The sequence below is a fragment of the Coleofasciculus sp. F4-SAH-05 genome, from assembly GCF_040222985.1.
Classification (GTDB): domain Bacteria; phylum Cyanobacteriota; class Cyanobacteriia; order Cyanobacteriales; family Coleofasciculaceae; genus Coleofasciculus; species Coleofasciculus chthonoplastes.
Map to the genome: position 1 here is coordinate 1 of NZ_JAVKBY010000241.1, position 57,671 is coordinate 57,671.

Here is a 57,671-nt window from a genome sequence, read left to right on the forward strand (position 1 = left end):
AGCCATTGGTGCGTTACGCTGCGCTAACACACCCTACAGGCGTGGCACAGCTAATTTGGTGGAATAGATTGGGTACGTAGTGAGGGCTTTAGCCCTCTCCAGCTAGGCGTTAGAGAACTAAAGTTCTCACTACAAACAAAGGCCTATTTTAGCTGTGCCACACAACTACTGGCTAAAATTGTGGAATAGATTGTAGGTTGGGTTGACGACAGGAAACCCAACCGGATATAGGGCTAAAGCCCTTACTACAAGCTGAATCTACCCACTCAACATTTTTGAGACTTAAACGATTGAGGAGTTATGAGGATGAAATTCATTAGCCCAAAAACTGATTTTGCCTTCAAGAAAATATTTGGTTCCACAGATAGCAAAGATATCCTGATTAGCTTTTTAAATGCCTTGATTCATGATGCCAATCCAGTCATTCAGGATTTAGAAATCATTGATCCCTATAATCCTGGAGATGGGGTTGACCTAAAAGATAGCTATCTGGATGTCAAAGCTGTGCTGGATAACGGCTCAACGGTGTTAATTGAGATGCAGAGACTCAAGGGGGCGTCTTTTGAAAAGCGGGTTATTTATAATCTGATGACAACTTATGCCAATCAATTCAACCATGGGGAAGGATATTCGTACCTTAAACCTGCGATTAGTTTAACGATTACGGATTTCTCTCTGTTTGACCAAACTCAGCACTTCCTGACGCGCTTTGGCTTGAAGGAACAACAAGAGTTGTTTGATTATATTGATCCGGAACTCGAATTAATTGTTGTTGAATTACCCAAGTTCACGAAAACGCTGGATGAATTAGACAGTTTAACGGATAAATGGATTTACTTTATTAAAGAGGCTTCTAACTTGGACGTGATTCCCCCCGCGTTTCGGCACGTTCCGGAACTGGATAAAGCGATGAATATGGCTAACCAAGCGAATTTAAGTGTAGAAGAGGTGGAAAAGTTACATAAATGCAGGTCTTAGTTAAAGTCTTTAGACTTCTCCGGAAGTCGAATTAATGGAAACATGGGAACAATTAGGGCGCACGTCTGTGCGCCCCTACAATTTCAATCAAGGCAATCGTTTAGGACTTACGCAGCTACACCATATATGGTGCTGAAGGTGCGTTACGCTGCGCTAACGCACCCTACAAATAGAAGCTTTGCGTAAGTCCTATCGTTAATTAATAAATGCGTTAATAATAGGGTCATTAATTAACAAAATTCTGACATCTTCACCCACAGACTGTAGGGGCGCAAGCCTTGCGCCCCTAACGTGTCACCAGAAGACCCTCAGCCACACAATTCGTCATTCGCATAAAATCATAGACAGCCGATTTCATCCCCCTCTAGGATAGAGTCGTTGATCAGTTATCAGTGAACAGTTATCAGTTATCAGCGAACAATGACAAAGGACGAATGACGAATGACAAAGGACGAAGGACTAATTTGTCACGTTTTAATTGGTTGTCCCGCCAGTGGTAAATCAACCTTGGCTGGGGAATTGGCGAAACTGGGAAACTACCAAATAGTCTCCACCGATGCAATCCGCCAAACCCTCTACGGTGACGCCACGATTCAGGGGGAATGGTTGGAAATTGAACAATCCCTCTTACAGCAAATCCAAAGGGCGATCGCATCCGGTCAACCGATCATTTATGATGCTACTAATGCCAAACGTTCTTGGCGGATGTCGTTGTTGATGCAATTGCACAGATGTAGCCCATCTCCCCCATCTCCCCCATCTCCTTCATCTCCCTCATCTTCCCCATTTCCCCTGTGGATAGGATGGCACCTGAAAACCCCTCTGTCTACTTGTCTGTACTGGAATAAACAGCGATCGCGTCAGGTTCCCGATTCGGTGATAGAATCCCTATACCAGTCCCTGCACCAATTTCCTCCCCTAGCGGCGGAGGGATTTGCAGGGGTTTATCCGGTGACACCAGTTAAGGGTAAATTCGATATCGGACAAATCCAAACCAAACTCCAACGCCTCAGACACAGCCAGGTGAATCGCACCAACCGCACCCAACATGGACAAATTCAGTTACACCGCTATTCTCGACTGTTGGATTTTGACCGAGAACTAGGGATACAAGCCTCGTCCTTTTAGGCGGAACTAAGAATCCCCGCACTTATAGGGCGGGGAGTGTCAACGCTTGCTGCATTTAATCTCTCTGATTTTGGCATATCCGGGGATCGGGAATTTACAACAGATTGCGCCTCAGTGTCTGAAAAGCCTATTGGGAAGCGTTCCTGAATTTGCTACCTTTGTGGAGGAAATCTGTGCGGTGATGGCGAAATGTAAAGGTTCAATCTATGCCGTACCCGATGCGATCGCGGATGATTTACACTGGTTAACGGAGAATGGATTGATCGGATATCCAATTGGCGATCGCCCGATTCAAGTCGAACCACTACCAGGGACAATTAGCGCTACTCATCCCTATTCCGATTGTGAACCCTTCCAGCGACTTCTGGCAACGATTCGGTTTATTTTACACCATCCCTTTTTAGAGAATACTTGTGGCGGCAATTTGCCTACCTTAGTTGAGGCGTTGAAAACCGCAGGAATTATTGTGGGTGATGCGGTGGATACGGTTCGCAAAGATATCGAAAAAATCCTGAAACCCTATAAACTACTTCCGAATACTCCCAATCCTAGTTGAACTTTGGTTTAATGATAGTATATTTCCCTTTATTTGTGAAGGGACAAAACGCTATCCACCGGGACAGATGAAGATGTCACCGCCCTTAGGGAATAATTTATTGAACCGTCGCTTAAAATCGATTTTTTCCCTATCTCCAAGCCCTGATTTAGAGTTTCCCCATCGCTTTCAAGTCACTTTCCCCAAATGGTCACTTGAGGATATAGACTTATGGCGTTGGGTGGCTGGGTTTGGCGGGAATGTCAAAGTGGTGCAACCTCAACCTTTGATTGACAAAATTCAGGACATCGGTGAGGGAATTTGTCGCAATACTATTGTTTGAGGGGTTTGGGAACCAGGGGAACCAAGAGGGCTTGGTTTCCAAGCCCCTACGGGAACCCATTCCTACAGGGTGGGAGAATTGAGACGCCAACCGGCTTTGACGACTTGACGCGATCGCGCAATTACCAGACAATTATCGGGTGTCGTTTCAGTGACTACTGAACCCGCTGCTACTGTGACATCTTCGCCCAAGGTTATGGGTGCCACAAGCACACTATTGGAACCCGTCTTCGTGCGATCGCCGATTTGAGTGCGATGCTTTTGTACCCCATCGTAATTGGCGGTAATGGTTCCTGCGCCGATATTCACCTGATCCCCTAATGTCGCATCCCCTAGATAAGACAGGTGGGCTATATTTGTGCGATCGCCAATTTGGGCGTTTTTCAGTTCCACAAAATTCCCCACCCGACAAGATTCCCCGACGCTGACATGACCTCTAAGATGAGTATAGGGTCCAATCCGGGTATTCTCTTGCACCACCGAATCACTCACCACCGAAAACAGCGCCGTGACATTCTTCCCTAACTGACTATTTTCTATCAGACTTCCGGGTCCAATCCGACTCCCAGAACCAATTACGGTTTTCCCCCGCAGATGGGTTTGGGGTTCAATAATGACATCCGGTTGTAATTCTACGCTGTCATCAATAGTAATACTATCGGGATTAATTAATGTCACTCCTGCACTCATCCAGGCTTCCTTGATCCGATCCTGTAAAATCTGGTATGCTTCGGCTAACTGATTGCGGTTGTTAATTCCCAAAATTTCCTGATAATCCTCCACATCAACCGCCATGACAGGTTTTAGCTGATGAATCGTATCCGTTAAATAATATTCCTTTTGGTCATTATTTGACTGTAGATTTGGCAGTATTTTTGCCAACTTCTGCCAATTGAAACAATAGACTCCCGCATTAATTCGACGGTTCTGCTTTTGGGCTGTGGTGCAATCTCGATCTTCTACAATTTGAGTGACGAGGTTTTGTCCATCACAAAAAACTCGTCCATATCCTTGCGGATTGGGGAGTTGCGCGGTTAATATTGTTGCGGCATTTTGATGGGTTATATGAGTGTCTAATAACTGTTGCAGCGTTTCTGGGCGCAACAGGGGAACATCACCATTCAAAACCAACAAATCCCCCGTAAATCCTTCTAAGTGGGGGAGGAGTTGTTGTACTGCATGACCGGTTCCCAATTGTTCCGTCTGCTCAACAAATTCGATATCTGGGAACTCGGCGAGGGAATGTTTAACAAGTTCTGCTTGATAACCGACAATCACCAGACACCGCAACGGATCGACACCAAGACAACTCTTGAGAACTCGTTCCACCATTGACAAAGAACCCAAATTGTGGCATACCTTGGGCAACTTGGATTTCATTCGTGTCCCGCGCCCTGCGGCTAAAATCGCGACTGCAACCATGATTGAGATAGGGGTGATCTGCTACCGAATTATAGAGTTTTGCTCACTGATAATACCATAAGTAGTCGGGCTTTCATTAAAGTTAACGGTTGAGATTAGGGAACCATGGTTCATTGTTCATCATTTATGGTTCATGGTTCATTGCTATCAAAAACGGGTTGATAAACCATGAACTAAAGGGTGGGCGGCTATCCCTACCACCTTTGATCGAGGTCAGCTTCTCGCCGTTTTTGTGATCTGTCGGCTTATTTTATCCGATTTAACTTTCTAAACGTTTCATTTTTTTATCAATATTTGTAACAGTATATTGATTAAATCAACAGAATTAAGCCATTGGATAAAAATCATCGGCTGTAAGGCTCAACATAGATTAAGAGATGTTGCTATTTTTGATCATCCTCAAAAAAACTGATTAATCCTCAATTCTCATCCTATTCATTGTGTTATAAAAAAAATATATTGAATTCCCGTAAAGCAACCGGTTGAGATGGTAGGGATTTAACAATTGGATAGGGAACAACTGCCATGAAAACCATGTATCGACTGCTTATCCCCTTAGGCTTAGTCGCCGCGTTCACACCCACGCCGCTAGTCTCTCAACCGATTACACCAGCGGCTGATGGAACCCGAACCCAGGTTATACCCGATGGTAACCACTTGGATATCCAGGGGGGTAGCGTTTCCGCAGATGGGGCAAATCTATTTCATAGTTTCCAGCAGTTTGGACTCGATTCCGATCAAATTGCTAATTTTCTGGCGAATCCCCAGACTCGTAATATTTTAGGGCGGGTGATTGGGGGTGATGCGTCGATTATTAATGGTTTAATCCAAGTTACTGGTGGCAATGCTAACTTATTTTTACTCAACCCAGCCGGAATTGTCTTTGGTGCAGACGCCCGGTTAAATGTTCCGGCTGATTTCACAGCAACCACGGCGACGAGTATTGGGTTTGGCGATAATCATTGGTTCAATGTTTTGGGTAACAATGACTACCAAAGTTTAGTGGGTGTTCCCAATAAATTTGCCTTTGATGTTTCCCAGCCGGGGAGTATTGTGAATGCTGGTAATTTAGCCGTAGCCGAGGGGCAGAATTTAACGTTATTGGGGGGTACTGTAATTAACACAGGTCAACTCACCGCACCCGGAGGAACGATTACCATTGCGGCTGTACCGGGTGAAAATTTAGTCCGTATTAGTCAACCGGGAAACTTGTTGAGTTTGGAGATTTCCCCCCGTCCAAGTAATACTAATGAACCGCTACAGCTAAATCCTCTGGATTTGCCAGTATTGTTAACGGGTACAGGGGAAACAGTAGATACGGGATTAACTGTTTCTCCAACGAACGAGGTGCAGTTAACTGAATCGGGGATAACCCTACCGACTGAAGCCGGAATAGCTATTGTTTCCGGTAATTTGGATGTATCTATGCCAGACTTTTCAGCTTCACCACAGATAGGGGGTGAGGTTAATATTTTAGGCGATAACGTGGCACTTATTGACGCAAGGATTAATGCGTCTGGGGCAAATGGTGGGGGTACAGTCAGGATTGGTGGAGAGTATCAGGGAAACGGTATAATTCCCAATGCTTTACAGACGTTTGTGAGTCACAATTCAGTAATTAATGCGGATGCACTGAATCAAGGTAATGGCGGAAACGTGATTCTTTGGTCAGATGAAATCACCCGCTTTTTGGGTAGCATCAGCGCCCGTGGTGGATTGAATGGCGGCGATGGTGGGTTTGTTGAAGTTTCGGGAAAAGAGGTTTTATCTTTTCAAGGCGTTGTTGATTTGTTAGCGCCGGCTGGTCAAGTGGGAACGCTATTATTAGACCCAACAGATATTACGATTAGTACTGTAGCAGATAGCGGAACTATGACGTTTGCTGGGGGTATATTTTCCGACACAACGACGACTCCATCTACACTGAATACGACGACTCTAGAGAATCAATTGGCTTTAAGTAATGTCACCGTTTCGACAGCTTCGGGTTTATCCGGTGCGGGAACCATTACTGTAAATGATCCGATTACCTGGAATAGTGACTCGTCGCTGACACTTTTTGCTAATAACGATATTAATGTTAATGCGAATATCAGGTATTCGGGAACGGCTGATACTGCCCTCACTCTACAAGCGAATAACAGTATTCTTTTAAATTCAGGTGTAGATATAACAGCCAATACTATCGGCAAATTAGATGTTACTCTCAATGCTGACCGAGATGGGAGTGGTGCGGGTTCAATTATCCTCGATTCTGGTTCAGCTATCAATTCCAATGGTGGTGATATTATCCTGGGGGGTGGTAGTAACCCGTTAACGAATCCGGCGGTAGGCACAAGTGATATACAGCAATTAGTTACTACTTCTGGTGTTATTCTGAACAATGCTGTCCTTAATTCCGGGATGGGCAATATTTCAATTACGGGTAAAGGTATCGATGGTACAAACGTTGCCGTTGGCATTGTCGTCACAACTGGGACAAGCATTCAAAGTACCACGGGTAATATCAGGTTAACGGGAACAGGCGGGATGGGAGGAAATACCAATCAGGGAATTATTTTGGCAGAAGCAGATACTACGATTCATTCAATCGATGGCACTATTAGTCTAACCGGAATAGGACAAGGAACAGGAGATGAGAATAGTGGCATTCGAGTTGATAACTTTTCCGGTGGGATGGGTCCGGTTGTCGAAACTACAGGGAGTGGTAATATAACGTTTAATGGTACGGGAAGTAGCGCGGGAACTCAAGCAAATGATGGTATTGTTTTGGGTGCTGGTGATATCAGAATTAGTTCCGTTGATGGTGATATTAACCTGACGGGAATCGGACAAGGTTCAACAACTCAAAGTGATGGCGTGGAAATTGCTTTAGATTCTATTGTGGAAGCGACGGGAACGGGAAATATCCGATTAAATGGTATCGGCGGAATGGGTACAAGTGATAATCAAGGGGTGCGGATATGGAAATCGTCCCAGGTGCGAACGAATGAGGGGACAGTTGACGTAATTGGTGTTAGTGGTGCGGGAATTAATTCCTACGGAATTCAGTTAGCTGAAAATGGAGTATTGGGACAAGAAACGCAAACGGGAAACCTGACACTAACGACAGATTCGTTGAATGTTGATAATACGTTTAACCTGGTGGGTACGGGACAATTACAGGTACAACCTTTAACCCCCAGTTTAGGAATTACGATTGGCGATACCAGCGTTGATGCATTAAGCCTGGATAGCAATGCACTGGCTAGCTTCCGCAATGGATTTTCGCAAATTATTATTGGTGGCGCGAATCGTAGTGGCGCAATTACCCTAGCTAATAATGTTACATTTAATGATCCCGTAATTTTGCGATCGCAAACCAACTCAGGTTCGATTACGACGACAGGGTATACCTTAACCGGAATCGATGACGCTACGATTCACCTAGAAGCGAATCAAGATATTGTTACGGGCGATATTATTAATCCAGGTGGGGAGATTACCCTCACTAGCAATAACGGAACTATTGACACTCATCGCGGAATTCTCAATACTAGCGCCGCAACCGGAGATGGGGGAGAGATTACTCTCACGGCGAACACGATTAATCCAGGTTCTATTAATACCTCGGCGGGGGCTGGACGTGGTGGTAATATCAGCTTGAATGGTACTGTTACTCTGACTCAACCGGATACAACCTTCACCACCACAGGAATGACGGTTGGGGGTGATATGATATTCACCAATATGCTCAATGGTGTCACGCCTGATACTCAAAACCTGACGCTAAATTCGGGTACGGGTAATATTACGTTTGAGGATAGCGTCGGGAATACGGTTAATCTGGCAGACTTAAACATCAATAGTACAGGTGTCACTCAATTCAACAATTCAGTAACCGTTGAGAGTCTGACAACTGATACCGGGGGTATGACTCAAATTCGTAGAAATGTGATAACAAACGGAGAGTTGGGTCAAAGCTATGGTGATGACGTTACTCTGATTGGCGATATTGAATTAACGGGTGATGAAATTAATTTTTTCGGGAATGTATCGGGGAATGGGACATTGACGTTACAACCGTTTAGTCCTAGTCACGCGATCGCGATTAATGGTGCAACTGATACTAACACAGAACAGCTAGACTTGTCAGCCCGTGATATCAACGCCTGGGAAATGGGTTTCGAGTCTATCACCATCGGGCGTAATGACAGCAGTGGCGCGATTACCCTAGCTGATGATGTGACGTTTAATGACTCGGTGACATTGCGATCGCCCATGGGTGATGGTTCTATTAATACCACTGGATTTACTATAGCCGGAAACGGTGAGATTACGCTACTAGCGAATCAAGATATTATCACAGGTACGATTAACAACCCAGGCGCGGCGGTGACACTGACGAGTCTGGCGGGAAATATCAATACTGATAGTGGGACACTTTACACCCGATCAAGTACAGGAAACGGAGGCGCGATCGCACTCAATACTGCTAATAGTATCACCATTGGTGATTTCGACGCTGGTTCTGCATTTGGAACTCCAACACCCATTACCCTGAATGCCGGAAACCAGATTACATTCAATCGTCCCCTAAATTTACCGGGCGATTTTTCTGTGAGTGCTAATACAATTATTTTTAATCGCACAGTTGACGGAACCTACCAGCTAAATCTCCATACCAATGGTGGTACGGTTCAGTTTAATGATCGGGTTGGTAGTTTGCAACCGTTGCCAGATTTGCAAGTTGAAGGTGAAATTACTACCACCAATCGGGAAGGCATAGATATCACCACCAATCATACCATCAAAACAGGTAATATTATTGCCCCTGGCGGGATTCGGTTGTTCAGCCAAAACGGATCAATCTCCACGGAGATTTTGAATACCTCTGCTGCTGACAAGGGTGGCACTATTACCCTGAATGCTGATCACAGGATTAGGGTTAGCCAGATTAATACTCAAAGTCTCAATGATATCGGCGGAAACGTTGAAATTACCACCAACGATTTTTTCCACGCGACTGACTCATTCCTCGACCAAAATGACATCAATGCCAGTATTTCTACTGCTGGAGGAACCGAGGGTGGCAACATTATTATCCGTCATGGTGGAAACGTTATCATTCCGTTTATTGTTGGCAATCCTGAAACCAATGGTAGCCGAGGTGCAATCACACGAGGCAATACTGCACCTGACCAAACCATTACCCCCAATCAAGCCTATTTCTTCACCCATACCCAAGATCAAGAACGGATACAAATTCTATCATCTCCTATTCCTTCCCGTGCCGATGAAGCACTCATGCGAGAAGCTCAACCTATGCTCGATACTAATTTAAACCCCGACTCGTTAAACAATTTAATTGGACATGGTTTAATAACAGAAGTGCAAATCCAACAAGATACAGAAACTGGAGAAGAAACCCTAGTCCAGCGCTTTTATGTACCCGAACAATTGGCTATCAATGGTAATGATTTATTAGCAGTCGGTCAAATCGATAAACTCTTTGAAGAGCAATTTGAGACATACTTTCAACAAGATTTGACCCGTGAAATCGTCACCGCCGAAAGTCTGCGAGACACCCTAATTACGATATCCAATCAAACGGGCAATCATTCCAGTGTTGTCTATGTCCGCTCACTGCCTGACTACCTCGAACTCATATTAGTTCTGCCGCAAGGCTATCCCATTCACAAGACTATCCCTCAAGCCAATGCCAAAGCTTTACAGCAGACGTTAAATCAATTCCGCCAAACGGTTACGGATGTCTATCAAGGTAAAGCCTATCTCACCCCAGCGCAGCAACTTTATAACTGGATCATTGCCCCTCTAGAATCGGAGTTAGAAGCCCTAGGAATTGATACACTAATCTTTTGTATGGACTCAGGTTTGCGAACAATACCCATGGCAGCATTGCATGATGGTAACGAGTTTTTGGTGGAAAAGTATTCCATTGGTTCTATCCCCAGCATTAGTCTTACCAATAAACGCTATAACTCAATCGAAAATGCCAAAGTTCTCGGCATGGGAGCGTCAAAATTTACCGAATTATCTCCGCTTCCTGCTGTCCCGAAAGAATTGCAGATGATCACTCAACAATTATGGTCGGGTCAATCTTTTTTAAATGAAGACTTTACCCTCAACAACCTGAAACAACAGCGTCAGCAATTTGGCATTATCCACCTCGCCACTCACGCCGATTTCCGACCTAATGACCCCAGTCATTCCTATATTCAACTCTGGGATGAAAAACTGCGATTAAATCAGTTAAGGCAAATCGGTTGGAATCAGCCACCTCAAGTGGAGTTATTAGTCTTAAGTGCTTGTCGCACCGCGATTGGCGATGTGAATGCGGAGTTAGGGTTTGCTGGATTAGCGGTGAATGCCGGAGTGAAATCTGCCTTAGCTAGTCTTTGGTATGTCAGTGATGGCAGCACATTGGCGCTGATGAGCGAGTTTTATCGGCAATTGAGTCAACCTGACGTGACAATTAAAGCAGAAGCATTGCAACGCGCTCAAATTGCTATGCTACGGGGACAGGTGCATCTGGAGAATGGTCAATTACACGGTATTGGTATGAGTGGAATTCCTTTACCCCCGGAACTAAAAGACAGGGCGAACCAAGATTTTTCTCATCCTTACTACTGGGCAGCATTTACGATGATTGGTAGTCCTTGGTAGAGGAATATTTTTGAGGGAACCTGGTTTGTCGGGGCGGGTTTCACTACTATCGTTTCTTGGCTAACCCAGATGTAACTAAACCCGCCCCGACTGAGTGTAATATAGCACTACGCACTCGGAATTATATTTTTTCAACGCTCCAGGGGCGCAGAGGGTAGCGCAGAGGGGCGCAGAGGAATTGACTGTATTTGAAGGACAAGTTTCCAAATGTTCTCTACCCTCTACACCCTACACCCTACACCCTACACCCTACACCCTACACCCTACACCCTACACCCTACACCCTACACCCTGTCTCAGCTATAATAGCCCGTGAAAAGTTAGCTGCACCCCTGCTGTCTCCTGAAACTCTACCCGATGGAATTCCGGAAAAATTGTTCATCTATAGAAATATGGAAAATGAGGGTGACTTGAGCAAGGGTAAGACATGAAAAAGTCCCCGAAGCAGCAGGAAGTAAACACCGAAATGCCACGCCAGATAAGTGTTTTGGATAGGTTTTATGGAGCATCAGTCTATAGTGAGTTACAAAAAGTCATCGGATGGAGTCGCATTAGAACCCCAAGCCGAAGCGACGCTATTCGATTTCCGTTGGTTTTTCCAGCTACCGCCTGTGTTAAAGGCTATGGGAGTGAGTCTAGCCGCCTGTAATACTGTGGTAATCTCATTTGGGCTTTATTCTCTGTTGAATGCTGTTCCATCCAACCCGGATCTTGACCGATTAGAACAGGCGAGGGCAGAATATGATGTGGGAAACTTTAAAAACGCGATCGCACTGGCTAAATCGATTCCCCAAGAGAGTGCTTCGTATCAGGATTCTAAGACTAGCCTCAAACGGTGGCGGCGGGAATGGCACACAGCCGCTGCTCAATACCAAGCCGCGGAACAAGCGTTGAAGGAAAAACGATGGCGGGATGTGTTGGAAGAAGCTCGTAAGATGGATAGGATGCCCTATTGGCGGCGTAAAGTTGAATCCTTGGTGGAACAAGCCAAACCTGAGTTAGAAGCCGAAGCCCAACAATTACTAAATCAAGCTTACGCTAAAGCCCAAGAAAAAGATTTTACTGGCGCTTTGAACTTGCTCAACCAAATTCCCCCAGAGACAACAACGGCGGCTAAAGTTCAACCGAAGTTAGCCGAATATGAAGAAAAACAACGCATTAAAGCGGAATATTTTTTACAACAAGCCTATAACCAAGCCGCCAAACGAGACTTTAAGAGCGCGTTGAACTATCTTTCCCAAATTTCGCCAGGTACATTCGCCTACGATACGGCTCAAATTAAGATGGCTGAATATTCGCACAAGCAGCATTTTAAGGAAGAAGTTGAGAGAACGGTTCAACTGGTGAGGAGGGAGTCAGAGGAGTCATCGGCACCCTTTTCTACAGAACCTTTTATTTCTACCGAAACGAATGAACAAACATCGGAACTGAATCCCGGAAACCAACTGCAAGAGGTTACACCTTAAGTGCGTCATTTGTCATTCGTCATTCGTCATTTGTCATTTGTCATTTGTCATTCGTCATTCGTCATTCGTCATTTGTCATTTGTCATTCGTCATTTGTCATTCGTCATTTGTCATTCGTCATTTGTTAGGGAACAGTTTGACCAATAACCATACCCAAACAAACCGATAACTGAATTAAACCCGCCCGGCTGGGATTGAATCAATACATCCTCTAGGCTTGCGATTGAAGCCTATGAGAGACATAGGTGTCAAATGGGCGAAAAGAGAGTCTCTTGAGATAGTTTAGCTTCGAGAAGCTGGATTATTTGTTCCAGTTCGATGTTTGCTTCAGCTTGCAAACCAAGGCATCTGGCAATTCATACCGAAAGACTTCCTGGATTGGCTCTCTTGAGGATTAATAGTAACATTAAGCTCCTGAAGTAGCCGCTGACGTTCGGGCCAAATCGTTCCAGTAGTATCTAAGGTTTGCAATTCAATTCCGACAAAGTCTTTTACCTGACCATCCTTTACAGAAACCAAAAAATAATCAACGTTCCCTCCTGGAATTGAAACCTCAGAGACAAGATGTAGCTCGTTGCCCGGTTGATGAGTAGTTAGCAAATGTAAGCAGTCAATAAAGACTTGCTTTCTCTCCAGCATCCGATGTGGGCAAATAATTATAGGAGTTGCTTGTTTGCCGTACACCACCGAACATGTTCCAATGGAAATCTCTGGCTTACTTTTACGAACTTTGATACAACGTTTCTGCAAATATGGACAATATTGACTGTCTACAACATTTGACCAATCGACATCATGCTGGTTCTTTAAAATTCCAAATAACTCAAGTATTTTACTCATCAGCTCCCTTCAATTCTCTCTTTGGCAAATTCCAGATAATGAGAGCAAATATCAATGCCAATCGATTTTCTATCCAATAATTGAGCCGCAACCATTGTTGTACCGATACCAGCAAATGGATCAAGAACAATTCCATCAGACGGACAAGTCGCAACGATGGGAATTTTGCACAGATCGACTGGATAAGGTGCAAAGTGGACGTCACGCTTTTGCGTGTCTTCTGGCAAAATTTCCCAGACATCGCTTGGCTTGGAACCTTTGGGGTGATACTTGAGAAAATAGAATCCTTTTTGCTTAAGTTCTTTAGCTCGTCCAGATACAGTTTCCGAATCTGAATGAGTGGTACGTTGTTTTCCTCGGATAATCATTCTAAAATCAGAAAGATTACCACAAGCAACCTCTTTAATAATCGCTTCTAGAGCCTGATAAGCATTTACTTTCTCGGTTTCAGACAGTTCTGTAGACAATTCAATTTGCCGTTTATTTGTTAATGTAGTCATGAAATTCTATTTCTAATCCGATTCCACCCCCTTCATACTGTCTTTTCCGCCAGTAGGGAGGACTTGTCATACAGCAGTCGATGGATTCGTCAGGCAAGTGTTTGAGAACGTCAACAGCATTACCTAGCATAAGTAATGGAGCAATATCTGAGTTAGAGCAATACTCTCTAAACTCTTGGTTAAAATCATGAGTCATGATAGAACACTTGCCAAACAAGGGTAGACGAAGATGTTGTATATTTGTTGTCTCAGTATTTATTTTTTCCTTCATTCTAAGATAGAGCAAGTTGTAGGTTGGGTTTAGCGATCGCGAAACCAAAAACTCCATAAGCTTTTCTGGGTTTCGTTCCTTAACCCAGCTTACACAATATTTGGCTGAAGTCAGCAATATTCAATTTAAGGGTAGCTCATTAACCGCGATCGCATTGCTCTATTCCCCGTTCTAAGGTACAGTATCCAAAGAGGATAGAGCGTCATGACTTCACCAACAGCCAGAACTCAAGAACGGGTACTCGTCGCCGGAGCCACAGGCGGAGTGGGACAATTACCCGGATTTCTCACAAAAAGATGAAAAAAAGGTGACTAAGCTGGGTAACAACCTCGCCTCAGCCAACCCTGATCAAAATCATGAGGCGAGTACAACAACTAAAGGGTATTGGGGTTGGCGTAATCTATTTTGGGAAGCACGAACTCGTATTCTGGCTTGGTATGTCCTGCTCATGGTTTGCTTTACGGGTACATCAGTTGGGCTGATCCGTCAAGTTCTATTTGAAGAGGCATACAAACGAATTGATAGCTCTCTAAACCAAGAGGTGCAGGAGTTTCAGCGATTGTTCCAACAAGGAAAAAATCCATTGACTGGTCAGCCGTTTGGTGATGATTTGGCGGCTTTATTTGATGTTTTTCTATCCCGTAATATTCCCAATGACGGTGAGTTTCTGCTGACTATTATTGATGGTCAATTCTACCAATCTAGTCCGACAGCATTACCTGACCCACTGCAACCGGATGCACGGCTACTTAAAGGTTGGACGAACCTGACTCAATCCGCAAAAGGCTGGGAAGAAACATCAGTTGGTCCGATTCTTTACTATGCCGAACCGGTGGAAATTGGCGGAGAAATTCGGGGACTATTTATTGTCGCTAATGTGATTGCCTATGAAAAGGAAGAAGTCAATGAAGTCGTTTGGGTGATTATTAAAGTAACGTTGGTCGTGATGGTGGTTGCGTCCATTGTGGCTTGGATCGCTGCTGGACGGGTACTCGCCCCCCTACGTTCGGTTACAGAAACGGCGCGTTCGATTAGTGAAACGGATCTGACGCAACGCATTCCTATACAAGGTACTGGTGAAATTGCAGAACTGACCACTACGCTGAATCAAATGCTGGATCGTCTGCACCGGGCGTTTACTAGCCAGCGAGACTTTATCAATGATGCGGGTCACGAATTGCGGACACCAATCACTATTATCCGAGGTCATCTGGAATTATGGGACGATGACCCAAAAGCGCAACAGGAAACTCTGGAATTAGTCTTGGATGAATTGGATCGGATGAACCGATTTGTCAATGATTTGCTCCTGTTGGCGAAAGCCGAATGGCGCGATTTTTTACAGGTTGAAATAATAGATATTGACTCGTTCACCGAGGAACTTTTTGCTAAAGCCAAAGCCTTAGCCGAACGAGACTGGCAATTGGATGCGATCGCGTCTGGTCGAATTGTCGCTGATCGTCAGCGCCTGACGCAAGCAATCATGAACCTGGCTGAAAATGCCACCCAACACACCGAGGCGGGAGATCAAATCGCCTTGGGTTCTGCGATCGATCGCCACAACGCCTATTTCTGGGTTCGCGATACTGGAAAAGGAATTGACCCCGCTAACCAAAAGCGGATTTTTGAGCGGTTTGCTCGACTCCCCAATAGCCTTCGTCGTTCTGAAGGCGCGGGTTTAGGCTTGTCTATCGTTCAATCGATCGCCCAGGCGCATCAGGGTCAGGTGAAACTCAACAGCCGACTGGGTGATGGCGCTCAATTCACGATTGTTCTTCCCCTAGAGCCCAAGACAGGATAATCTACCTCATGAATCGAATTCTAATTGCTGAAGATGAACCCCGTATTGCCTCATTTCTGGAAAAAGGACTGCGGGCTAAAGGATTTACCACCAGCGTAGCCACAGATGCGGGGGAGACGCTGGATATGGCGCTCTCCCACGAATTTGACCTGCTGATTATGGATTTGGGACTCCCCGGTAAAGATGGTTTACAAGTGCTAGAGGAGTTACGGGGTCAGGGAGAACAGATACCGATTATAATTCTCACCGCCCGTGATGACATCCGTGATAAACTCGCTGGATTAGAGGGAGGGGCTGATGATTACATGACCAAACCCTTTCGATTTGAAGAACTCTTAGCCCGGGTGCGCCTGCGGTTGCGGAATAACCATTTGCCGAAAACAAAGGAGGAGATGGTACTAACTATCGGTCATGTTAGTTTAGATTTACGGACTCGTCGGGTTCGGGTTAATGGTCAACTTGTTGAACTCTCCGCACGCGAATTTACCCTTGCAGAAACCCTATTACGCCATCCCGGACAAGTGATGAGCAGAGAGCAGTTACTCAGTCATGTTTGGGGGTATGATTATGAGCCTGGTTCTAATATTGTTGATGTTTATATCGGTTATTTACGCAAAAAATTAGGCAGCGACTTAATTGAAACCGTTAGAGGGATGGGTTATCGCCTCCGCACTTGATTAGACGCTTCCCTTGGACAAAATTATCAATTATCATTATAATCATTATAATTTTGTCCTAGAAATGTAGAGACGTTACCTTCAACGTTTCTATTCGTTTATGGGCAAGTAAGTCCCTCACCGTTGGGAGCATGTCAGGGACAGCACGAAATATTCTCGTAGGTTGGGTAGAGCCTAAGCGTTACCCAAAAGGCTCTCCCTGGAGTTGGGTTTCGTTCCTCAACCCAACCTACTTGCGTTGATATGCACCCCTCACCATTCCCTGTTCCCCGTTCCTTGTTCCCGTCCTAATCACAAACATGAAAGGGTTCTCATAAAAGTATCACCTTGTTTTCACCGGGGTTTATTAAATTTAAGTTAAGATAGCGGAAAACAACATTAATTTTAGGGGAAATGCTCGATTTTCTCATCCTGCTCGCCTAAAAAATTCATCAATCACAAAAAACCACATTTTGGAGCATCAGGAGACAACAATGATAGCACAAACGCGAACACTTGAACGTTTTTTGAATAAAGCAAGAGCCGCCAGTTTTACATCTCAAACCGCTGAAATTGCACAGCATCTTCATTTCAGAGAACGAACAAGTCGTGCAACTGATGCGGCTCATACGGGGTGGTTTTCCCATCTGTCTCCAGCGATTGTCCAACCGAATAGCGCCAGAACTCGGAAATTGCGGGTGGTGTTGTACTCTCATGATACGATGGGTTTGGGTCATAAGCGACGCAACTTATTAATGGCTCAAACCCTTGCTCAGTCTGCTTTACCCACAGACATTCTGCTGATTAGTGGCATGAGTGAGGCAAGTAACCTACACATCCCTGATGGCGTAGACTATGTGGCACTTCCCGCCCTGCATAAAGGAACCAATGGAGAATATCAATCCCGTCGCTTGGATCTGTCGCTACAACATATTGTCAATCTCCGCGCTAATATTATTCGGGCGACTGTCGAATCCTTTCAACCCGATGTCTTCATTGTCGATAATGTGCCACGGGGGGCAATTCGGGAATTAGATTTAACTCTAGAGTATTTGCATACTCAAACAGATACCCGTTGTGTTTTAGGTTTACGGGATGTGCTTGATGATCCGATAAAAGTACAACAGGAATGGCAGCAGGCAGAGAATGAAGACATTATTCGTAAGTATTATGATGCTGTGTGGATTTACGGTGATCCCAGAATTTCTGATCTGGTTCAAGACTGTCAATTTTCCCCAGATATAGCCGCTAAAGTTCGTTATACCGGTTGTTTTGATCAGCGCAAGCGACTGGAATTTGTGGATACTGCTGAGGTTGATCCCTTAGCCACACTGAACCTTCCCCCTGGGCGGCTGGCGCTGTGTATGGTTGGCGGTGGGCAAGATGGGGATAAGCTGGCGGAAACCTTTGCCCAAGTGAGTTTACCGCCAGACACCAATGGGGTGATTTTAACCGGTCCATTTATGCCCCTTCCAGTGCGTCAACACTTACACCAAATCGCGGCGAAACATCCCCGTTTACGAGTGTTGGAGTTTCTGGCTGAACCTACCCAATTGTTGAATCGGGCGGATTGTGTGATTACGATGGGCGGCTACAATACCACCTACGAAGTTCTTTCCTTTGACAAACCCGCGCTGATTGTACCACGAGTCAAACCGCGACAGGAACAGTTAATTCGGGCTAAACGGTTACAGGATTTGGGATTAATTGATATGCTGCATCCCGATGAAGTCACTCCCACCGCCTTAAGTGAATGGCTATCGGGGACAATGGGAACATCGACACACCGACGCGATCGCATCGATTTCTATGGGCTGGCACGTTTGCCTCATTTACTCGAATCTGTCATTGATTCCCCAGTTATTTCCATGGCGAATGCTTCGTAATTGTTGTCATTTGTCATTTGTCATTTGTCATTCGTCATTTGTTTATGTAGAAACTATCGGACTTGGTTGGGGCGGGTTTCGTTTAGTTAATGGGTTGAACCGAAACCTGATCGGTAAACCCCGCCCCTACAGATTTAAAATTACCCAATCCCCCATTTAAATGATGCTTTCCACACAATTAAACCGCGTTGGTTATGTCCTCAAGCGTTATCCACGCTACTCAGAAACATTCGTCGTCAATGAAATTTTAGCCCATGAAGCCGCTGGATTAGAAATAGAAATATTTGCCCTACGCCCTCCGGCTGAGACTCATTTTCAAAATATTATTTCCCAAGTTCGCGCCCCAGTTTACTATATTCGTAAACCCATCCAAGGGCGAGTGAGCGAATCTCTCAATAGCCTTAACCCAACAGCCGCCAGCTTCTTCTGGGCAGAACTTCAGGAAGCCAGTAAAATTATCCCCGATTTTTGGACAAAATTAGAGTTTGCTCAAGGAGAAAAAGCCAGTACCGTTTATCAAGCCGCTTGGTTAGCACGAGAGGTTCGGTTAAAAAATATTAGTCATCTCCACGCCCACTTTGGTACCGTAGCAACCAGTGTCGCTCGTCTGGCTGCCCACTTTGCCGGAATCACCTACACTTTCACGGCTCATGCTAAGGATATTTTCCATGAAAGTGTCGAACCAGAAGACATGAAACGGAAGCTGCAAGATGCGGCAAGTGTGATTACGGTTAGTGACTATAATCTCAACTATTTACAACAGATGTATGGTGCAGCCGCCGCCCATATCCAGCGCATTTATAATGGCTTAAATTTAAACCAGTTGGGGTATAAATCTCCCCAAGAACGCCCACCCACCATTCTTTCAGTCAGTCGATTGGTGGAGAAAAAAGGGGTTGCTGTTTTAATTGACGCTTGTGCTATTCTTGCCCATCGCGGCTGTTCGTTTCATTGTAAAATTATTGGATCAGGTTCATTGGAAGCGACGCTACGAGAGCAAATTCAACGCCTCGGTTTAGAATCAACGGTTGAAATTATCGGTTCGCGCCCTCAAAATGAAGTCTTTGAGCATATCCAGAATGCGGCTGTATTTGCTGCACCTTATATTATTGGTAGCGATGGAAATCGTGAGGGTTTACCGACTGTTTTACTGGAAACGATGGCGCTGGGTACGCCTTGTGTGGCTACCGATGTAACCGGGATTCCTGAAGTTGTGCGTCATGAAGACACGGGATTAATGGTAGCTCAACATGATTCTCTAGCGTTAGCAAATGCTCTAGAACGCTTACTGATTAATCCAAGTTTACGGGTGAAACTGGCAACAAAAGCGCGGCAATTGATTGAGTCAGAGTTTGATATTCATCGCAATACTGCGGCTTTGCGAACTATTTTTCATCAAGTCGTTAATCAAGAGAAGTTAAATTATTCTCCAGTTGTATCTAATCAGATCTCGCCCCAGTCTGACCCACAAGATAATGTCAGTTTGGCACAAAATGTATAAGTAGAAGTAGGTTGGGTTGAGCGATAGCGAAACCCAACAGGATATCTTGTCATTTGTCAAATAACTCTTTATTCCATACTTGAGACGGGGCGGGTTTATTGACATCAGGGTTAAGAATAAAGTTAAGTTGTGAAACCCGCCCCTACAGACCCATTTATTTTATTCCTGATATAGAGCGGGTTTAGTGAAATTAGGGTCATAAATAAAATTATTTTTTTATCGTTGGTTGAGGATATAAATTATGAGAATTGCTTACATTTGCACTGATCCAGGTATTCCTGTTTTTGGTCAAAAAGGTTGCTCGATTCATGTTCAGGAGGTGATTCGCGCTTGGCTAAAACTAGGGATGCAGGTTGAGTTATTTGCCACACGAATCGGTGGTGAACCGCCACCGGATTTAGAAACTATTATTGTTCATCGTTTACCATCTATTCCCAAAGGTGAAATAGCAGCTCGTGAACAAGCTGCCCTATCCGCTAACCTTAATCTACGTATGGAACTTGAAAATAACGGTATTTTTAACTTAGTTTATGAGCGTTACTCTCTCTGGAGTTTTACCGGAATGGATTATGCCCAGTCTATGGGAATACCAGGGATTTTAGAAGTAAATGCTCCCTTGATTCAAGAACAGGCAAACCATCGGGGATTAGTTAATCGCACCAGTGCTGAACAAGTGGCGCAGCGCGTGTTTAGTACGGCGAGTGCAATTATTGCCGTTTCTGAAGAAATTAAGACTTATATAGAAAGCTATCCAGAAGTGGAGCAACGAGTGCATGTTATTGCCAATGGCGTTAACCCAGAGCGTTTTTCCAGTAGTATTGAATCAGCCTTATCCATTCATCCGGAACCATTCACCGTGGGATTTGTTGGCACACTCAAGCCTTGGCATGGATTATCGATTTTAGTCGAAGCCTTTGACACCCTACATAAAAAGTATAGGAATACGCGACTACTAATTGTTGGGAATGGACCCGAACGGGAGAATTTAGTCACAGAATTGTCAGCACGCGGATTATTAGATGTGACTCATTTTACGGGTGCTGTTACTCCTGATAAAATCCCTGAAATTTTAGCAAAAATGACCGTTGCCGTTGCCCCTTATCCGCACCAATCTGACTTTTATTTTTCACCCTTAAAAGTCTATGAATACATGGCAGCCGGATTACCTGTGGTGGCGAGTCGTATTGGACAATTAAGAGAATTAATTGAAGATGAAATTAATGGTTTATTATGTCCTCCAGGCGACGCCGTAGCCTTAGCCGCCACCCTGGAACGCCTCTACCATAATCCTGAATTAGGCAAACAGCTAGGAAAAGCCGCCAGACAGAGGATACAGCACCATCATACCTGGGATGCGATCGCGAAACGTCTATTAGAAATCGCGGGTATGGCAGAGGGAGCAGAGGGTGTAGGGGCGGGTTTGACAGATAACATTTTGCACCAAACTGATAACTTGACAAAACCCGCCCTTCTAGGGGAACAGGGGAAGCCGATTGGGAATGACGAATGACGAATGACATAAGACAAATGACAAAAAAATCTATTCCTAGTTTCTGGCGAATATTACATCGCTTCGCCCCCTATCTTCAGAAACAAAGTTTACTCTTAATCACAGCGGTATTCGCTCTATTCGCTGAGGTAGTGTTGCGATTACTTGAGCCTTGGCCCCTGAAGTTTATTTTTGACTATATTTTAATTGATGCTCCTGATGCAAATATTGGTATTCTAAATCGTTTTGATCCAGTAACATTGCTAACCTTATCGGCTTTCGGGTTAATCGCCATCACCGCACTACGAGCAATAGCATCTTACTGGAGTACCGTGAGTTTAGCCCTAGCCAGTAGCCGCATCTTAACCGAAATTCGCGAACAACTCTATCGCCATCTTCAGTGCCTATCTCTCTCCTACCATACCAAAGCCAGAAGTGGTGATTTATTAGTGCGAATCAGCACCGATACAACCCGATTACAAGAAATTGTACTCACCGCCATCATGCCCCTTATCGTCAGTATTATGACACTCTTGGGTATGATTGGAATCATGATTTGGATCGATCGCGATCTAACATTACTAGCATTAATTACCTTACCCTTCTTTTGGTTTGCCGCCACCCGTCTGAGTGAGCGAATTCAGCAAGCCTCTCGTCAGCAGCGTCGGCGTGAGGGGGCTGTCGCCGCCACCCTAGCCGAGTCAATTAGTGCGATTAAATTAGTGCAAGCCCTTTCCCTCCAAGACGCCTTCGCCAACGTCTTCTCCCAAGCCAATCACCGCAGTCTCAAGGAAAGCGTCAAAACCCAACGCTTATCCGCTAGCTTAGAACGTACTGTGGATGTCGTCATCGCCATTGGTACAGCCATTGTCTTGTGGTATGGTGCAAAACTGACATTACGGGATGCTCTAACCCCTGGGGATGTTCTCGTTTTCTTAACCTATCTCAAACAAGCCTTTAAACCCATACAAAACTTCGCCAAATATACCGGGCGACTATCAAAAGCAGTAGCCTCTGGGGAGCGTGTTTTAGACATTTTAGACGAAACACCAGAGGTTGACGATTCCCCATTTGCCATTGTCGCGCCTCCATTTCAAGGATATGTCCGATTTGATTGCGTCAGCTTTGCCTATCAACCCGATAATCCCTTACTCAAAGCCATTGAATTAGACATAAAACCCGGACAAAAAGTAGCTCTAGTGGGAACCTCCGGGAGTGGTAAATCGACACTCTTGAGCCTACTTTTGCGTTTGTATGACCCCACCGAAGGGCGAGTCATGATTGATGGACGAGATATTCGTGACTATACCCTCAAATCATTACGAACTCAAATTAGTGTCGTCATGCAAGACAGTATACTCTTTGCCGCCACCGTTTGGGAAAACATCGCCTACGGGGTTCCCGATGCTACCCACGCCGAGATTGAAGCAGCAGTGCGTCTTGCCAATGCTCATGAATTTGTCGAAGCGCTTCCCCAAGGCTACGACACCATCTTAGGGGAACGAGGCTCCACCCTATCCGGGGGACAACGTCAACGTTTAGCCATTGCACGAGCCGCCATTCGCAAAGCCCCCATTCTCATCCTCGATGAACCCACCACAGGTTTAGACAAACATAACGAACAAGCCGTGATTACCGCCCTAGAAAGGGTAGCCAAAAACCGCACCACCTTTCTCATCACCCATGACTTAACCCTCGCCGCTCATGCTGATTTAATTCTCTACCTAGAAAACGGACAAATCCTCGAACAAGGAACCCACTCCCAATTAATGCAACTCAATGGAAAATATACCAGCTTATATCAGATGCAATCTCCAGCCGATAGAGAAAACAGAAAGCAAGAAATAGGAGCTGCTGAATAAGTGTTAGGAAGATGGGGTGAGGGGGAAACAAAAGAATAATAACAATGGAGACAGAACTCCTCTCATGTCCCCTTATTCCTCCAATTCCTCCAATTCCTCCAATTCCTCCAACCCTTCATCCCAATCCCCCCAAATCCTCTGCGCCCCTCTGCGCTTACCTCTGCGTCCCTCTGCGTTAAAAAAACATCATTTAGACGCCACCAATTTAACCCCAATCACAAGTAAAGCATCAATTTAAAATCTTCAATCCCATGACCATTCCCGTAATCGATCCATTCAACATCACCACCGATTCAAACCTGTCATTCCTTACCGCAGCCCTTAACCCAATCACCGTCCAGCAAGAACTTGCCAAAAACTTACCACAACCCCTTCAAAAAAGCAACCTTTGTGCCATTCGCGTCATTCGCCACAAACCCGGACGGCGTTGTTTAATAGAATATGACCTAACTATCAAAAACCCCAATAATTCCACCATTCCCATCACCTTTCTCGGTAAAGTACGGGCAAAAGGCACCGATTTCAAAAGCTATCAACTCAACCAAACCCTTTGGCAGAAAGGATTTACCGATAATAGTAACGATGGAATTAGTATACCCGAACCCATCGCCGTAATTCCCGACTTTCAGATGTGGCTTCAGCGCAAAGTACCCGGAGTAACCGCCACAAAACTACTCCCTCAACCCAAAGGAATTCCCTTAGCTAAACGCATTGCCGAAGCCATCCATAAACTACATCAAGCCAAAATACCGCCCCAGCGCCGCCACACCATAGCCGATGAACTGCGAATTTTGCACGAACGTCTCCCCCTAGTCGCTCAACTCAAACCCCAGTGGGAAAGCCGTTTAGAGCAAATTTTAGCTGGGTGCGATCGCGTGGCGGCGATGACCCCAGAACCTCAACTTTTGGGTATTCATCGCGACTTTTATTCTGACCAAATCATTGTCGATGGCACTCGCCTTTATTTACTCGATCTGGATTTATATTGTCAAGGCAATCCCGGCTTAGATATTGGTAACTTTATTGGACATATCACTGAGCAAAGTTTGCGGACATTGGGGAATCCAGAGGCATTAATGGATCGAGAAAATGCTTTAACAGAGAGATTTATTCAGCTTACGGGTGAAGCCCTTCGTCCGGCGATTCAGTCTTATACAACCTTGACCTTGGTGCGACATATTTACATCAGCACACAGTTTCCGGAACGGTGTCCCTTTACCGAAACAATATTAGAACTGTGCGAACAACGTCTGGCGAAACAGTGTGTCACCTCAGTCGGAACTTAACCCACTCTAGCTAAGTTTCAAATGGAAGATGATTGTAAAACGTTTATCTCAAAAACTAGGGCTTGTGATGTCTGTTTTAGTTTGTCCTATGATGGGAACAAATACCACTCTAGCTAACGAGTTTCTACCAACAGATATTAATCACAATAGTTCCATCATAGAGGAACCCACTAATCCGGGGATGAACGCCATTACACCTGTGTCTGAGCTATCCGATGTCAGTGCTGAGGATTGGGCATTTCAGGCATTGCGATCAGGCGATTTAATCCCCACCGTCAATCCTCTATTTAGCGGAAGTGGAGATGGTTCCATTTCTACCTTTGGGCGAGAGAATCCCATCCGCCGTCAAGGAGAAGGGGCAGGAATTGGCATTTCTCAGAACTTGGGGGAGTCTGTTAATCTAGCCTTGGGGTATGTTGCGATCGATGCGAATGAAGCTGATAATGGGATTTTGGGCAATGATACTTATGCTGCGATCGCACAATTAACCTGGCAACCTAATGAATTCACGTCTTTAAGTTTCACTTATGCCCGTTCCTCGAATAGTTTTAATACCGGAACAGGTAGCGAATTAACCAGTGATCCGTTTAATCGCGATGCTGAAGACGTAAGGGCTAACTCTTTTGCTGCTGAAGCCTCTATACGAGTCAATCCAGGATTTATTTTAGGCGGGCGAGTGGGTTTAATTCAAGCGCAAGCTAAGGACTTACCCAATCAACCTAATGCTAATATCTTTACCTGGGCGATTTATGTTGGTACTATCCGAGTTACATTGACGTTTTAATCTTGATTTAAGGTGAGATAGGGCGGGTTTTGTTTGTACGTTAGGGATAACAAGATAATTTAGTTCCTAAACCCGCCCCTACAATGCTATCCCTACAATGCTGTCCACAATGCCAACCCACCGCCGCGTCCTCTTGCGGCAATTGCTTGATTTTCGACGAGAAAATAGGTAAAAAATGCCTTATCTTTTAACGGTTTATCATAAAAAGAAGCCTCTCGCTCTTGACCGCCGCGAATATATCCGTTATATAATTTTAAGCCAAATAATGACAGGTTTATGCGGGTGAAATCAAAAACCAGGATATTCGTCTTAGCAAAAAACTGAGTCGGTCCAGTGACAACTAGGTGAAGAGATCCCAGTTCCACCGAATTTACTACTGTTCCTTGGTCTTGACTCGCTTCTGAGGGGGAGTAGGATAACTGAATCTTTACCCATTTCGGCAAAAACCGTCCCGCACCCAACACCACGCCAGCACGTTGACGAGAGCGTTTGGTTCCAGTGATAAATCCTAATCGCCATGTTCTCAGCAACTGGGAATAGCTATGGCGTACTTTCGTCTGTTTGGCTGTCTTCTCAGCGGTTAATAGTGCCTCAACCACAGCTTTGGATTCAGGGGGTTTGGTAGAAGACGTGGTTAAAAACGCGATCGCTTGATCAAGTGTTGGGTCAATTAGGTCTGTGGTCATAAGATTACTATACCAAAAGAGTGAAATAGTTACGAACTAGGGCTAAAGCCCTGACTACAAACTAGGGCTAAAGCCCTGACGACGAACTAAGTTTTGTCTGGTTTGTGTTCCAATAAAACCCTTTTCACGGGTTCATATTCAGCTTTAATCTGCGATAATAGCGCAGCTTTAAATTCAACGGTATCACGATTCGCCTTGGCTTCTAACTCCTGACACAAATGAGCTAAACGGCTTGCTCCTAACATCGCACTGCTGGATTTCAAGGTATGAGCGGTTCGCTTCAGCAGTTCTGTTTGTCCTTGAGTTATTCCATCAGACAAATCTTGTAAGAGTTTAGGCGCCTCCTCTAGATAGCGAGTAATAACTTCGGCTAATATTTCCTCTTGATTCAGCATCTCACGTAATTGTTGAAAAATTACCGGGTCAAACACGGCTTTATCGGACAGATCCAATCCCGCCACCGTGCTACTATCCGATGGGGTTGTATCAACAGAACTCCCAGAGGCTTTAATCTCCTCTCCCCCAGCTTCCCCAGCTTCCCCAGCTCCCCCAGCTCCCTCTGCTCCCTCTGCTCCCTCCCAGACGTAGCATGCTACGTCTCTACATGCTCCCACTGCTCCCACTGCTTCCCCTGCTTTCTTTAACGCCTCAACCAATTCCTCAATGCGGATGGGTTTGCTGATATAATCATCCATACCTGCCTCAATGCACATTTCGCGATCGCCAACCATGGCATTAGCGGTCATGGCAATAATTCGCGGACGTTGTGATTGAGTCTTCCCATCTAAATCACACCACTCTTGACAAATGCGCCGGGATGCCTCTAACCCATCCATTTCTGGCATCTGTACATCCATAAACACCACATCATAAGGCTGACGCCGTAGCGCTTCTAAGACTTCTAACCCATTCCCCGCCACATCTGCTCGATATCCCATCCGTTGCAACAGATGCAACGCTACCTGCTGATTCACTGGATTATCTTCCGCCAGTAAAATCCGTAGGGGCAACCGTTCACCCATCTTGGCATCAATGTCTGGTTTCTTGGCGCTGTGGATTTTCACCTTAATCGGTATCCCCGCCATCGCTTGCATCAGCACATCACACAGTTGAGACTGTTTAATCGGTTTAGTCAAAAACCCAGCAAACGTCTGCTTCACATCAGGTGTATCGACTTGCAACTCACCCAGAGACGAGAGCATCACCAGAGGTAGAGTTTGACAACCGGGAAGTTTGCGGATTTTTGCCGCCAATGTCACCCCATCCATCTCTGGCATCTGCATATCCAGAATTGCCAAATCAAACCGTTCCCCCTGATGTAGCCAATCTAAGGCTTGAACCCCTGATTGTGCCGCATAGCATTCCATTCCCCAAACTTGAGCTTGGCGCATCAAAATCTTACGATTTGTCTCGTTATCATCCACAATTAGCAGTCGTTGACCATCGAGTTCCAACCGACAAACCTGATTACTATTAAGCTGGGTACTCGGATCAGCCGGAACCACCAGAGTGAAGTAAAAGGTTGAACCCACTCCCTCTTGACTGTCTACCCACATTTTTCCGCCCATCATTTCGCACAATTGCTTACAGATGGCAAGTCCCAATCCTGTGCCACCGTATTTGCGGGTGGTGGAGGAATCGACTTGACTGAAAGGTTGAAATAATCGATTTAATCGTTCTGGAGGAATACCAATCCCGGTATCCTTAACCGCAAATTGAATCCGATAATGAGGGGTAGCCGCCGAGGGAGTAATCCGTGGAGTTAGGCTAGTTTTTGTTTCCAGGCGCTCCCATTGTTCATAGTCGAGTTTCTCGGCGTTAACGGAAACAATCACTTCCCCTGATTGGGTAAATTTAACCGCATTACTCAACAGATTGACCATAATTTGTCGTAATCGAGTCGCATCGCCGACAATCATCCTGGGAGTTTGAGGTGTAATTTGATAGGCAAGTTCTAAGTTTTTATCAGTGGCTTTGGCGGCTAACAGATCCAAACAATTTTCAATACAAACTTGCAGATCAAAGGAGACTTCTTCCAACTCCATTTTGCCGGATTCAATCTTGGAGAAGTCGAGAATATCATTAATAATGGTGAGTAAGGTATCGCCACTATTACGAATCGTGGTAACAAATTCCTGTTGCTGAGAGGTTAAGTTGGTATCCAACAGCAGTCCGGTCATACCAATCACCCCATTCATCGGCGTGCGAATTTCATGACTCATCGTGGCGAGGAAGTCACTTTTGGCACGAGTCGCTGCCAAAGCCACATCACGAGCTTGTGCCAATTCTTGTGCCGCCTGTTGACGCTCAATTTCTCCACCAATCCACTGCGCCATCAGTCTTAACAGTTCTATTTCTATATCTTTGAATGGCGTTTGTCGGGGAGTGAGACTAGCGAAACAGAGCGTACCATACAAGTCTCCAGCGACAACCACAGGGACACCGATATAGGCTTCGACTTGGAAAACTTTGAAGCCGGGGTGATTGTGCCATTGGCTGGTGCTAGCGGATAAGATACAAAGGGGTTTTTTGGCGTGTACGATTTCGCCGCAGTAGGTTTGTTTCAGGTCAAGAGTCACCCCTTTGAAGTTCAAATTATTGGGCATTTGGGCGGCGATGATTTCATAACGCCCGTTCTCGGTGTCAATGTTTTCGATATGAGAGAGGATACCGACATCCAGATTAAACTGGCGGCGTCCCATGGTTAGTAAGTTTTGTAGCTTTTGCTCAAAGTCAGAATTTTGTCCAGTTGTGACTTCGTATAAGGCGCGAATGATGGCAGCATTTTCGCGCAGTTCTTGTTCAATGTGTTTGCGTTGAGTAATATCAATAGCAATGCCTAAAATTGCGGGTGTTGCTGAACCGGTGACATAGAAAGGAATGCGGGTGGTTTGTACAATGCGGATGTTACCCTGAGCATCGGTAATCCGTTCCTCTGGGATGTGTTTGGGTTGTCCCTGTTGGATAATTTGCCGTTCTTCTTCGCGAATGCGGCGCAGTTGTTCGGGGGATTGAATAAAGTCTTCGTCTTTGTGGTTGAGCAGGTGTTCGACTGTTGTATCATAAGCATCCGCGATCGCTTGATTGACTAAGATAAACTGTCCATCTAAATTTTTGGCGAAAATAAAGTGAGGCACTAGATCAATGATTTGACGTAGCTTTTGCTCACTAGCTTGTAACTGTTCGGCGGCTTGCTTGCGATCGCTAATATCTTCGACGGAGCCTTCATAGTAGAGCAACACACCATTTCCATCCCGTACCGCACGAGTATTTTCACTAATCCAGATAATACTCCCATCTTGGCGATACACTTGGGACTCGAAGCTGGAGACAGAACCCTGTTGATGAATTAGGCGTTTAAATTCAGCCCGTTGGCTTTGATCCACGTAGAGTTGATGTTCACCATTGGTGAGGCGACTGATCAGGGCTTCGGGGGAGGGATAGCCATAAATCTGAGCCAGAGCCGGGTTAGCGCTAAGATACTGTCCGTCGGGGGTGGTTTGGAAGATACCCCAACCCGCTTTTTCAAAGATACTGCGATAGTTTTCTTCGGCTTCCAGCAAGGCGTCGGCGACTTGAATACGTTCTTTGATTTCCCGTTCTAACTTCTGATTCACCTGGGTTAATTCTTTGGTACGCTCATTGACACGCTGCTCAAGTTGTGAATTTAGAGTACGCACCGCCGCTTCTGCTTGTTTGCGATCGCGGATTTGAGTTTCCAACGCTTGATTCGCCGCTTGCAGTTGAGCGGGGCTGGGTAGCGCCAAGGCTTGGGGAGTCAGCGGAATCAGTACCATCGCCGTGTAACAGGAAACCAGAGCCGTAAACGCTTTAATCAAGCCAGAGAGCCAATAATCTGGAAACCAAAGTGTCCAGACTCCCATAGCATGAGTCATTCCACAGGCAATAATAAAAGCACCAAATAAGAAAAATATTCTGGGAAACGGGACATCCTCTCGCTGGTTAACAAAGTAAAGCAGAGTAACAGGAATTGAAAAATAAGCCAGCGCGATTAAGGCGTCAGAAATAACATGTAGGGAAACTAAATTCGTTTGCCACAAGTAGCAATGACCGTGAGGAATATACAACAGTGTTGTTAATAAATCTGGCATTGTTAGTCCTTCAATAATTCAGCAAATTGACTCCCTTATCCAAGGGAATGAATGCTCTAGGTTGTTTTGCTGTGAGCCGATTGAGGGTAGGGGCGCATAGCGATGCGCCCTGGCTCCCTTGATTGGGGGACACCAAGTCCAAGCTGCTGTCGAAACAAAGGAAATCAGGGATAGTTTGATTGAATTCCGTTTCCTGTAGTAAATGGCGAAAGATTAAAAGCTAATGGTAAATCACCCGTTTCTGTCTATTTAGTAGCATAACTTGTCAGAACTCTTTATCCTCTAACATGGAATACTTTATCTATAATAAACATTTCGGCTTGACGAATGACGTAGCTTGCTGATCAAAGGAAGCGAGTATGACAAATGACAAATTTGGAGTTGTGCAGCCAGCCCTACTTAGAACTTTGGCTCAACGCCCGAACTAATTCTTGTACCCGAATCGGTTTACTGATATAATCATCCATACCAGTGGCTAAACACACTTGACATTCAAACCCAGAGACTGAACCCTGTTCGTGGACTAAGCGGATCAACTCGCGGCGCTGGCTGGGATTCACATACAGTTGATGTTCAACATCGGTAATGTGGTTAATTAACTCATCAGGTGAAGCATAGCCATAAATTCGCGCCAAGGCAGGATTGGCACTGAGATAGCGTCCATCGGGTGTGGTTTGGAAGATGCCACCTACGGCATTCTCAAAAATGCTACGATATTTTTCTTCGGCTTGGCGTAGCGCGTCTTCAGCGTGAATGCGTTCCTGGATTTGAGCGGCTAATTGGTGATTCACCTGTTGGAGTTCTTTGGTTCGCTCATTGACACGCTGTTCGAGTTGTGCATTCAGCGATCGCACCTCGGCTTCAGCTTGTTGGCGATCTCGAATTTGCGTTTCTAAGGCTTATCCCCTATCCGAATTAAACGTTCCACCAGAGGAGTCTCTACTCTCCTTAACTGACTGAGGAGTATGGCGATGAACCGAGAGTAGCTTTACAGAATCTTTAACCTTTTCCCCCGGAACTTTACCGAAACTTCATAGATCTAGCCCTGGGATTGCAGTAATCTTTTTAGTGTAGTAGAGAGTTAAGGTTGACTCCGCCAAATGAACAGAGCGGGGTCTTTTTGTGGGCATCGGGAATCCTTCAAAGGGTTTTGGAACCAAACCCCTACTGTCGGTGGGTCAACAGAATTCATTAATGTTACAAAAATTAAACATGAAATCCAGGTTCATTCATGTCGGAGATGAAAAACAGCACCCTCTGGATTTACCCCCCAGATTTAGGGGACAACCTGACTAAATTGCCTAGATATGGGGAAATGGATGCATCTGAGTCGCGATCGCAGCACAATTGCCCACCCCTAATCCTGAACCCTGCGGTTTATTGTCCCCCAGGTTTCCACCAGAAATCAATCTCCCCATTTTTGGCACAAGGAATTAGCATATAAGGGTGACTAAACTGTACACTCCCTTACAATCCCTCAGGGAAGGTCGCTGGTTCAAGCTCATCTGTGGCGCTAGTTTTCAGCACCTCCCTGCCGTTCGTAACCTCACCTTGGCGTATACTCTAGCTGGGGCTGATTGTATTGATGTGGCAGCTGACCCTGCCGTAATTACGGCGGCAAAGACAGCCTTAGGGGTGGCGACAAGTCTGGTGGAGTCAGGTCTTGCACAAGGCATGGGATACAGTAATCAACCCTGGTTAATGGTCAGTTTAAATGATGGGGAAGATCCCCATTTTCGCAAAGCTGAATTTAATCCCAATGCTTGTCCTCCAGACTGTCCCCGTCCTTGCCAAACGATTTGTCCGGCTCAAGCCATTGTCTTTGAGCCACCGCCAACTCCGCCGGAGTCCCTAAAACAGGCGAAACCTGACCAACCCCTCACCTATCCTCACTCGCCCAAGGGATTCTCCGGTGTTATTGATCAACGCTGTTATGGCTGCGGACGTTGCTTACCCGTTTGCCCCAGTCAACTGATCTATACTCGCTCCTATGTATCCACCCCCACAACGTTAGCGGAACTGATTCTTTCAACGGGCGTTGATGCTTTGGAAATTCACACCCAAGTCGGGCATTTTACTGACTTTAAACGACTCTGGGGCGCGATCGCTCCCTGGATGCATACCCTGAAGTTGCTGGCTATCAGTTGTCCGGATGGTGAGGGCTTGATTGATTATCTCTGGGAACTTTACCATCTGATCACGCCCTTACCTTGTCCCCTCATCTGGCAAACCGATGGCAAGCCAATGAGCGGTGATATTGGTACAGGAACCACTCGAAAAGCCGTGAAACTGGCACAAAAGGTGTTATCCGCCAACTTACCTGGATACGTGCAACTGGCGGGTGGAACCAATCACCATACCGTCAGTAAACTCAAAGCAGTAGGACTCCTCAACCCTGGAACCCCAGAAGACGCTACCGCTAACCCCATCCAGCCCTTTGTCGCGGGTGTGGCTTACGGAAGCTATGCCCGGGTATTACTGGCTCCAATTTTAGACCAACTCGATCAATACCATGAAGCAAATCATGATATCAATTTCCAAGCATTTCCATTATCATCAAGGGCAAACCTGGAAAATGATCCGCATCGGCTGGCAAAAGCCGTGGCTCTAGCCCATTCCCTAGTATCTCAACTGAAGTCCGTTTCTAAGCCTGTTCCAGACGAACTCAGGAGGTTGGTGGAAATAAACCCAACGAGATGAAGCTCTGTAAATAGTCCTCACACCTTTACATCAGATACATCAGGCGAATGACATAAGACAAATGACGAATGACAAGCCTATGGTGAATGCCAACGGGATGAACCCATCCCATTCCCAATCGTTATCCAATCAAGCCTTATCTAACACCACCAATTTAGCTGGGATGCAGATTACTGAGGATCTCCAAAAATTACTCGCTATTTTGCCAGAGGATATTCGCCAAATCCTGGAGCAACACCCCCATCGCGACAATTTAATTGAAGTGGTGATGGATTTGGGTCGTTTTCCTGAGGTGCGTTTCCCCTCTGGTGCCGAATATCTGTCCGAAACCCCCGTCACCGCTGAACAATTAAACTATTGTGTTGAGCGGGTTGGGCATTTCAGTGGGGATAATCGAGCCGGACTGGAGAAAACCTTACACCGGATTAGCGCGATTCGCAATCGCCCCGGCGACATTATCGGGTTAACCTGTCGCGTCGGACGAGCGGTGTTTGGTACTATTGGTCTGATTCATGATCTCGTCGAACGGGGTCAATCAATTTTGATGTTGGGGCGTCCAGGTGTGGGCAAAACGACGGCGTTACGCGAAATTGCCCGGGTGCTGGCAGATGATCTACAAAAACGGGTGGTGATTATTGATACCTCCAATGAAATTGCTGGCGATGGCGATATTCCCCATCCTGCCATTGGTCGAGCTCGGCGGATGCAAGTGTCGCGTCCAGAACTTCAACATCAGGTGATGATTGAAGCAGTAGAAAATCATATGCCCGAAGTGATTGTCATTGATGAAATTGGCACCGAACTCGAAGCCCTCGCCGCTCGCACGATCGCAGAACGGGGGGTGCAGTTGGTGGGAACAGCCCATGGAAACCAAATTGAGAATCTGATTAAAAATCCTACCCTCTCTGATTTAGTTGGTGGGATTCAAGCCGTAACTCTGGGGGATGATGAAGCCAGACGCCGAGGTTCTCAAAAAACGGTATTGGAACGCAAAGCACCGCCCACGTTTGAGATTGCTGTGGAAATGCTGGAGCGTCAGCGCTGGGTAGTGCATGAGAGTGTGGCGGATACCGTGGATGCGCTACTGCGGGGACGCCAACCGAATCCCCAAGTGCGAACGGTGGATGAGCAGAATAAGGTAATTATTACCCGTGAATTCCCCGATGCACCTGCACCCCTGGAGCGCCGTACCCAGTCCGGGTTAGTGGCAAAACCCAGTGGCTGGCGTTCGTCGGGACAGATGCAGCCACTATCGCGTTCCTCATCATCGGCTGCGGCTCAAACCAGTTATTTTGATCAGCTGCTTCATGACTCTTGGCAACAACCCAATTCCGTTGGCGAGGTTATAGACACGATTGGACCCAATGGTGAAGATTTGCCCCTCCATGTCTATCCGTATGGGGTGAGTCGCCATCAAATCGAGCAGGTGATTCGGGTGCTAAATTTACCCGTTGTCTTAACCAAGGATATGGATAGTGCCGATGCCATTTTAGGTTTGCGATCGCACGTTAAAAGTCACTCGAAACTGCGCTCTATTGCCCGTTCCCGGCAAATTCCCATTCATGCGGTTAAAGCCAGTACTGTCCCCCAAGTGAGTCGCGCCCTGCGGCGGATGTTGGATATGGATGATCCTGGAGTTCCCGATGCAGCAGATTTGCGGTTGTTTACCCAAAGTGGAAGTGATGATGAGATTGAGGCGCTAGAAGAAGCCCGGTTAGCCGTCGAGCAAATCGTGATTCCTAATGGACAACCCGTCGAGTTACTTCCGCGATCGCCAAAAGTGCGAAAGATGCAACACGAACTGGTGGAACATTATCGCCTCAAGTCCGATAGTTTTGGCGATGAACCCAATCGCCGCTTGCGAATCTACCCCGCTTGATGGCAAGGGGTAGGGGTGGAGCAAGAGGATAACGTGTAGAGTAGCTCACGAGACTCTTGCTTCACCCGTTCTTCCATCACTGCTTGCTGTAATTGGATGAACGCGGTAAAGTCTTCCCAGTCGTACTTGTTGGCTAAAAGTTGACGCAATTGGTCTTCAGCTTGTCGGGTTAGGTAGCCAGTCTTTTCCGCTTCTTGAACTATTTCGCGAATTAATCTCATTAGTGAATCTCCAGCGTTAATTGGTAGGTTAAAGTTGTGCCCGGTTCTATGACGAGTTGTCTTCAGCTATAGTCACCCCTAGCTATAAATGCCCAGTAGAGCGTTGCCCTTACTGGATCTGGCGGTATGGTGACAACTCGACATGCCGTCAAATTTTTTCTTTACAAAAGAATACAAATTTAGTTCAACCCTTGGACAGAAATCCTCCTAACCTGAAGGTATGTAAAAGCTACGTTCCCCTGATTAATGCAGCCAATGCCTTATTGTAGGGGATTCTAGCGTAATATAAAGATTATATTAACTTTTTCACCCTTGACGGACGAGTTAAATAATCTTAGCTTATCTTAATATTTGTTTATATAGCGCTACGCGCTAGGCAATGGGCAATGGGCAATAGGTAATGGGAGTCCGCCGCGTAAATTGAGCCTTCTGTTCCCTGAGATCAGGAGAAATCAGCCAATTTTCAAAAATCTCTTGACATATTCCCAGCCACAACTGCTAATATAAGCAATGTACACACATTGGGGTGTAGCCAAGCGGTAAGGCAGCGGGTTTTGGTCCCGCCATTCCCAGGTTCGAATCCTGGCACCCCAGTCGCATCTACCCGACAAAATAATTTGATTAATCGATTCGGCGGAATTCCCCACTCTCTTACAGGGTGGGGATTAATAGTTGGATAATTAGGGCTTGCTGTCGGGAGTCTGGGGAAGATGGGGAAGATGGGGAAGATGGGGAAGATGGGGGAGATGGGGGAGATGGGGAAGTTAACTCAAAACTCTACCTTACCTGTTCCCTGTTCCCTGTTCTTAGACAAATGACAAATGACAAATGACAAATGACAAATGACAAATGACAAATGACAAATGACAAATGACAAATGACAAATGACAAATGACAAATGACAAATGACAAATGACAAATGACAAATGACAAATGACAAATTACCATTGACCCGCCAACGCCGCCCGACACCGTTCGCAAATGGTGGAATGCTCGATAATTTTACCCACAAAAGGTGAATAATTCCAGCAGCGATCGCACTTTTCCCCCTCCGCTTTAACAACTCCTACCCAAACGTGATCCGACTGACTGCGATAGTCAGCATTTTCAATCGCATCCGGGGAATCTAACACCTCAACTTGGGAGGCTAAGAACAGATAGCGCAACTCATCCACCCCGTTACTGAGAACCGTAAACCGTTCCCCTAGAATTCTGGGTTGGGGTTGGGGTTGGGGTTGTACTGGCGCTGGGGGTGCGGCTTCAGGTTCCGCCGTTTCGGGTTCCGCTTGGGGAGAACCTTCACCCAATACCTCTATTGTTAGCGATCGCGCTTTCTGGGCTAATTCTTGCCGATTGGGGGCGCGGAGTAAATAGCGATTGATAAACCAAGCACTGTAGCCTACTCCCACCAATTGTAGGATATCAGCCAATAAGGGTAAACGTGCGATCGAATCTAATACAGTTGCGGTTACTTTTAACGTAATCGGTACCGCTACCACTACCCCCACCGTTAACCATAGGCGCTGATTTTCGCTGAAAACTTGGCGTAGCGTCACCAATACATTAGACAGAATTTGATTAACATTCCACTCTTGTTCCCCTGTCTCTGAGGACAGAGTTTCTGAAGCTAATGCGGCTTCTGGTGCCTCCCCCATCACCATCAGTTCCGGTTTCGGGGTTTGCAACCACAGGCGCGGAATCCCCCTGGGGTTTAATTTCCGCAACTGTTGGCGTAATTGAGCATCAGGGACATGAAGCAACACTTTCGCTTCTAAAGAAGAGCCTATCATCTTCTCTGTCCTAGCTTGCTCTAAAACCTTATTCACCTCCGTGCGGATAGTCCGTAACCTTGTCCACTTCTCCACCAATTCCGGCTTTTTCCAGGTTTCATCTAACTGCACCCATCCCGACTCAAACACCGATTTATAGGGAGTGGGATAAGGCAGATATTGCCAGATATCTTCCGATGTATGGCATAATACAGGCGCGATCGATCGAGCTAAATTTTCCAGTGCGATCGCTAATACCGTCTGACAACTGCGTCGTCGTACCGAATCCGGATGACTAATATAAAGACGATCTTTCGCCATATCCAAATAAAAGTTGGACAAATCCACCACACAGAAATTCTGCACTGTTTGGAAGAAGCGGAAAAACTGATAAGTCTCAAACGCCTCCGTCACCTCACCAAACACCTCCGTCATCCGGTGCAGCATATAGCGGTCTAATTCCGGTAACTGTTCATACGCCACCGCATTTTTGGCGGGGTCAAAATCATGCAGATTTCCCAATAAAAATCGCGCCGTATTGCGAATCTTGCGATAAATATCGGAAAGCTGTTTCAGTATCCCTTGACCAATGGGGACATCCACCGAATAGTCCACCGATGACACCCACAGCCGCAGTAAATCCGCACCATACGGCGGTTCCTGTTTATGATTCTTTCCCCCTTCAATAATCGTCGCGGGGTCTACCACATTGCCCACAGATTTACTCATTTTACGTCCTTGTTCATCCAGAACAAAGCCGTGGGTTAATACCGATTTATAGGGCGCACAACCATTTGTCGCCACACTGGTGAGGATACTGGATTGAAACCAACCCCGATGTTGATCTGACCCTTCCAGGTACATATCTACAGGGTAGGATAATTCCTCACGCTCTTGGACAACTCCCGCCCAAGACGAACCGGAGTCAAACCAGACATCCATCGTATCGGTTCCTTTACGGTAGGTGCGACCATTATTCTGGTAGGATTCGGGCAATAATTCAGTTACAGACAATTCCCACCACGCATCGGACCCTTTTTCAGCAATAATCTTTTGGACGTGGGCAATAGTTTCTTCCGTCAACAGGGGTTCATTCGTCTCCTCGTCATAAAACACCGGAATCGGTACACCCCAACTCCGTTGGCGAGAGATACACCAATCGGAACGTTCCGACACCATAGCGGTAATCCGGTTTTCACCTTGGGGAGGAATCCAATTAACGGATTGAATCGCCTTCATTACTTCTTCCCGGAAGCCATCCACCGACGCAAACCACTGTTCCGTCGCCCGGAAAATAGTTGGTTCTTTGGTGCGCCAATCGTAGGGATATTTATGCACATAGTTTTCCTCTTTCAGGAACGAACCCACATCTTTGAGGGCGTCAATCACCGCTGGATTCGCATTCCGCAGCACATTTAACCCAGCAAAGGGTCCCGCTTCGGTGGTAAAATCTCCATTTCCATCTACGGGAGAGATAATCGGTAAATTGTAGCGCTGACCGACGATATAATCTTCTTGACCATGACCGGGTGCGGTATGGACTAAGCCGGTTCCCGATTCTGTGGTAATGTAATCGCCACCAATTACAATCGGACTCTCTCGGTCAAACAGGGGATGGCGATAGGTACACTGGTCTAATTCCTGTCCTTTCAGCGTGGTTTTGACGGTTAAGTCTTTATCCAGGGTTTGAGAGAGGCGTTCGACTAATTCCGCCGCCACGATTAAGTATTTAAACCCTTCGGCTTCCGTGTCTGAGTCGGTGGAGTCTGATTCTGGGGATTCCTCGTCTTGAGTGGGGGCAAATCCTTTTGCCTTTGTATTACTGGGTTTCGAGGATTTCTCCACCTCCTGACTGGCTGATTTCTCCGACACTTCCACGACGGCGTAGGTGAGTTCGGGATTCACCGCCACGGCTAAGTTACCGGGAATTGTCCAGGGGGTGGTTGTCCAGATAGCCACACCCAAATCTACTAAATAGGGTTTTAGCTTTGCTTCCACCGAGTCGGTGGCTTTGGTCAGGGGAAATGCGGCATAAAGACTGCGGGAGGTATGTCCTTCTGGATATTCTAACTCCGCTTCTGCCAAGGCAGTTTGGGAACTGGGACTCCAATGAACGGGCTTCATGCCCCGATAGATATACCCTTTTAGCACCATCTGACCAAATACGCCAATTTGGGCGGCTTCGTATTCTGGAGTTAAGGTCAGGTAAGGATGATCCCAGTCTCCCCATACACCATACCGTTGAAACCCTTGGCGCTGCTGATCAACCGTTTTCAGGGCAAATTTTCGGGCTTTGCGCCGCAGTTTTATCGGGGTTAGGGCTTGGCGTTCTTCAGAGTCCATGGCTTGCAGGACTTTCAGTTCAATGGGTAAGCCATGGCAATCCCAGCCGGGGACGTAGCGAACTTTATACCCTTGCAGCAGCTTATACTTATTGATGATATCTTTAAGAATTTTATTTAGGGCGTGTCCAATATGTAAAGCCCCATTCGCGTAGGGGGGACCATCGTGGAGAACAAAAATATCACCGGGATTTGTCTGTGACAGTCGCTGATAGATTTGTTGGTCTTGCCAAAATTGTTGCAGTTCCGGTTCCCGTTTGACCGCGTTTGCCCGCATACTAAATTGGGTTTGGGGCAGATTTACGGTGTCTTTGTAGGATTTAGCTTCTGTCACAGTTCGACCTATGGGCTAGTGGTTGTACGGATGGGGGAGTTGGGATTTTTCCCAATTATCCCTTTTTACAATAAGCAGCTTTATCTATCCCTACATTATGGGTGAGAATTTGCCATCCTTTGAACAGACCCCAACTAGATTGCTGGCAATTAGTTGGGGATTCTCCCCTGCTGTTACCACGAAGAGCCGCTGTTCTCGGTGGACATCAGGAACTTGGGTCCTTTATGCCCCTCCTCGCCATTTCTGAATCGGAGTTAAGACTGAAAAGCCATAAAAACGCACTAAGATTTCTACCCAGTAGATGCGTTATTGTAACAAATAATCTCTACTGGAACCCCCTAATCTTAAGTTTTCTAGGTTCTTTTGGTCGTGCCGAACAAATAAATGCCGCCGTACCTGTCGGAATTATACCAAAATTGTTAGTGTTTCGCTTTCCCCCACCTAAATCTTGCGATTTTAGATGGGGACTGCGCTCAACTTTTGTTCAACTTGACTGGGGAGAATTTTCTGAATCTTGAGATTGTCGGGTTTTGGCGTCACCCTCACCTATGGGTTCAGCGGGGGGTGATAATGGCGATTCTGGGGCAATATCTGCGACTGAGATGTCTGGAGACTCATCTGATTCCGGTTCCGGGGATTGGTTCGCGGCGTCTACCTGTTCGGGTTCAGGCGGATTCGGGCGCATCAGGGGTTCTGAGTCAGCGGGTTGAGTCGTCTCAGTTGCTGATTCTTCGGGGGTTTCTGGGGGTTGGATGTCTGGGTTCTGAGTGAGTTCCGGTTCAGTTGTTGGTGTTTCTGCTGCTGGGGTAACGTCAACGGTTTGGGTTTCCGCTGGGGTTTCGTCGGCTAGGGTTTCCTCCGGTGCGGCTGTTTCTTCTATATCCTGAGTCGGAGTTGGGGAAGCGTCGAGTGGGGTGTCTGGCGGACTAGATTCAGAGATTTCTGGTGCGGGTGAAGTGGAAATATCTTCTGATACTGTCTCAGGTTCCTTCGTTTTAGCGGGTTTTTCCTTACCTTTGCCCAAGAGATTATTGAAAAAGCCACTAATTCCCTGACTTTGTTTGGTTGGTTTCTGGACTGGTTTGGTGGGTGTTTCGGCTACAGGTGTATCAGTTAACGTCTGTTCCTCTAGGGGTGTCTCGGCTACAGGTGTCTCGGTTAACGTCTGTTCCTCTAGGGGTGTCTCGGCTACAGATGTCTCTGTTAATGTCCATTCTTCTAGGGGTGTCTGGGTTGGAGACTCGTCTGGGGCAAATTCCCCTATCTGTTCTGGCGGGGTTGTTTCCTCAGCGGGTTCCTCAACCCGTTCAGTTGGTGTTGTTTCTACTGTTTCCCTGACTTGAGTCGGTTCGGTGATATCCGCCATTACGGGTTCCTCTAGGGTTTCCGCTGGGGTTTCCGCTGGGGTTTCCTCGCTTACCTCCGTGGGAGAGGCGACGGGGACATCGCGTTCTTCCGATGGCGGTTGCACTTCCTCGGTTATTTCCGTAACTGTTCCAGGGAAGGATTCGCCAATTTCCGTTTTGGCTGGGGCGATTTCCGTCTCTGGCGCGGCGGGTTCTGTCACAGGTTCCGGTTCAGTCACGACTGGGGTTGGCGTAACGGGTTTTCTACGGAACACCCGGGCGACGGGTTGAACCACTAGGTTTTTTGCCAGTTGGAACATCCCAGAACTAGCTATTTTTTCCTGAACTTGGGGCGAAATTTCGGTTTGGGCTTCAGGTAAAGCCAACTGTCGCCGCATCATCAGGGTTTGCCAGCCTAACCACCCCAACAGGGATACACTGGCGATTTGACTCAGGAGTACCGCCCCGGTAATCCGCCCTGCACATACCCACAAGACGAGGGCGTAGAAAAATCCGACACCACTCCAGAAGAAGTCGCTTTTGCGGTGGACTTCGGGAAAAAAGAATGCTGCCATGTAATAGGCAAAGCTACCAAGACCGATAACCAACGCGAGGACGTATGGCAACATGAGGCGGATACTCCTTGAAACAGACGTTCATCATTGTAGAGGGTATAGGGTTAGAGGAACCCTTAACTCTATCCTTATTATTTTCAGCAGGTCGAGTGCGATCGCGCCAAGTCCATTGTAACGAGATGTTACAAGCTCCGGTTTATTCACCACCTTGTCGGGGTATCATCCTTGCGCCCGATTCAAGTCCCATCGCTGATGACAAACCCATGGTACTGACTGGTATACGGGTGGGTTGAGCGAAGTCGAAACCCACCCTACTATCAGCATTTTCCGGTTGACAACCTTTGCCATCCTACATGGCTATTTTGGCTAAAATAAGTGTTCAAAGAGATGTTAATCAAGAATGGAATGAATAATAGTTATCTTTTGGATACAAACATTCTAATTTATTACTTCAACCGCACTTTGGAAAGGTGCAGGGTTCAGGGTTGACTCAACCTACACTGATAAAGCCTATCCTTATTCTCATTCTCAACAGGTCGAGTGCGATCGCGTCGCTCAGAGGGGTGTTTGGGAGAAAAATCCCTCTAATTTAACACTCTACCTCCTCTCTAATTCCCCTGCACAAAATTTATTAATATCGCTGACATCGGGATGAGTTCTGAGATAGTCCCGCAACCAGTCGCAACCGCGAACCAGCAAGTCGTCTAACGTCTCCACCCGCCACAAGCGCACGGTTCCGTCTAATGAAGCGCTAGCAATTTGCTTCCCATCGGGGCTAAAGCTAACACTATTAACCGAAAATTCATGACCGCGAAGGACGGCTAATTCGGCTCCCTTTTCATCCCACAAGCGCACGGTTCCGTCCTCCGAAGCGCTAGCAATTTTCTCTCCATCGGGGCTAAACCTGACACTCCAAACCGGAGCTTGATGACCGCGAAGGACGGCTAATTTTTTGCCATTTTCATCCCACAAGCGCACGGTTCCGTCCTCCGAAGCACTAGCAATTTTCGCTCCATCGGGGCTAAAGCTGACAGTCCTAACCGAATCTTCATGACCGCGAAGGACGGCTAATTCTTTGCCATTTTCATCCCACAACCTCACCGTTCCGTCAGATGAAGCGCCAGCAATTTGCTTTCCATCGGGGCTAAAGTTGATACTCCTAACCCAAGATTCATGACCGCGCATAACAGCTAATTCGGTTCCCTTTTTATCCCACAACCGCACGGTTTTGTCCTCCGAAGCGCTAGCAATTTTCTCTCCATTGGGACTAAAGCTAATACTCCACACCCAAGATTCATGACCGCGAAGGACGGCTAATTCGGCTCCCTTTTTATCCCACAACCGCACGGTTTTGTCCTCCGAAGCGCTAGCAATTTGCTTCCCATCGGGGCTAAAAATAACACTATTAACCCAAAATTTATGACCGCGCAGGATCGCTAATTCGGCTCTATTTTCATCCCACAACCGCACGGTTTTGTCCTCCGAAGCGCTAGCAATTTTCTCTCCATCGGGGCTAAACCTGACACTCCAAACCCGATCTTGATGACCGCGAAGGACGGCTAATTCTTTGCCATTTTTATCCCACAAGCGCACGGTTCCGTCATATGAAGCGCTAGCAATTTGCTCTCCATCAGGGCTAAAGCTAACACTCCAAACCGCAGATTCATGACCACGCAGTTGATTTCGCTCACGGATTTGATCCAAAATCTGTTGCAGTGCGGAGAGGAGACTATAGGCGGGATACTGATTAATCGGTCGGTCTTTCACCAAGGCTTTTAGCTCTTTACCCGCTTCCATGGCGGTGAGTAATGCCGGAATTTGGGTATAGTTAAATTGCCGTAGGGCTATTGTGCCGCGCCGTTCAAGTTCCGTTCCTTTCAGGGCTTCTTCAATTTGTTTATTCGCTTTTCCTGTCCAAGCTAAAGCAAATCCGGCGCTGATTACTGTCAATACCAATACCACTGAACCCACACGCACTCGCCGCGATACTTTCCGATTTTCTGCGGCTAATTCCTGCTTGGTTTGCTCCGCTTGTTCCACCTCCACCATCACCCGTTCTCGTTCCCCTTGAACCAGGCTTAACTCTCCCCGCATCTGTTCAATACTCAGCTCTAACTGCTGACGCTGTTCCCGTTCCCGATTCAATTGAGCAATAATTTCTTGTATCTTTGGCTCTTGCTGCTGGCGAATAAAGGACACTAAATAATCATGTACCAACTGATAACGGTCATCCGGCGTATCGGGAACCACAAAAACTAACCCCGATAACACTAAAATCTCTAAAATTAAATCCAACTGACTCGCCGCTACTGTGACAAAATCCTTTAAATCTTCCTCCAACTCCCCACGAGTTTTCAGCAATCGCCGCTCTTTCTCATCGGTCAACAAATACAACAGCAATTCCGCTATTTGCTGATTCTCCTCCCCACAATCCTCCACCACTTCCGCCAGATAGCGCAGCACTAATTCTTCCTTTGTACCAAACTGTTGATAATCTGCTAACGTTCTAATCCCCTCCGCTTGCAGTTGCGCCCCGACTACCTGTAACTCAATCGGGCGTACTTTCTTATAATCTCCAGCTAAATCCTTAACCAGTTGTTCAATTAACGCCGCTTCCAACTTAAAATTAGACCGCTCGGTGAGTTGTACAATTAGGTTTTGGGCTTCCTCTGGGGTTAAGTTAGAAATTTTATAGAGAATATTCTTACTCAACAGGTCATAATTTGCCATTCCGGGTTGGTCTACTAAATAATGGAGGTAATCTCTGCGAATAGAAAAAATAACCGTCAGGGACAAAATGTCTAAACACTGACCTAAAAACTCAAAAAAATCAGTTTCAAATATTTTATTCTTGCAACCTTTGTCATCGGTAACAAAAAAGAATTCCTCAAACTGGTCAAAGATTAACACAATTCGCACCTGCTGGGTTTCACTCTGGCGCAAGGCGGCTAAAATTGCAGTTTTAGAATCAAGGGGTTGAATGATAGAAATATTTTGTGTTTCTAGCGCGGCGGTTAATTGCTGTCCTAATTCTCGTTCCCAATCGGTATAAACTTGGCTCAAAATTGGGATGATGCGTTGTCCACTGGCGGTAGTATGGTGTAGAGTTGGTATGAGTCCTGCATTGAATAAAGAACTTTTGCCTACGCCAGAATAACCGTAAATGACAATAACTTTATGATCAGAACGCTGCACTCGTTCGACTAATTCTCGCACATCTTTTTCCCAGCCTGAAGCGATAATTTCTGGGGCGATGAAACCTAACCCCCCAGCCCCCTTCCCTGCAAGGGAAGGGGGAGTATTCAAGAGGGAAGGGGAAGTATTCAGGACGGAATGTGGAGGATTTAGGACAGAATGTGGAGTATTCCGGACAAAATGTGAAGTATTCAAAGCCTCTCTCCTTGCAGGAGAGAGGTTTGGAGAGAGGTTTGCCCCAACAATCGATGGAACGCGACTGGCACCAATAAACGCTCTTAATCCTAATTGGGTTTCAACGGTTTGCCGTTCCTGCTTAATTTTAAAAGCTTTCAGATAATCTTTTGTCTGCCAATAGAGATCATGTAAATCCGCTAAAATATCCAAATAAAGCCGAGGATTGGATAACGGTTGACTCATCCCATGGGCAAATTCTAACTGTTCAATCGCGGCAGAACATTGACCTAAATTAACGTGCGATCGCGCTTTAATCCAATAGCATCTACTTTTTACCTCTATCTCTTCCCCAGGCGCAATTGTCTCAACCTGATTTAACGCCGCTTCCGCTAACTCCTTCGCGTCTTGCCAACGTTCTTTAGCCAACGCAACATCCGCCAAAAACGTATAATCCAACGCCAGTTTATCCCGTCGATTTTCCCCTTGGTCAAACGCCAACGCCTGTTCCGCCAACTCTTGTAATTGTTGCCAGTCCTGGAACTCCCGCAAAACCTGACCAAACACACCAATGGAATCAGCAATTAAATCCGGACGTTGCGCCCGATTAAAAGCAGTTAAGGCTTCCTGAATAGAGTCTTTAAGTTTCTGTTGAATCTGATTATATTCATCACTAGAAATTGTCGCAGGTTGAATCCGATTAATTTGGCAGAAATAACCATAAACTATCTCCTTTAAAACGATTCCTTGATAGTCGAAACGCTGTAATTCCTGCCAACGTACCAACGCTTGCTCATAATTAGTAATCGCCGCCTGAATATCTCCCTGTTGCTCTTGACAAACCCCCAATACTGTGAATAACGCCGCCGCTAATTCCGGTTCTAACCCCTTATCCTCTACCTGTAATTCCCCTTCAGCCGCCTCTAATTCCGCCCTAAGTTCAATGCACTCCGTATCGGTTAAATTCAACCCATCCGCCAACCATTGATCTGCTTTATCTTTAATAAACGCCGCCAACTCCCCACGGCTAATCGTAAACTGGCTACTCACCCCCCAACTTTCCAAATTTCGGGCAAACTGCATCCATTGCGCCTTCACCGAATCCGTCACCCAAACCACCACCGGAAACGGACAATGGTGACGAAACTCTTCCCGCACCAAATCCGCCCCCGCCAACATCCTCTCCAGGGATAGCACCGACTCCAACCCCAAAACCATCAGCGCCCCCGGTTTATCCTGACTGTTCACAGGATCTGGAAAACCTCTCTCCAAACCTCTCTCCTGCGAAGAGAGAGGCTTTGAATTTTCCCCCTGCAACTCCGTCTGAATTCGTTGATATAGCGCCGTATCATCAGGGTTCAGCGTAATCGTGCGAATGTTCAGAGGAGAAGAATCTTGGAGACATTGAATCAGACGCGATCGCACTCTGTCATAATTACATCGAGCAAAAATCAGCAAAAACTTACCCTGAAAGGCGTCCAGCGTCAACGCCAGTTCCTCTAATTCCGTCTTATTCTCCGGTGTAATATCAGGTAGCTGCGACATCGTTTTGTTCGTAGTTGCGCTTGTAGTTGCGCTTTAGCGCCATCATCGCCTCAACACTTACCCTCAAATTCTAAGCAATATTATCTGACATAGATTAAGCAAAGGGCGACCCGAGTAAATTGAGTGGAATTGAGTTGTTCATTAATCCAAGCGGGTCGCCCCTACAGCAGTCTCGGCGGTTAAGTCCAATCCTCATCAGTTCATCATTTAAACCGTATGGTTCTAGAATAGCGAAATCCTTATACCTCAATTTATTACAAAACGATGACAAAAAGGCGTCAAAATACGCCACAATAAAGAATCAAAACCAGTGACTTAACAAACACATCGCTATTTTAAACTTGAATGACACGAAAGCCTCACGATCAATTTGCCAAGCAATACCTAGAGGAATTATTAGCCCCTCTAGGAAACGTCGAAACCAGTCGGGAAATATCCCCCGAAATCCGCCAAGTTGATGTTTGGTTTGTGCCAACACCATCACCAGCAACAGCACCCGAAAACCTCGGATTACTGGGACGAATGGCAACAACCGCCTGTCTATTAGAACCCTTCCGCAATCCACCCAGCCCCGCCGAGGTACTCGACTGCCAAAGCAAGTTAAACTCAGTACGCAGTGAAATGCGGCGAAAAGCCAGACGAGAACGGACTTCATTTCCCGAAACCGATTGGCCCCACTTGTGGATTCTCTCACCCTCTTGTTCCACAAGATTATTAAACGGATTTGGTGCAAGACTGAAGCAGTCAGGAAACTGGGGAGACGGTGTATATTTTATGCCAGAGTTCCTGAAAACAGGATTAATCGCCATCAACCAACTGCCCGTCACTGAAGATACACTATGGTTAAGGGTTTTGGGAAAACGCGGAACTCAGAAGCAAGCGATCGATGAATTGGTCGCTTTACCCCAACAGAACCCCTATCGGCAGACAATTTTACAGATTCTGGCAAACTGGCGTATCACGATCAACGAAAGCGACAATTTAAGTGAACAGGACAGGGAATTGCTCATGAACTTATCACCAGCTTACTTAAAATGGCAAGAAGAAACCTTAGAACAAGGCAAGCGAGAGGGGATACAAGAAGGCAAACTTGAAGGCAGACTTGAAGGACAACGCCAAATGGCGGAAAACTTTCTCCGAGTGCGATTTGGTGAACTTGACCCAGACTTAGTGAGTGCGATCGCGCCCATGTTACAGTTACCCCCTCAGGAGTTGACTCGGCTGTTATTTAACCTTGAACGAGAGGAACTGTTACTGTGGTTTGGTAATCTGCCAATGCGAGACGAAACCTCAAGACAAGAAGCTGTAGGACGGTTTCTGAGAGTACGATTTGGAGAACTTGACCCCGAATTAGCGAGTGCGATCGCATCAATGTTACAATTACCTTCCCAAGAATTAACTCCCCTACTAACTACCCTTTCCCGTGAGCAATTGTTAGAACAATTTGCCCCAAATACAAATGACGAATGACAAAGGACAAATGACTCATCCCCTTAACTCCTTAGCCTCTGTCAAAACCGGATTAATATCAAACCAAGACTCGCCGCGATCGCGATATTCAAACACCAACCGACTGTAAATTAATTTCTGATACCCATCATCCCCACTAACCTTCTTCCGTTCCCGGACTTTCCGCAATAACGCCCATTCGTGATCATCAATGGTAAGCGTCATTTCATTACGACGACTACGAATCAAACCCTCCAACGTTTCACGAGTCAACCGCCCTTGTTTGAGATCCTTCTTCAACCACTGGATCAACAGTTGTAATAAATCCCGCACATGACCGCCACTGACGCGACACAAGCGGTCTAAACTCTCCGGATGGTCAAAAATGTCATTTACCCGATTTAACCGCCCTTGTTCGTCCAAATCCGGCAACGCCCGCGCCAATACCATCTGTCGCAGTAACGCCATCCCCTCCTCGCAGTCACTCCCATCTACTTGCTGCACCTGTACCATGGGCAAAACTTTGGGTTCTTCCTTGTATCGTTGGGTTAACCGCGCATAGGTATCAGCAAACTTTAACGCCAAGGGCATGGTATAAACGACATGGCAATTAAACTTTTGCAAATATTCCGCCTGATCAATAAAAATATATTCCTGTTGCGATCTCCCCCAACCTTTGGTTTGACCCTCAATCCGATCCAAGTTATCGACAATCACGACTAATCCTTGTTTCCCCTGCTGTTGCAACTGCGCGATCGCAGGTTCAATCAATTCCTGATTAATCGCCGCTAATAACTCGGCTTTCTTAGGTCCCAGAAACTGATTCAGTCGTTCTCGCAATCCCGAATCTGCTCGCGCTTTAGCGGTAATCTTACCAATCCCAAACGCCAAAGACAACGCCCCTTTGTCATTCGCCTTCATCTTTACATCGGGAACCCCTGGCATTTTCGGCAAGCCTAACTCCACCTCCGATAAATCATACTCCGTCTGCAACAGTTCCGCCGTCCGTTTCAGCAACCGCTTCAATCCCTGGGGTTCCGCGATCGCAAGATCTTCCAGACTCTGACTAATCCGCCGTGCGATCGCCAGTAACACATCCGCAATATCCACATCTGCCATTTCCAAGTCATCACTCGACTCAAAATAAACAACATGGAACCCCTCCGCCTCCAATTCCGCCTTTAGCCGCAGTAACTCCGTGGATTTGCCACAACCGATATGTCCAGTAAACAAATCACAACTTGGCTGATTGGCATAGAATATGGTAATATTTTCCTTCAACTCCTCAATAATCGTCCCACCGCGAACCGGAGAAAAGTCGATATAGTATTTGCGATCTTCAGGATCAGCGATATTAATCGTCTGACCGGGATTTGTCGCCTTAAAAAATGTCAGTAAATCTACACTCATACTATTTGAGATTTAGCTGTAACCTTATCCCAAGCCCAAGGATTGAGTCAGGGATACTTTAGTTTACTCCTTATCAAGATTGAGTCATACCAAAAACGCGACTGAAATTATATCGCCCTAATTTGATGATAATAATTAGGTTCGTACATTGTAGGGGCGCACCGACGTGCGCCCTTTGCCGACGTGCGCCATCAACCTATACTTTTGCTGATAGATGATACCTTGGGGAAGGGCGGGTTTTTCAATATCTAGGTTTATTTCTATCCGATAACAGTCAAACCCGCCCCTACAAACAAACTTTAAATTCTCCTCTTAATCTGGCACGTAATTATGATCTGCTGAATAAGTCTTGTGGTGGGGAGAGGCAATAGGGAACACCTCGGACTTCGGCGTGAGGCTTCGACGGTGAGCGCTCAGCCGAACCGCGCGGCAACTGAGCCTGTCGAAGTTCAGTCGAACGCTTCGCTCGGTGTTTCATAGGCAATGGGCAATAGTTTCAACCCTCTGTTGATGTAAAATTCGGCGTTTAGGTCGGCGAAAATCTCATAATGCAAGAGTGTAAGGGTGTAAAAACTTTGCACTTGTTGGATAAAAAAATGGTTTGAAACCCTTGTATAGTATAGCTTGCCGATTAATTCAGCAAGCCCTAATTCTTCTTTAGCAAGCATCAGTTAGAGAGAAAAGTGATAGTTGTTCAAATTTAGGTGTTTTGAGTTGGACGATCTTATTTGCTAAGATACAATCCATAACCCACCCAGCCATAACCGGGGGAATGGCATTTCCGAAAAGAGCATATTGATCATAGATAGATATCCCCGCACAATGTTCATCTGGAAAGCCCTGAATGCGAGCATATTCTACATTAGTCAGACGGCGGAACTGATTACCAATTTTATAGCGCTCATAGTGGCGACTCGTTGTTGAGGTAAGTGTTGGTGCAACACCATCAATACCAAATACAGTGTAACCCATTCGCGCTCCCCCACTTTGATTGTAGAGAATTTGTACACCTTGGACAAAATCATTAACTGGGGTACTGGTTTGTAAACGGTTTAACGTAGACTCAGTAAAATCAAATTGGCAATCGACATCTGACTCAAGAATTGCCCGTAATGGGACAATCGGTGTAACTGGATAAAATTGGGCAAAATTGTAGCCGAAAAAACGACCTATTTTGGCTAATCCCCAAGTTGAAAATCTATTGCTATGGTCGTTTATTGTTGTCCATTGTTCAATATTATTCAGGGTTTGAAACGTTGAGTCGGATAACTCAGCGATATTTTCAGTTGAGGCAAGTCTGATATTGGGAAAATTATCCTTTGTATCCTTTTCTAAGCTTCCCAGGATGACAACTCGTTGACGATTTTGGGGTAAACCGAAATGCATAGCGTTAACCAAACGCCACTCAATCGTATAGTCCAAATGAGCTAACTCATTGAGTATCGTGGCGAAATGAGTCCCTTCCTCCATCGACAGCAAACGTTTGACATTCTCTAAGATAAAAAACCTGGGCTTGTGTCTTTGCAAAACCTCAATAATCACTTGAAAAATATGACCGCGTGGATCTCGCACTCCCTTTTTTTTGCCAGCACTACTAAACGGTTGACAGGGAAAACCAGCCGTTAACAGATCATGAGGCGGAATTTTATCAACTCGTTGATAAATATCACCCTGATGTAATTGTGCCTTTCCAAAGCGATCGCGGTATACTTGACAGGCTTTCGGACAACGATCATTTGTCCAGATTGTGCCTATATTTCTCTGATTCGCCGCAATCCGGAATCCTCCAATCCCGCAAAATAACTCAACGGTTGTACAGATGTCATTTGTCATTTGTCACTTGTCATTTGTAAAGGTTTGAGGTTTGTTGACATAACTTAATATAGTCGAGTTTATTTCCACCAACCTACTTAATCTGTGTCATTCAATCGTGAGTCTTCTGGAGAATCTCATTCAATCTGTGTAATCTGTGTTACTGCATACGATCAATGGTGCGATATTGAATAGCTTCAGCAATGTGTGACATTTGCAACGTTTCAGCCCCCGATAAATCGGCAATTGTGCGGGCGACTTTGAGGATGCGATCGCTTGCCCGGGCAGATAGTCCGAGTTTGCGAATTGCCCCTTCTAAAAGATTGCGACTCCTATCATCTAAATGACACCATTGTCTCAAATGACCACTTTGCATCTGGGCATTACAGCGCAGTGAGGGTTCTGAGTTGAAGCGATGACGAGTGCGATCGCGGGCTACTTTTACTCTCTCCCTTACGGCTTCTGACGCCTCGCTTTGGGGTTGTCGAGTAATCTCTTCGGGTTTGAGGCGATTTACCGCAACTTGTAAATCTATCCGATCCATGAGTGGACCAGAAAGTTTTGCCCAATAGTTCTCCCGTTGTCGCGCTGAACAGGTGCAGGGTTGCAGGGTATCGCCAAAGTAACCACAGGGACAGGGATTAGTACTAGCAACTAAGGTAAATTGTGCCGGAAACAAGACGGATTGTCGGGTGCGAGAAATGGTCACATAACCATCTTCTAAGGGTTGGCGCAAAAATTCCAATACATTGCGCTTAAATTCGGTTAATTCATCTAGGAATAATACCCCTCGATGCGCCAAAGAAATTTCTCCAGGACGAGGAAAACTGCCCCCCCCAACTAATGATGGACCTGAGGCAGAATGGTGGGGACTGCGGAAGGGGCGATGTCTGATTAATCTGCCTTTATCTTTAAGTAATCCGGCTACAGAATAGATTTGGGTGACTTCCAGGGCTTCTTCAAAACTCAAGGGTGGTAAAATTCCTGGTAATCGTCGCGCTAGCATGGTTTTACCGCTTCCCGGTGGACCGACGAAAATTAAATTATGACCTCCGGCTGCGGCTATTTCTAACGCCCGACGCGCATGGGATTGACCTTTGACTTCGTTTAAGTTTCCGCCTGTAAACTGATAGGAGGATGATTGAGGGAATTCATCCATCGCTACCGGGGAATAGCGTTCGGGTTGGTTCAAGAAATCTGCTACATCAGCCAGATGCTGGAACCCATACACGTCTAGTCCACGCACCACGGCGGCTTCTTGGGCATTATCAGCGGGTACAACTAACCCAGAAATCCCCAAACTTTGGGCGGCGGCGGCGATGGGTAAGACTCCCGCAATGGGGCGTAAATTGCCATCCAAGGAGACTTCGCCTAAAAATAGATAATCGCCTAATAATTCAGGATTGACTTGTTGCGAGGCGGCGAGAATTCCCACACTAATGGGTAAATCAAAGCTGGGTCCTTCTTTGCGTAAGTCGGCGGGAGTGAGATTAATCACGATTTTCCGCATCGGGAAGACAAACCCGGCATTTTTTAACGCCGCCCTCACCCGTTCTCGCGATTCTTGGACGGCGGTATCGGGTAATCCCACGACAACAATTCCGGGTAATCCGCCTGACACATCGACTTCCACACCGACTTTCACCGCATCGATGCCAACTAGCGAAGCACTCCAAACCCTGGCAAGCATGTCTGTTGATCCTGAGTTTTATTGGCAATTATAGGACGTGCGATCGCAGCTATCAATACAAACAGGGTTCTCGTGCGATCGCGCATTTGTAGGGGCGGGTTTTACTACCAACTGATGTTACTCACCATTTACTTCTCTAAACCCGCCCCGATCCCGTCCAGAAGGAGTAGATTTAGGATCTGCTGAATAAGTCTTGCGGTGGGGGTAGGAAGCAGGGGGAGCAGGGGTAAATTTTTCCTGAATCTTAAGCTGGGGTTTTTTAGGGTGTCACACCCAGCCGGACATGATATCCATCGTGCCTCAATTCCATAGCTTGGAAGTTAAGTAATTCGCTTGTTCATACCGTCCTTGAGACTTATAGAGGGCTGCCAAATTATTTAAACTGATCGCCACATCGGGATGGTCTTCTCCCCATAAGCGTTTGCCCAGTTCCAAAACTTTCAGATAGAGGGGTTCGGCTTGCTCGTAGCGTCCTTGATAATGGTAGAGTAATGCCAAATTATTCATACTGGTGACTACATCGGGATGGATATCCCCCAATAAACGTTTTCTCAAATGTAAGGCTTGCATATAGAGGGGTTCGGCTTTGTCATAGTGTCCCTGATAATGATAAAATAATGCTAAATTATTCAGACTCGTTGCTACATCCGGATGGTTCTCTCCCAATAAGCGTTTCCGAATATTTAACGCTTCTAAATAGAATGATTCGGTTTTGTTATTGGGTCCTTTGGAAAAGTAAAGTCCTGCCAAATTATTCAAACTTTGTGCTACATCGGGATGGTTTTCTCCTAACAAGCGTTTTCTAATGTCTAACGCCTGGAGATAGAGGGGTTCGGCTTTTTCGTAGCGTCCTTGACAGAAGTAGAGGGCGGCTAAGTTGTTGAGGTTGGTGGCGACATCGGGATGGTTATCTCCCAATAAGCGTTTTTGCAAGTCCAAGGCTTGCAGATAAAGGGGTTCAGCATCCTCATAGCGCCCTTGGGACTTATAAAGGGCGGCGAGATTGTTCAGGCTTGTGGCGACATCTGGATGCTCTTCGCCCAACAAACGTTTTTCGATGTCTAAGGATTGCAGATAAAGGGGTTCAGCATCCTCGTAGCGTCTTTGATAATGATAAAGTAAGCCTAGATTACTAAGGCTGGTTGCCACATCCAGATGCTCCTCGCCTAAGTTACGTTTCCTCAAGTCCAAGGTTTGCAGATAAAGGGGTTCGGCGTCTTCATAGCGTCCTTGACAAAAATAGAGGGTGGCTAAATCGTTGAGACTATGAGCGAGATCTGGATGATCATCACCCAGTAAGCGTTTCCTCAAGTCCAAGGCTTGCAGATAAAGAGGTTCGGCTTGGGCGTAATGTCCTTGAGCCTGGTAAAGTTTTGCCAAGTTGTTGAGGCTGGTGGCGACATCAGGATGAGTATCGCCCAACCAGCTTTTTCTGAGTTCTAAGGCTTCTAAATAAAGGGGTTCAGCTTCTCTGTAGCGTCCTTGCAGCCTGTAGAGTTCGGCTAGATTATTCACCGTTTCGGCTAAGGTTGTTTCTAAGCCGAGTTCTTTTTTTAGCTGAATGGCTTGACTCAAATACTCAACGGCTAAGGCTTGTTCTTGGGGATAATTTAGAGATTCACCCTGTTCTAGGCGTCGTTGATAAACTTGTCCGACTTGAGCATATAAGGTTGCCAAATTCGGGTCGTTGACGCCGTGTTTGGCTTTGGTATACTCGATCAAGGCGTTGAGATCGGCGACAGGAAAGACGGATACGTTTTGATCCCAAGCGTCGCTTTCTTCGATAAGATGGCGGAATGGCTCAATGTTTTGAATGGGAATAGCGGCTGTTTTTTGGGAGTGGAAGCGAAAGATAGCTTGACAGCAATTTTGGAACTCTGGGGCGTTTTGACTTAGCTGACTCTCTAGTTGGTGAGTTAGCCACAGGACAAGTGGACTAGCCTTGGCGGATAAGGCGTCTTGGGTTTCTGGTAAGGAGGCGAAAAAAATTTCCTGTTCTGAATGCTGAGCGTCGAATTTGAGCCAGAGAAGTTGTTCCGCACCCGTCACGGTGACAACAGCGTTTCCCCCCTGACGTAAATCGTCATTGGTTTGGACGAGTTCAGTAATGGCGTGGCTCAGGTTCGGGTCATCCTTAACCAAAGTAACGCGATGCGATCGCATAGAGGCGGCGAGTTCGGTTTCATAGCGTTCAATCAGTTGGTTGCGGTAATGGATATCATCACAAACCGCTAGGATTACACTCAACTTACCTTGACTGGCTTGAATCGCTGTCAGTAAATCCCCATACGTTTTTTCATTATCAACCGTCGGGTCAGACAACTCCGTCATCATGAAATTAACCTCCAATCTTGTAATCGCTCTTGAACGATTCGGTGAACCTCATCGGTTTTGACGATTGCCATACTCTACAACATTAAGACTATACAGCTTATGCCCAAATTCCAGTGTTTTGGGTTCATCCGGTTAAAGTCATAGCTAGTTGTGTTTAAGAGTTTATAGTCGAGTTCACCTCAAAAAATGACAAAGTTATTGTGAATCGCGTTAATCCGAATCAATTCTAAGCACATTCGACAAGAGTTATCCTTGATTCGGAGCGTTTGGCAGCAACACCCACTCCTATAGGGTACATTCTCTTTAGCTGTCTGTCGATTTCGTTTTTCTCCCTTATCTCCCCTATCTTCCCCATCTCCCCTATCTTCCCCATCTCCCCTATCTTCCCTATCTCCCCTATCTCCCCTAAAAATTATCCCATCGCCGCACGCAGATCATCGAGATTTTTCCGAATTGTTGCTGTAGTCGGATGATTAACGCCGAGTCGTTCTTCACAAATCGTCAACGCTTGGACATACAGGGGTTCGGCTAATTCATATTCTCCTTGAGACGAATAAAGTCCTGCCAAATTATTCAGATTTTGTGCCACATCTGGATGCTCATCCCCTAGCCAGCGTTTTCCCAACTCCCAAGCTTGCGAATAGAAGTCTTTGGCTTTGTCGTGACGTCCTTGAAAGAAGTAGAGTATGGCTAAATTATTCAGATTTTGTGCCACATCGGGATGTTCATCTCCCAGTAAGCGTTTCCGCAACTCTAAGGCTTGCAGATAGAGAGGTTCGGCTTCATCGTAGCGTCCCTGCGTGGAATAAAGTTCGGCGAGATTTTTATAGAGTGCAGCTAAGTTATTCAGGCTGCTTAAAACATCGGGATGCTCCTCTCCTAATAACTGTCTACCCACATCCAACACCTCCACATAAAGAGGTTCGGCTTGCTCGTAGCGTCCTTGATAATGGTAGAGCAATGCTAAGTTATTCAGGCTAGTCACTACATCGGGATGGTTCGCGCCGAATAACCGTTTCCTTAAGTCCAACGCTTGGCGATACAGAGGTTCGGCTTCCTCGTAGTGTCCTTGGGAGTGGTGGAGTAATGCTAAATTATTCAGATTCGTGGCGATATCCGGATGAGTATCGCCCAATAAACGTTGCCAGATTTCCAACGCTTGGCGATAGAGAGGTTCGGCTTCACCCTGGCGTCCTTGAGAGAAGTAGAGTCCGGCTAAGTTGTTGAGGCTTTGTGCCACATCGGGATGATTATCACCGAATAAGCGTTTCCTGATTTCCCAGGCTTGCAGATAGAGGGGTTCGGCTTCGTCGTAGCGTTCTTGGAAGAAATAGAGTGCAGCTAGATTGTTCATATTAGTCGCCACATCGGGATGCTCATCCCCCAACAGACGCCTCATTACCTCCAAGGCTTGCAGATAGAGGGGTTCGGCTTGGGTGTAGTGTCCTTGGGTTCTGTAGAGTTCGGCTAAATTATTCAGGCTAGTGGCGAAATCCGGATGGTTCCTTCCCAGTAAGCGTTTCCTCAGTTCTAAGGCTTGCAGATAAAGCGGTTTGGCTTGGTCATAGCGTCCCAGCAAGAAGTAAAGTAAGGCGAGGTTGTTCAGACTGGTGGCAACATCGGCATGGTTCTCTCCTAAATTGCGTTTCCGTAACTCCAAGGCTTGCAGATAAAGAGATTCGGCTTCATCGTAGCGTCCTTGGAAAAAGTAGAGGGCGGCGATATCGTTGAGGCTAATGGCAACATCGGGATGGTTCTCTCCTAAGTTACGTTTTCTTAAATCTAAGGCTTGGAGATAGAGGGGTTCGGCTTGGGGATATTGTCCCTGAGAGTGATAGAGTCGTGCTAGGTTGTTGAGGCTGGTGGCGATATCAGGATGGTTCTCTCCTAAGTTACGTTTCCTTATGTCTAAGGCTTGCAGATAAAGCGGTTCGGCTTGGTCATAGCGTCCATGGGTTCTGTAGAGTTCCGCCAGATGATTCAGAGTTGTCGCTAAATCAGTTTCTAAACCCAATCGTCGTTGCAGGTCAACCGCTTTATGGAAATATTCAACGGCGAGGGCAAGTTCGTGCTGGTAATCCTCAAATTCCCCGTTTTCCAGTCGGCTTTGGTAGAGTTGTCCGAGTTGAGCATATAAGTTCGCCAGACTCGGGTCTTGGCTTCCACCTTTTGCTTCAGTTTGTTGAATTAAGGCTTTGAGGTCTGCTAATGGTATCACCTGGTTTGCCCCTTAATGCGTCTATCCTTCCTGTACTATAGCAATCCTTTTTGGTTGAGGTTAGGGTAGGGGATGAAAAAGTGGTGAACGTATCGGGCTGGGTGTCACTCTACTTTTTTTTTACCCTGATGTCACTCAATTCACCCCGACTCAAAACGATAGCAAGGCAATCCGGAAGCGTTACGGATTGTCAACCAACTTATGTTTATTGAAATAGATGAAAGATATGAGTTAAAATCAATCAGGTGTATGCAACTTGATGATTAGGATAGAACAGCTTTTAAAAAACTGTATAGGGTTAACATTATGCTAACCAGGCTAAAAGTTTCTGGTTTTAAAAACCTTGTTAATGTAGATGTCCGCTTTGGTTCATTTACCTGTGTAGCGGGTGCAAATGGTGTAGGTAAATCTAACTTATTTGATGCGATCAGGTTTCTGTCAGCCTTGGCTGATCTTCCTCTAATTGA

At 46.2% G+C, this 57,671-nt stretch carries 37 protein-coding genes, 1 tRNA gene and 2 pseudogenes (1 of these 40 running past the window's edge); 23 read left to right on the forward strand and 17 right to left on the reverse strand.

Annotated elements, in window-relative coordinates; genetic code table 11:
• Positions 1-306: 306 nt before the first annotated feature.
• The 4 genes and pseudogenes from RIG27_RS29335 to RIG27_RS29350 form a co-directional block, all read left to right on the forward strand.
• Positions 307-966, forward strand: a pseudogene (locus RIG27_RS29335) (Rpn family recombination-promoting nuclease/putative transposase); the annotation flags it as partial.
• A gap of 453 nt (positions 967-1,419) precedes the next feature.
• Entirely contained in the window at positions 1,420-2,106 is a 687-nt protein-coding gene (locus tag RIG27_RS29340) for an AAA family ATPase (RefSeq protein WP_446350647.1), read from the forward strand.
• Positions 2,107-2,152: 46 nt separating this feature from the next.
• Positions 2,153-2,662: a hypothetical protein gene (locus tag RIG27_RS29345; RefSeq protein WP_446350648.1), complete on the forward strand. Its 510-nt coding sequence runs from the start codon at positions 2,153-2,155 to the stop codon at positions 2,660-2,662.
• Between the two features lie 73 nt (positions 2,663-2,735).
• Positions 2,736-2,984: a hypothetical protein gene (locus RIG27_RS29350; protein ID WP_446350649.1), complete on the forward strand. Its 249-nt coding sequence runs from the start codon at positions 2,736-2,738 to the stop codon at positions 2,982-2,984.
• Between the two features lie 62 nt (positions 2,985-3,046).
• Here RIG27_RS29350 and glmU read toward each other — a convergent pair whose 3' ends face one another.
• Positions 3,047-4,405 (reverse strand): bifunctional UDP-N-acetylglucosamine diphosphorylase/glucosamine-1-phosphate N-acetyltransferase GlmU, encoded by a 1,359-nt coding sequence (gene glmU, locus RIG27_RS29355; RefSeq protein ID WP_446350650.1) that lies wholly within the window; start codon positions 4,403-4,405, stop codon positions 3,047-3,049.
• 534 nt (positions 4,406-4,939) lie between these two features.
• On the opposite strand from glmU, the gene RIG27_RS29360 reads away from it, so the two are divergent.
• From RIG27_RS29360 to RIG27_RS29375, 4 genes are all read left to right on the forward strand, one after another.
• The gene (locus RIG27_RS29360; protein ID WP_446350686.1) at positions 4,940-11,071 is read left to right on the forward strand and encodes a CHAT domain-containing protein; all 6,132 of its coding nucleotides are present in this window, start codon (positions 4,940-4,942) and stop codon (positions 11,069-11,071) included.
• A 188-nt stretch (positions 11,072-11,259) separates the two neighbouring features.
• Positions 11,260-11,502: a hypothetical protein gene (locus RIG27_RS29365; RefSeq protein WP_446350651.1), complete on the forward strand. Its 243-nt coding sequence runs from the start codon at positions 11,260-11,262 to the stop codon at positions 11,500-11,502.
• 87 nt (positions 11,503-11,589) lie between these two features.
• Positions 11,590-12,537 carry a hypothetical protein gene (locus RIG27_RS29370; protein WP_446350652.1) on the forward strand — a complete coding sequence of 316 codons (948 nt, stop codon included), beginning with the start codon at positions 11,590-11,592 and terminating at the stop codon, positions 12,535-12,537.
• Positions 12,538-12,546: 9 nt separating this feature from the next.
• On the forward strand, positions 12,547-12,684 hold the full coding sequence (locus tag RIG27_RS29375; protein ID WP_446350653.1) for a hypothetical protein: 138 nt from the start codon (positions 12,547-12,549) through the stop codon (positions 12,682-12,684).
• A 180-nt stretch (positions 12,685-12,864) separates the two neighbouring features.
• Here the strand turns inward: RIG27_RS29375 and RIG27_RS29380 are convergent, their stop codons facing one another.
• Positions 12,865-13,377: a hypothetical protein gene (locus RIG27_RS29380; protein WP_446350654.1), complete on the reverse strand. Its 513-nt coding sequence runs from the start codon at positions 13,375-13,377 to the stop codon at positions 12,865-12,867.
• Positions 13,377-14,073 (reverse strand): annotated as a pseudogene (locus RIG27_RS29385) (DNA-methyltransferase). Before RIG27_RS29385 ends, RIG27_RS29380 begins: the two are co-directional and overlap by 1 nt.
• Before the next feature lie 382 nt (positions 14,074-14,455).
• Between RIG27_RS29385 and RIG27_RS29390 the strand changes: the two are divergent.
• The 9 genes from RIG27_RS29390 (at position 14,456) to RIG27_RS29430 (ending at position 25,413) form a co-directional block, all read left to right on the forward strand.
• On the forward strand, positions 14,456-15,949 hold the full coding sequence (locus tag RIG27_RS29390; RefSeq protein ID WP_446350655.1) for a sensor histidine kinase: 1,494 nt from the start codon (positions 14,456-14,458) through the stop codon (positions 15,947-15,949).
• Positions 15,950-15,957: 8 nt separating this feature from the next.
• Positions 15,958-16,626: a response regulator transcription factor gene (locus RIG27_RS29395; RefSeq protein WP_446350656.1), complete on the forward strand. Its 669-nt coding sequence runs from the start codon at positions 15,958-15,960 to the stop codon at positions 16,624-16,626.
• 473 nt (positions 16,627-17,099) lie between these two features.
• Positions 17,100-18,491 (forward strand): glycosyltransferase family protein, encoded by a 1,392-nt coding sequence (locus tag RIG27_RS29400; protein WP_446350657.1) that lies wholly within the window; start codon positions 17,100-17,102, stop codon positions 18,489-18,491.
• A complete protein-coding gene (locus RIG27_RS29405) occupies positions 18,481-18,651 on the forward strand; it encodes a hypothetical protein (protein ID WP_446350658.1) in 171 nt (56 codons plus the stop codon). The genes RIG27_RS29400 and RIG27_RS29405 overlap by 11 nt, the downstream gene beginning before the upstream one ends.
• Positions 18,652-18,654: 3 nt before the next feature.
• Positions 18,655-19,992 (forward strand): glycosyltransferase, encoded by a 1,338-nt coding sequence (locus tag RIG27_RS29410; protein ID WP_446350687.1) that lies wholly within the window; start codon positions 18,655-18,657, stop codon positions 19,990-19,992.
• Positions 19,993-20,233: 241 nt separating this feature from the next.
• Complete coding sequence (locus tag RIG27_RS29415; RefSeq protein WP_446350659.1) at positions 20,234-21,502, forward strand: glycosyltransferase family 4 protein; 1,269 nt, start codon at positions 20,234-20,236, stop codon at positions 21,500-21,502.
• Between the two features lie 17 nt (positions 21,503-21,519).
• A complete protein-coding gene (locus RIG27_RS29420; protein WP_446350660.1) occupies positions 21,520-23,343 on the forward strand; it encodes an ABC transporter ATP-binding protein in 1,824 nt (607 codons plus the stop codon).
• Between the two features lie 251 nt (positions 23,344-23,594).
• Positions 23,595-24,629, forward strand: a complete 1,035-nt coding sequence (locus RIG27_RS29425; RefSeq protein WP_446350661.1) for a phosphotransferase — start codon at positions 23,595-23,597, stop codon at positions 24,627-24,629.
• A gap of 88 nt (positions 24,630-24,717) precedes the next feature.
• Positions 24,718-25,413, forward strand: coding sequence for a hypothetical protein (locus RIG27_RS29430; RefSeq protein ID WP_446350662.1), 696 nt, complete (start codon positions 24,718-24,720; stop codon positions 25,411-25,413).
• A gap of 92 nt (positions 25,414-25,505) precedes the next feature.
• Here the strand turns inward: RIG27_RS29430 and RIG27_RS29435 are convergent, their stop codons facing one another.
• The 3 genes from RIG27_RS29435 to RIG27_RS29445 form a co-directional block, all read right to left on the reverse strand.
• A complete protein-coding gene (locus RIG27_RS29435) occupies positions 25,506-26,099 on the reverse strand; it encodes a hypothetical protein (protein WP_446350663.1) in 594 nt (197 codons plus the stop codon).
• Positions 26,100-26,185: 86 nt separating this feature from the next.
• Positions 26,186-30,211: a response regulator gene (locus tag RIG27_RS29440; RefSeq protein WP_446350664.1), complete on the reverse strand. Its 4,026-nt coding sequence runs from the start codon at positions 30,209-30,211 to the stop codon at positions 26,186-26,188.
• Between the two features lie 395 nt (positions 30,212-30,606).
• Positions 30,607-31,065, reverse strand: a complete 459-nt coding sequence (locus tag RIG27_RS29445; RefSeq protein WP_446350665.1) for a PAS domain S-box protein — start codon at positions 31,063-31,065, stop codon at positions 30,607-30,609.
• Positions 31,066-31,657: 592 nt separating this feature from the next.
• On the opposite strand from RIG27_RS29445, the gene ldpA reads away from it, so the two are divergent.
• Positions 31,658-32,911, forward strand: coding sequence for a circadian clock protein LdpA (gene ldpA / locus RIG27_RS29450; protein WP_446350666.1), 1,254 nt, complete (start codon positions 31,658-31,660; stop codon positions 32,909-32,911).
• A gap of 163 nt (positions 32,912-33,074) precedes the next feature.
• On the forward strand, positions 33,075-34,790 hold the full coding sequence (locus RIG27_RS29455) for a R3H domain-containing nucleic acid-binding protein (RefSeq protein WP_446350688.1): 1,716 nt from the start codon (positions 33,075-33,077) through the stop codon (positions 34,788-34,790).
• Here RIG27_RS29455 and RIG27_RS29460 read toward each other — a convergent pair.
• Entirely contained in the window at positions 34,778-35,011 is a 234-nt protein-coding gene (locus tag RIG27_RS29460; RefSeq protein ID WP_446350667.1) for a hypothetical protein, read from the reverse strand. The two genes, RIG27_RS29455 and RIG27_RS29460, sit on opposite strands and share 13 nt — an antisense overlap.
• Positions 35,012-35,533: 522 nt before the next feature.
• Between RIG27_RS29460 and RIG27_RS29465 the strand changes: the two genes are divergently transcribed.
• Positions 35,534-35,605: transfer RNA gene (locus RIG27_RS29465), tRNA-Gln, on the forward strand.
• Positions 35,606-35,780: 175 nt separating this feature from the next.
• Here RIG27_RS29465 and RIG27_RS29470 read toward each other — a convergent pair.
• The 3 genes from RIG27_RS29470 to RIG27_RS29480 all read right to left on the reverse strand — a co-directional run bounded on the left by RIG27_RS29470 (position 35,781) and on the right by RIG27_RS29480 (position 41,431).
• Positions 35,781-35,951 (reverse strand): hypothetical protein, encoded by a 171-nt coding sequence (locus tag RIG27_RS29470; protein ID WP_446350668.1) that lies wholly within the window; start codon positions 35,949-35,951, stop codon positions 35,781-35,783.
• A 1-nt stretch (position 35,952) separates the two neighbouring features.
• Positions 35,953-39,456 (reverse strand): isoleucine--tRNA ligase, encoded by a 3,504-nt coding sequence (ileS, locus tag RIG27_RS29475; protein WP_446350669.1) that lies wholly within the window; start codon positions 39,454-39,456, stop codon positions 35,953-35,955.
• Between the two features lie 484 nt (positions 39,457-39,940).
• Positions 39,941-41,431 (reverse strand): Ycf66 family protein, encoded by a 1,491-nt coding sequence (locus RIG27_RS29480; protein ID WP_446350670.1) that lies wholly within the window; start codon positions 41,429-41,431, stop codon positions 39,941-39,943.
• Positions 41,432-41,445: 14 nt separating this feature from the next.
• Between RIG27_RS29480 and RIG27_RS29485 the strand changes: the two genes are divergently transcribed.
• Positions 41,446-41,670, forward strand: a complete 225-nt coding sequence (locus tag RIG27_RS29485; RefSeq protein WP_446350671.1) for a hypothetical protein — start codon at positions 41,446-41,448, stop codon at positions 41,668-41,670.
• 304 nt (positions 41,671-41,974) lie between these two features.
• On the opposite strand, the gene RIG27_RS29490 is transcribed toward RIG27_RS29485, so the two are convergent.
• Positions 41,975-46,291 carry an nSTAND1 domain-containing NTPase gene (locus tag RIG27_RS29490; RefSeq protein WP_446350672.1) on the reverse strand — a complete coding sequence of 1,439 codons (4,317 nt, stop codon included), beginning with the start codon at positions 46,289-46,291 and terminating at the stop codon, positions 41,975-41,977.
• Positions 46,292-46,636: 345 nt separating this feature from the next.
• Here RIG27_RS29490 and RIG27_RS29495 point away from each other — a divergent pair, with 345 nt between their 5' ends.
• Positions 46,637-47,761 (forward strand): hypothetical protein, encoded by a 1,125-nt coding sequence (locus RIG27_RS29495; protein ID WP_446350673.1) that lies wholly within the window; start codon positions 46,637-46,639, stop codon positions 47,759-47,761.
• Positions 47,762-47,776: 15 nt separating this feature from the next.
• On the opposite strand, the gene RIG27_RS29500 is transcribed toward RIG27_RS29495, so the two are convergent.
• The 6 genes from RIG27_RS29500 to RIG27_RS29525 all read right to left on the reverse strand — a co-directional run bounded on the left by RIG27_RS29500 (position 47,777) and on the right by RIG27_RS29525 (position 57,204).
• Complete coding sequence (locus RIG27_RS29500; protein WP_446350674.1) at positions 47,777-49,150, reverse strand: ATP-binding protein; 1,374 nt, start codon at positions 49,148-49,150, stop codon at positions 47,777-47,779.
• Between the two features lie 449 nt (positions 49,151-49,599).
• Positions 49,600-49,818 carry a hypothetical protein gene (locus RIG27_RS29505; RefSeq protein ID WP_446350675.1) on the reverse strand — a complete coding sequence of 73 codons (219 nt, stop codon included), beginning with the start codon at positions 49,816-49,818 and terminating at the stop codon, positions 49,600-49,602.
• The gene (locus tag RIG27_RS29510) at positions 49,808-50,983 is read right to left on the reverse strand and encodes a DNA cytosine methyltransferase (RefSeq protein WP_446350676.1); all 1,176 of its coding nucleotides are present in this window, start codon (positions 50,981-50,983) and stop codon (positions 49,808-49,810) included. Before RIG27_RS29510 ends, RIG27_RS29505 begins: the two co-directional genes overlap by 11 nt.
• Positions 50,984-51,122: 139 nt before the next feature.
• Complete coding sequence (locus RIG27_RS29515; protein WP_446350677.1) at positions 51,123-52,652, reverse strand: YifB family Mg chelatase-like AAA ATPase; 1,530 nt, start codon at positions 52,650-52,652, stop codon at positions 51,123-51,125.
• A gap of 300 nt (positions 52,653-52,952) precedes the next feature.
• Positions 52,953-54,986 carry a tetratricopeptide repeat protein gene (locus RIG27_RS29520; protein ID WP_446350678.1) on the reverse strand — a complete coding sequence of 678 codons (2,034 nt, stop codon included), beginning with the start codon at positions 54,984-54,986 and terminating at the stop codon, positions 52,953-52,955.
• A 412-nt stretch (positions 54,987-55,398) separates the two neighbouring features.
• Positions 55,399-57,204 carry a tetratricopeptide repeat protein gene (locus RIG27_RS29525; RefSeq protein ID WP_446350679.1) on the reverse strand — a complete coding sequence of 602 codons (1,806 nt, stop codon included), beginning with the start codon at positions 57,202-57,204 and terminating at the stop codon, positions 55,399-55,401.
• A 306-nt stretch (positions 57,205-57,510) separates the two neighbouring features.
• On the opposite strand from RIG27_RS29525, the gene RIG27_RS29530 reads away from it, so the two are divergent.
• A protein-coding gene (locus RIG27_RS29530; protein WP_446350680.1) for an AAA family ATPase crosses the window boundary here: on the forward strand, positions 57,511-57,671 show its start. The gene runs 1,384 nt beyond the window's last position; only the first 161 of its 1,545 coding nucleotides appear in the window; it begins with the start codon at positions 57,511-57,513; the stop codon falls past the right edge of the window.

What these genes read in the sequence shown, in the direction of transcription:
- RIG27_RS29340 (WP_446350647.1), top strand. Translation starts at nt 1,420, where the DNA reads ATGACAAAGGACGAAGGACTAATTTGTCACGTTTTAATTGGTTGTCCC.
- RIG27_RS29350 (WP_446350649.1), top strand. Translation starts at nt 2,736, where the DNA reads ATGTCACCGCCCTTAGGGAATAATTTATTGAACCGTCGCTTAAAATCG.
- glmU (WP_446350650.1), bottom strand. Translation starts at nt 4,405, where the DNA reads ATGGTTGCAGTCGCGATTTTAGCCGCAGGGCGCGGGACACGAATGAAA.
- RIG27_RS29360 (WP_446350686.1), top strand. Translation starts at nt 4,940, where the DNA reads ATGTATCGACTGCTTATCCCCTTAGGCTTAGTCGCCGCGTTCACACCC.
- RIG27_RS29380 (WP_446350654.1), bottom strand. Translation starts at nt 13,377, where the DNA reads ATGAGTAAAATACTTGAGTTATTTGGAATTTTAAAGAACCAGCATGAT.
- RIG27_RS29395 (WP_446350656.1), top strand. Translation starts at nt 15,958, where the DNA reads ATGAATCGAATTCTAATTGCTGAAGATGAACCCCGTATTGCCTCATTT.
- RIG27_RS29400 (WP_446350657.1), top strand. Translation starts at nt 17,100, where the DNA reads ATGATAGCACAAACGCGAACACTTGAACGTTTTTTGAATAAAGCAAGA.
- RIG27_RS29405 (WP_446350658.1), top strand. Translation starts at nt 18,481, where the DNA reads ATGCTTCGTAATTGTTGTCATTTGTCATTTGTCATTTGTCATTCGTCA.
- RIG27_RS29410 (WP_446350687.1), top strand. Translation starts at nt 18,655, where the DNA reads ATGCTTTCCACACAATTAAACCGCGTTGGTTATGTCCTCAAGCGTTAT.
- RIG27_RS29415 (WP_446350659.1), top strand. Translation starts at nt 20,234, where the DNA reads ATGAGAATTGCTTACATTTGCACTGATCCAGGTATTCCTGTTTTTGGT.
- RIG27_RS29420 (WP_446350660.1), top strand. Translation starts at nt 21,520, where the DNA reads ATGACAAAAAAATCTATTCCTAGTTTCTGGCGAATATTACATCGCTTC.
- RIG27_RS29425 (WP_446350661.1), top strand. Translation starts at nt 23,595, where the DNA reads ATGACCATTCCCGTAATCGATCCATTCAACATCACCACCGATTCAAAC.
- RIG27_RS29430 (WP_446350662.1), top strand. Translation starts at nt 24,718, where the DNA reads ATGATGGGAACAAATACCACTCTAGCTAACGAGTTTCTACCAACAGAT.
- RIG27_RS29435 (WP_446350663.1), bottom strand. Translation starts at nt 26,099, where the DNA reads ATGACCACAGACCTAATTGACCCAACACTTGATCAAGCGATCGCGTTT.
- RIG27_RS29440 (WP_446350664.1), bottom strand. Translation starts at nt 30,211, where the DNA reads ATGCCAGATTTATTAACAACACTGTTGTATATTCCTCACGGTCATTGC.
- RIG27_RS29455 (WP_446350688.1), top strand. Translation starts at nt 33,075, where the DNA reads ATGCAGATTACTGAGGATCTCCAAAAATTACTCGCTATTTTGCCAGAG.
- RIG27_RS29460 (WP_446350667.1), bottom strand. Translation starts at nt 35,011, where the DNA reads ATGAGATTAATTCGCGAAATAGTTCAAGAAGCGGAAAAGACTGGCTAC.
- RIG27_RS29480 (WP_446350670.1), bottom strand. Translation starts at nt 41,431, where the DNA reads ATGTTGCCATACGTCCTCGCGTTGGTTATCGGTCTTGGTAGCTTTGCC.
- RIG27_RS29490 (WP_446350672.1), bottom strand. Translation starts at nt 46,291, where the DNA reads ATGTCGCAGCTACCTGATATTACACCGGAGAATAAGACGGAATTAGAG.
- RIG27_RS29495 (WP_446350673.1), top strand. Translation starts at nt 46,637, where the DNA reads ATGACACGAAAGCCTCACGATCAATTTGCCAAGCAATACCTAGAGGAA.
- RIG27_RS29500 (WP_446350674.1), bottom strand. Translation starts at nt 49,150, where the DNA reads ATGAGTGTAGATTTACTGACATTTTTTAAGGCGACAAATCCCGGTCAG.
- RIG27_RS29505 (WP_446350675.1), bottom strand. Translation starts at nt 49,818, where the DNA reads ATGCTTGCTAAAGAAGAATTAGGGCTTGCTGAATTAATCGGCAAGCTA.
- RIG27_RS29510 (WP_446350676.1), bottom strand. Translation starts at nt 50,983, where the DNA reads ATGACAAATGACATCTGTACAACCGTTGAGTTATTTTGCGGGATTGGA.
- RIG27_RS29515 (WP_446350677.1), bottom strand. Translation starts at nt 52,652, where the DNA reads ATGCTTGCCAGGGTTTGGAGTGCTTCGCTAGTTGGCATCGATGCGGTG.
- RIG27_RS29520 (WP_446350678.1), bottom strand. Translation starts at nt 54,986, where the DNA reads ATGATGACGGAGTTGTCTGACCCGACGGTTGATAATGAAAAAACGTAT.